The sequence below is a fragment of the Mesorhizobium sp. M0894 genome (genome assembly GCF_040319725.1).
Lineage (GTDB): Bacteria > Pseudomonadota > Alphaproteobacteria > Rhizobiales > Rhizobiaceae > Mesorhizobium.
Genome location: NZ_JAMYOG010000014.1, coordinates 120874 through 176018 on the forward strand (window position 1 = coordinate 120874; position 55145 = coordinate 176018).

General features: G+C 62.2%; 58 protein-coding genes, 1 tRNA gene and 5 pseudogenes (2 of these 64 only partly in view). 25 read left to right on the forward strand and 39 right to left on the reverse strand.

What is annotated here, in order from left to right; all coding sequences use genetic code 11:
- Together NKH91_RS24085 and NKH91_RS24090 are read left to right on the forward strand one after the other, a co-directional pair.
- On the forward strand, nt 1–115 hold the final stretch of the coding sequence (locus NKH91_RS24085; protein WP_023721125.1) for a queuosine precursor transporter. 566 nt of this gene lie to the left of the window's left edge; only the last 115 of its 681 coding nucleotides appear in the window; its start codon lies off the left edge, out of view; the stop codon is at nt 113–115.
- Between the two features lie 83 nt (nt 116–198).
- On the forward strand, nt 199–873 hold the full coding sequence (locus NKH91_RS24090) for a spermidine synthase (protein ID WP_352847518.1): 675 nt from the start codon (nt 199–201) through the stop codon (nt 871–873).
- Nucleotides 874–929: 56 nt separating this feature from the next.
- On the opposite strand, the gene NKH91_RS24095 is transcribed toward NKH91_RS24090, so the two are convergent.
- The 6 genes from NKH91_RS24095 to NKH91_RS24120 all read right to left on the reverse strand — a co-directional run bounded on the left by NKH91_RS24095 (nt 930) and on the right by NKH91_RS24120 (nt 6644).
- On the reverse strand, nt 930–1415 hold the full coding sequence (locus NKH91_RS24095; protein ID WP_352885076.1) for an SRPBCC family protein: 486 nt from the start codon (nt 1413–1415) through the stop codon (nt 930–932).
- Nucleotides 1412–1780, reverse strand: a complete 369-nt coding sequence (locus NKH91_RS24100; protein ID WP_352847645.1) for an ArsR/SmtB family transcription factor — start codon at nt 1778–1780, stop codon at nt 1412–1414. The genes NKH91_RS24095 and NKH91_RS24100 overlap by 4 nt, the downstream gene beginning before the upstream one ends.
- 192 nt (nt 1781–1972) lie before the next feature.
- Nucleotides 1973–2998 (reverse strand): esterase-like activity of phytase family protein, encoded by a 1026-nt coding sequence (locus NKH91_RS24105; protein WP_352847514.1) that lies wholly within the window; start codon nt 2996–2998, stop codon nt 1973–1975.
- Nucleotides 2995–4893: a cobaltochelatase subunit CobT gene (cobT, locus tag NKH91_RS24110; RefSeq protein WP_023721130.1), complete on the reverse strand. Its 1899-nt coding sequence runs from the start codon at nt 4891–4893 to the stop codon at nt 2995–2997. The genes NKH91_RS24105 and cobT overlap by 4 nt, the downstream gene beginning before the upstream one ends.
- 11 nt (nt 4894–4904) lie before the next feature.
- Nucleotides 4905–5891, reverse strand: coding sequence for a cobaltochelatase subunit CobS (cobS, locus tag NKH91_RS24115; RefSeq protein WP_023721131.1), 987 nt, complete (start codon nt 5889–5891; stop codon nt 4905–4907).
- Nucleotides 5892–6014: 123 nt separating this feature from the next.
- The gene (locus tag NKH91_RS24120) at nt 6015–6644 is read right to left on the reverse strand and encodes a J domain-containing protein (protein WP_036238769.1); all 630 of its coding nucleotides are present in this window, start codon (nt 6642–6644) and stop codon (nt 6015–6017) included.
- Nucleotides 6645–6777: 133 nt separating this feature from the next.
- On the opposite strand from NKH91_RS24120, the gene NKH91_RS24125 reads away from it, so the two are divergent.
- Nucleotides 6778–7080 carry a BolA family protein gene (locus tag NKH91_RS24125; protein WP_352885074.1) on the forward strand — a complete coding sequence of 101 codons (303 nt, stop codon included), beginning with the start codon at nt 6778–6780 and terminating at the stop codon, nt 7078–7080.
- A 1-nt stretch (nt 7081) separates the two neighbouring features.
- Here the strand turns inward: NKH91_RS24125 and NKH91_RS24130 are convergent, their stop codons facing one another.
- Genes NKH91_RS24130 through NKH91_RS24145 form a run of 4 tightly spaced genes read right to left on the reverse strand, consistent with a single transcriptional unit; the run spans nt 7082 to nt 10545 of the window.
- Nucleotides 7082–7891 carry an alpha/beta hydrolase gene (locus tag NKH91_RS24130; protein ID WP_352483488.1) on the reverse strand — a complete coding sequence of 270 codons (810 nt, stop codon included), beginning with the start codon at nt 7889–7891 and terminating at the stop codon, nt 7082–7084.
- Between the two features lie 40 nt (nt 7892–7931).
- The gene (locus NKH91_RS24135; protein WP_023721135.1) at nt 7932–8828 is read right to left on the reverse strand and encodes an HlyC/CorC family transporter; all 897 of its coding nucleotides are present in this window, start codon (nt 8826–8828) and stop codon (nt 7932–7934) included.
- Nucleotides 8825–9946, reverse strand: coding sequence for a 3-dehydroquinate synthase (aroB, locus tag NKH91_RS24140; RefSeq protein WP_352847509.1), 1122 nt, complete (start codon nt 9944–9946; stop codon nt 8825–8827). Before aroB ends, NKH91_RS24135 begins: the two co-directional genes overlap by 4 nt.
- Complete coding sequence (locus tag NKH91_RS24145) at nt 9943–10545, reverse strand: shikimate kinase (RefSeq protein WP_352483486.1); 603 nt, start codon at nt 10543–10545, stop codon at nt 9943–9945. The genes aroB and NKH91_RS24145 overlap by 4 nt, the downstream gene beginning before the upstream one ends.
- A 162-nt stretch (nt 10546–10707) precedes the next feature.
- On the opposite strand from NKH91_RS24145, the gene NKH91_RS24150 reads away from it, so the two are divergent.
- From NKH91_RS24150 to NKH91_RS24170, 5 genes are all read left to right on the forward strand, one after another.
- Nucleotides 10708–10857 (forward strand): hypothetical protein, encoded by a 150-nt coding sequence (locus NKH91_RS24150; RefSeq protein WP_023721139.1) that lies wholly within the window; start codon nt 10708–10710, stop codon nt 10855–10857.
- Nucleotides 10854–11771, forward strand: a complete 918-nt coding sequence (locus tag NKH91_RS24155) for a site-specific tyrosine recombinase XerD (RefSeq protein ID WP_352847506.1) — start codon at nt 10854–10856, stop codon at nt 11769–11771. Before NKH91_RS24150 ends, NKH91_RS24155 begins: the two co-directional genes overlap by 4 nt.
- A gap of 99 nt (nt 11772–11870) precedes the next feature.
- On the forward strand, nt 11871–12821 hold the full coding sequence (locus NKH91_RS24160) for an acetyl-CoA carboxylase carboxyltransferase subunit alpha (protein ID WP_023721141.1): 951 nt from the start codon (nt 11871–11873) through the stop codon (nt 12819–12821).
- A 244-nt stretch (nt 12822–13065) separates the two neighbouring features.
- Complete coding sequence (locus tag NKH91_RS24165) at nt 13066–14391, forward strand: L,D-transpeptidase family protein (RefSeq protein WP_352483562.1); 1326 nt, start codon at nt 13066–13068, stop codon at nt 14389–14391.
- 5 nt (nt 14392–14396) lie between these two features.
- Nucleotides 14397–14684 carry a sulfurtransferase TusA family protein gene (locus NKH91_RS24170; protein ID WP_352495635.1) on the forward strand — a complete coding sequence of 96 codons (288 nt, stop codon included), beginning with the start codon at nt 14397–14399 and terminating at the stop codon, nt 14682–14684.
- A 210-nt stretch (nt 14685–14894) separates the two neighbouring features.
- On the opposite strand, the gene NKH91_RS24175 is transcribed toward NKH91_RS24170, so the two are convergent.
- Both NKH91_RS24175 and NKH91_RS24180 read right to left on the reverse strand, forming a co-directional pair.
- Complete coding sequence (locus NKH91_RS24175; RefSeq protein WP_352495636.1) at nt 14895–16013, reverse strand: CobW family GTP-binding protein; 1119 nt, start codon at nt 16011–16013, stop codon at nt 14895–14897.
- Between the two features lie 4 nt (nt 16014–16017).
- Nucleotides 16018–17196, reverse strand: coding sequence for a D-alanyl-D-alanine carboxypeptidase family protein (locus NKH91_RS24180; RefSeq protein ID WP_352495645.1), 1179 nt, complete (start codon nt 17194–17196; stop codon nt 16018–16020).
- A 270-nt stretch (nt 17197–17466) separates the two neighbouring features.
- Between NKH91_RS24180 and NKH91_RS24185 the strand changes: the two genes are divergently transcribed.
- On the forward strand, nt 17467–18630 hold the full coding sequence (locus NKH91_RS24185) for a M20 aminoacylase family protein (protein WP_352483482.1): 1164 nt from the start codon (nt 17467–17469) through the stop codon (nt 18628–18630).
- Between the two features lie 72 nt (nt 18631–18702).
- On the opposite strand, the gene NKH91_RS24190 is transcribed toward NKH91_RS24185, so the two are convergent.
- The 6 genes from NKH91_RS24190 to NKH91_RS24215 form a co-directional block, all read right to left on the reverse strand.
- Nucleotides 18703–18846, reverse strand: a complete 144-nt coding sequence (locus tag NKH91_RS24190; RefSeq protein ID WP_352495638.1) for a glycine zipper domain-containing protein — start codon at nt 18844–18846, stop codon at nt 18703–18705.
- Between the two features lie 41 nt (nt 18847–18887).
- A complete protein-coding gene (locus NKH91_RS24195; protein WP_023722345.1) occupies nt 18888–19178 on the reverse strand; it encodes a DUF768 domain-containing protein in 291 nt (96 codons plus the stop codon).
- 86 nt (nt 19179–19264) lie between these two features.
- Complete coding sequence (locus tag NKH91_RS24200; RefSeq protein ID WP_352847642.1) at nt 19265–20290, reverse strand: alpha/beta fold hydrolase; 1026 nt, start codon at nt 20288–20290, stop codon at nt 19265–19267.
- Nucleotides 20291–20376: 86 nt separating this feature from the next.
- Complete coding sequence (locus NKH91_RS24205; RefSeq protein WP_051409761.1) at nt 20377–20901, reverse strand: TetR/AcrR family transcriptional regulator; 525 nt, start codon at nt 20899–20901, stop codon at nt 20377–20379.
- A gap of 241 nt (nt 20902–21142) precedes the next feature.
- The gene (locus NKH91_RS24210; protein WP_352847502.1) at nt 21143–21673 is read right to left on the reverse strand and encodes a hypothetical protein; all 531 of its coding nucleotides are present in this window, start codon (nt 21671–21673) and stop codon (nt 21143–21145) included.
- Nucleotides 21674–21794: 121 nt separating this feature from the next.
- A complete protein-coding gene (locus NKH91_RS24215) occupies nt 21795–22121 on the reverse strand; it encodes a DUF1330 domain-containing protein (protein ID WP_023677873.1) in 327 nt (108 codons plus the stop codon).
- Nucleotides 22122–22461: 340 nt separating this feature from the next.
- Between NKH91_RS24215 and NKH91_RS24220 the strand changes: the two genes are divergently transcribed.
- The 3 genes and pseudogenes from NKH91_RS24220 to NKH91_RS24230 form a co-directional block, all read left to right on the forward strand.
- On the forward strand, nt 22462–23154 hold the full coding sequence (locus NKH91_RS24220; protein ID WP_023722341.1) for a winged helix-turn-helix transcriptional regulator: 693 nt from the start codon (nt 22462–22464) through the stop codon (nt 23152–23154).
- 47 nt (nt 23155–23201) lie between these two features.
- Nucleotides 23202–23278: transfer RNA gene (locus NKH91_RS24225), tRNA-Arg, on the forward strand.
- 776 nt (nt 23279–24054) lie between these two features.
- Nucleotides 24055–24348, forward strand: a pseudogene (locus tag NKH91_RS24230) (DUF3363 domain-containing protein); the annotation flags it as partial.
- Between the two features lie 12 nt (nt 24349–24360).
- Here the strand turns inward: NKH91_RS24230 and NKH91_RS24235 are convergent.
- Nucleotides 24361–25275 carry a LysR family transcriptional regulator gene (locus NKH91_RS24235; protein ID WP_352847499.1) on the reverse strand — a complete coding sequence of 305 codons (915 nt, stop codon included), beginning with the start codon at nt 25273–25275 and terminating at the stop codon, nt 24361–24363.
- A 444-nt stretch (nt 25276–25719) separates the two neighbouring features.
- Here NKH91_RS24235 and NKH91_RS24240 point away from each other — a divergent pair, with 444 nt between their 5' ends.
- The 3 genes from NKH91_RS24240 to NKH91_RS24250 are packed head-to-tail and all read left to right on the forward strand — an operon-like array spanning nt 25720 to nt 26729.
- Nucleotides 25720–25977: a carboxymuconolactone decarboxylase family protein gene (locus NKH91_RS24240; RefSeq protein WP_352847496.1), complete on the forward strand. Its 258-nt coding sequence runs from the start codon at nt 25720–25722 to the stop codon at nt 25975–25977.
- Nucleotides 25978–25990: 13 nt separating this feature from the next.
- Nucleotides 25991–26395, forward strand: a complete 405-nt coding sequence (locus tag NKH91_RS24245) for a carboxymuconolactone decarboxylase family protein (RefSeq protein WP_352847641.1) — start codon at nt 25991–25993, stop codon at nt 26393–26395.
- Nucleotides 26385–26729, forward strand: a complete 345-nt coding sequence (locus NKH91_RS24250; protein ID WP_352847494.1) for a carboxymuconolactone decarboxylase family protein — start codon at nt 26385–26387, stop codon at nt 26727–26729. The genes NKH91_RS24245 and NKH91_RS24250 overlap by 11 nt, the downstream gene beginning before the upstream one ends.
- 539 nt (nt 26730–27268) lie before the next feature.
- Here the strand turns inward: NKH91_RS24250 and NKH91_RS24255 are convergent.
- Nucleotides 27269–27940, reverse strand: coding sequence for a hypothetical protein (locus NKH91_RS24255; RefSeq protein ID WP_352847491.1), 672 nt, complete (start codon nt 27938–27940; stop codon nt 27269–27271).
- A gap of 123 nt (nt 27941–28063) precedes the next feature.
- Here NKH91_RS24255 and NKH91_RS24260 point away from each other — a divergent pair, with 123 nt between their 5' ends.
- The gene (locus NKH91_RS24260) at nt 28064–28327 is read left to right on the forward strand and encodes a helix-turn-helix transcriptional regulator (RefSeq protein ID WP_352847488.1); all 264 of its coding nucleotides are present in this window, start codon (nt 28064–28066) and stop codon (nt 28325–28327) included.
- A 258-nt stretch (nt 28328–28585) separates the two neighbouring features.
- On the opposite strand, the gene NKH91_RS24265 is transcribed toward NKH91_RS24260, so the two are convergent.
- From NKH91_RS24265 to NKH91_RS24315, 11 genes and pseudogenes are all read right to left on the reverse strand, one after another.
- Nucleotides 28586–30271, reverse strand: coding sequence for a DUF3363 domain-containing protein (locus NKH91_RS24265; RefSeq protein WP_352847485.1), 1686 nt, complete (start codon nt 30269–30271; stop codon nt 28586–28588).
- Nucleotides 30272–31880: 1609 nt separating this feature from the next.
- On the reverse strand, nt 31881–32177 hold the full coding sequence (locus NKH91_RS24270; protein ID WP_352951010.1) for a DUF736 family protein: 297 nt from the start codon (nt 32175–32177) through the stop codon (nt 31881–31883).
- A 204-nt stretch (nt 32178–32381) separates the two neighbouring features.
- Nucleotides 32382–32504: pseudogene (locus NKH91_RS24275) on the reverse strand (DUF736 domain-containing protein); the annotation flags it as partial.
- Between the two features lie 300 nt (nt 32505–32804).
- Nucleotides 32805–33170, reverse strand: a complete 366-nt coding sequence (locus tag NKH91_RS24280; RefSeq protein ID WP_352847480.1) for an antibiotic biosynthesis monooxygenase family protein — start codon at nt 33168–33170, stop codon at nt 32805–32807.
- Entirely contained in the window at nt 33167–33532 is a 366-nt protein-coding gene (locus NKH91_RS24285) for a 4a-hydroxytetrahydrobiopterin dehydratase (RefSeq protein WP_023676573.1), read from the reverse strand. The genes NKH91_RS24280 and NKH91_RS24285 overlap by 4 nt, the downstream gene beginning before the upstream one ends.
- A gap of 50 nt (nt 33533–33582) precedes the next feature.
- Nucleotides 33583–33657 (reverse strand): annotated as a pseudogene (locus NKH91_RS24290) (NADH-quinone oxidoreductase subunit D-related protein); the annotation flags it as partial.
- Between the two features lie 42 nt (nt 33658–33699).
- Nucleotides 33700–35343 (reverse strand): chaperonin GroEL, encoded by a 1644-nt coding sequence (gene groL, locus NKH91_RS24295; RefSeq protein WP_352458343.1) that lies wholly within the window; start codon nt 35341–35343, stop codon nt 33700–33702.
- A gap of 50 nt (nt 35344–35393) precedes the next feature.
- Complete coding sequence (locus NKH91_RS24300) at nt 35394–35708, reverse strand: co-chaperone GroES (protein ID WP_352466759.1); 315 nt, start codon at nt 35706–35708, stop codon at nt 35394–35396.
- Between the two features lie 643 nt (nt 35709–36351).
- On the reverse strand, nt 36352–36789 hold the full coding sequence (locus NKH91_RS24305) for a hypothetical protein (RefSeq protein ID WP_352847477.1): 438 nt from the start codon (nt 36787–36789) through the stop codon (nt 36352–36354).
- 306 nt (nt 36790–37095) lie between these two features.
- A pseudogene (locus tag NKH91_RS24310) lies at nt 37096–37220 on the reverse strand (IS6 family transposase); the annotation flags it as partial.
- 664 nt (nt 37221–37884) lie between these two features.
- Nucleotides 37885–38559, reverse strand: a complete 675-nt coding sequence (locus tag NKH91_RS24315) for a protein-L-isoaspartate(D-aspartate) O-methyltransferase (RefSeq protein ID WP_352495641.1) — start codon at nt 38557–38559, stop codon at nt 37885–37887.
- 663 nt (nt 38560–39222) lie between these two features.
- Between NKH91_RS24315 and NKH91_RS24320 the strand changes: the two are divergent.
- Nucleotides 39223–39561: pseudogene (locus NKH91_RS24320) on the forward strand (diacylglycerol kinase); the annotation flags it as partial.
- 65 nt (nt 39562–39626) lie between these two features.
- On the opposite strand, the gene NKH91_RS24325 reads toward NKH91_RS24320, so the two are convergent.
- A complete protein-coding gene (locus tag NKH91_RS24325) occupies nt 39627–39938 on the reverse strand; it encodes a DUF4143 domain-containing protein (protein ID WP_352951011.1) in 312 nt (103 codons plus the stop codon).
- 187 nt (nt 39939–40125) lie between these two features.
- Here NKH91_RS24325 and NKH91_RS24330 point away from each other — a divergent pair, with 187 nt between their 5' ends.
- The 8 genes from NKH91_RS24330 to NKH91_RS24365 all read left to right on the forward strand — a co-directional run bounded on the left by NKH91_RS24330 (nt 40126) and on the right by NKH91_RS24365 (nt 48888).
- Nucleotides 40126–41328, forward strand: a complete 1203-nt coding sequence (locus NKH91_RS24330; RefSeq protein ID WP_031195079.1) for an ABC transporter substrate-binding protein — start codon at nt 40126–40128, stop codon at nt 41326–41328.
- 76 nt (nt 41329–41404) lie between these two features.
- Nucleotides 41405–42271: a branched-chain amino acid ABC transporter permease gene (locus NKH91_RS24335; protein ID WP_023722333.1), complete on the forward strand. Its 867-nt coding sequence runs from the start codon at nt 41405–41407 to the stop codon at nt 42269–42271.
- Between the two features lie 5 nt (nt 42272–42276).
- Nucleotides 42277–43251, forward strand: coding sequence for a branched-chain amino acid ABC transporter permease (locus tag NKH91_RS24340; RefSeq protein WP_352847468.1), 975 nt, complete (start codon nt 42277–42279; stop codon nt 43249–43251).
- A 4-nt stretch (nt 43252–43255) separates the two neighbouring features.
- The gene (locus NKH91_RS24345; protein ID WP_352495644.1) at nt 43256–44035 is read left to right on the forward strand and encodes an ABC transporter ATP-binding protein; all 780 of its coding nucleotides are present in this window, start codon (nt 43256–43258) and stop codon (nt 44033–44035) included.
- Between the two features lie 2 nt (nt 44036–44037).
- A complete protein-coding gene (locus tag NKH91_RS24350; protein WP_023722330.1) occupies nt 44038–44760 on the forward strand; it encodes an ABC transporter ATP-binding protein in 723 nt (240 codons plus the stop codon).
- 8 nt (nt 44761–44768) lie between these two features.
- Nucleotides 44769–45509: an aspartate/glutamate racemase family protein gene (locus tag NKH91_RS24355; protein WP_352484980.1), complete on the forward strand. Its 741-nt coding sequence runs from the start codon at nt 44769–44771 to the stop codon at nt 45507–45509.
- A gap of 102 nt (nt 45510–45611) precedes the next feature.
- A complete protein-coding gene (locus NKH91_RS24360) occupies nt 45612–46316 on the forward strand; it encodes a GntR family transcriptional regulator (RefSeq protein ID WP_023722328.1) in 705 nt (234 codons plus the stop codon).
- 643 nt (nt 46317–46959) lie between these two features.
- Complete coding sequence (locus NKH91_RS24365; protein ID WP_352847639.1) at nt 46960–48888, forward strand: adenylate/guanylate cyclase domain-containing protein; 1929 nt, start codon at nt 46960–46962, stop codon at nt 48886–48888.
- 365 nt (nt 48889–49253) lie between these two features.
- Here the strand turns inward: NKH91_RS24365 and NKH91_RS24370 are convergent, their stop codons facing one another.
- The 7 genes from NKH91_RS24370 to NKH91_RS24400 form a co-directional block, all read right to left on the reverse strand.
- Complete coding sequence (locus tag NKH91_RS24370) at nt 49254–49673, reverse strand: Ohr family peroxiredoxin (RefSeq protein WP_031195077.1); 420 nt, start codon at nt 49671–49673, stop codon at nt 49254–49256.
- Nucleotides 49674–49728: 55 nt separating this feature from the next.
- Nucleotides 49729–50697 carry an alpha/beta fold hydrolase gene (locus NKH91_RS24375; protein ID WP_502895824.1) on the reverse strand — a complete coding sequence of 323 codons (969 nt, stop codon included), beginning with the start codon at nt 50695–50697 and terminating at the stop codon, nt 49729–49731.
- Nucleotides 50698–50791: 94 nt separating this feature from the next.
- The gene (locus tag NKH91_RS24380; RefSeq protein ID WP_352847465.1) at nt 50792–51910 is read right to left on the reverse strand and encodes a redoxin domain-containing protein; all 1119 of its coding nucleotides are present in this window, start codon (nt 51908–51910) and stop codon (nt 50792–50794) included.
- Nucleotides 51911–51982: 72 nt separating this feature from the next.
- Nucleotides 51983–52639 carry a VOC family protein gene (locus NKH91_RS24385; RefSeq protein WP_352885110.1) on the reverse strand — a complete coding sequence of 219 codons (657 nt, stop codon included), beginning with the start codon at nt 52637–52639 and terminating at the stop codon, nt 51983–51985.
- 37 nt (nt 52640–52676) lie between these two features.
- Entirely contained in the window at nt 52677–53957 is a 1281-nt protein-coding gene (locus tag NKH91_RS24390; RefSeq protein ID WP_031195070.1) for an epoxide hydrolase family protein, read from the reverse strand.
- Nucleotides 53954–54382, reverse strand: a complete 429-nt coding sequence (locus NKH91_RS24395) for a DUF6130 family protein (RefSeq protein ID WP_352641810.1) — start codon at nt 54380–54382, stop codon at nt 53954–53956. The genes NKH91_RS24390 and NKH91_RS24395 overlap by 4 nt, the downstream gene beginning before the upstream one ends.
- Nucleotides 54383–54469: 87 nt before the next feature.
- Nucleotides 54470–55145, reverse strand: the 3' portion of a protein-coding gene (locus tag NKH91_RS24400) for an epoxide hydrolase family protein (RefSeq protein WP_352847459.1). It continues 686 nt past the right edge of the window; only the last 676 of its 1362 coding nucleotides appear in the window; its start codon lies beyond the right edge, outside the window — the gene reads right to left on this strand; its stop codon occupies nt 54470–54472.

Genomic DNA, 55145 nt, shown 5'->3' on the forward strand with positions numbered 1-55145 from the left:
CTGGATATCCTGGGCGCTCGGCGATCTCAGCGTCAAGCTGATCATAGCGGTGGTAGCGCTGATCCCTTACCGGCTGCTTGCCGCCCGCTGGAGCCAGCCGGCACTGGCGGCATAGAGCATGATCCCGAACCGAAGGTCCGCGTTAGCGAAAAGTGGGAACCGGTTTTCGGACAAGATCATGCTCAAAGACTATCGAGCATGATCCCCTGGCTTCAGCTGGACTCGGCAAAAACGCCTGACGGCGGACAGGAGCTTCGCCTGAAACGGCGCGGCGGCGAATTCTCGATCATGCTTGGCGCCAACGAGCTGATGAACAGTCGGCTCAGCGGTTCCGAAGAGGCGCTGGCCAAACTGTCCCGTCAAAGGATTGCCGGCCGCCGGAACCCAAGCATCCTGATCGGCGGCCTGGGCATGGGCTTTACCTTGCGCGCGGCGCTGGCCGAGCTCGGCGACGATGCGCAGGTCACTGTTGCCGAACTGGTGCCGGCAGTCGTGACGTGGGCGCGCGGCCCGATGGCCGAGGTTTTCGACGGTTGCCTTGACGACCGGCGCGTCAGTGTTCACGAGACCGATGTCGGTCAGCTCATCCGTTCGCAAGCATCGGCCTGGGACGCGATCCTGCTCGACGTCGACAACGGCCCCGAAGGCATCGTCTACAAGGGCAACGACGCGCTCTACAGCGCAGCCGGCCTGAACAGCGCGAGAGCAGCTCTCAAGCCCGGCGGTGTGCTGGCGGTCTGGTCGCAGGGCCCTGACGCAGGCTTCACCCGGCGGCTCAAGCAGGCGAGCTTCACGGTCGAGGAGGTCAAGGTGCGGGCTCACGGCAAGCGCGGCGCCCGTCACGTCATCTGGCTCGCGCGCAAAGGGCAATAGGCCCCTCGCAATCCGGGCGGGCCTTGTTGGACGCCGCCCGGTACGCCGACGAACCTCTACTTCGCCTTCTGAAGCTCGGCGGCAAGTGCCTGCAACAGCCCGCGCGTGCCCTCCTCGCGCCCTTGCGCTGAATCGACACCATCGAAGAAGGCACCCTGTTCGGTATAGGTCAGGCGGGTGCCGTCGCCGGAAGGTGCAAGCTCGACCGTGGTGAGCGACGCCGACAGCGGCTGCGACCCGACCGCCATCCGGTAGGAAAATACGATGCGCCGCTCAGGGACGATGTCCTGGAACTGCGCATCGAGCCTGATTTCCGGGCCGCCCTGATAGCTGAACCGCGAAACCTCGCCGCCGCCGACACGGAAATCGAAGGTGAATTCGGCGATGGTGAAGCCGTCGCCGTCGACGCGCCAGCGCCGCACCGTCGCCTCGTCGGCAAAGGCGAAGAAGACGCGCTCGGGCGATCGAGGATAGGTCCGCTCGATCGTGAAGGTTGAATGGATGACGGAGTGCTGGTCGTTCACGGGCGCAATCTGGTTCATTTCTTTTCGTCCTTTTCCTGGTCGTGAATTGTTGGGTTCGGTTGGTCGGCCTCCGCCAGAATCTGGCCCAGACGGTCGAGGTGGCGTTCGGCCGGCGTGCGGCGCGCGGCGATCCAGTCGGCGAGCGGGGCGAGCCCGCCGGGCTCGATCCGGCAGGTGCGCACGCGTCCGATTTTTTCGCTGCGGATCAGCCCGCACGCTTCCAGCGCCTGGAGATGCTGGAGCACCGCGGCGAAGGTCATGCCGAACGGCTCCGCCAGCTGGCTGACGGTGGCCGGCCCGCGGCCCAGCCTTTCCAGGATTGCCCGCCGCGTCGGCTCGGCAAGAGCCCGCAGGACGCTGTCGATCTCGGAATAGTTAAGCATGGACTTGAGTATTTCGCCGATGACACAAATTGTCAAGTCACGACTAAAGTATTTTTGCAGATGGTGAGAGCCGGTTGGAAAACCCGCGACGCGGGTCATTGCGAGGGGAAATCGCCATGGGAAATTGCATGCGCTGCGAAACGGCGCGGAAATGCCAGCATCGCCAACAGCCGATCAATGGCCGATCGCGCGTCAATCCTCGTGCAGGATGAATTCCAGATAGAGGTTGCGCTGCAGGATCGAGTGGTTGTCGTCGGACATCAGCGACACGATCAGCGCGCCGTCGTCGCGGGTCCAGACGTCGAGCGCTTCCATGTTGTCGATCTGGTAATCCATGTCGGCTTCAAGCAGCACCGGCCCGTCGGCGACGGCGCCCTTCTCGACGCTTTCGCCATAGATGCGCCGCAGCCGCATCTTGACGCCGCCGGCCATCGAAAAACTGCGCTCCAGAAGCAACAGGTCGCCATCCGGCAGGAAGGCGCCGTCGGTGATGTCGAAATCGCCATTGCGCTTGACGGTGAAGACGCCCTTGTGCGGCCCTTCGATGATCGCGGCAAAGATGTTGCCGGCCTTGTCGAGGCTCTTTTCCGACACCACGACCAGCCCGCCCTGGTGCTGTCCGCAAGGATGGGCGCGGGTGACGGTCTCAAAGCCGCGATTGCGGCGAAGTTCCCAGGCCGGGATCAGGAAGTCCAATTGCTTGAAAGGCGCCTTCATGTCGGCCGGGTCGATCTTGAACTCTGCGATACGGTGATCGCGCTCGAAGCCGACCGTGGCAATGCCGTCCTGGACCGCGAGGCCTTCGGCATCGACCGCCCATTTCAGGTCGATCGGCTGGCCGGCCGCGTCGACCATCTGCTGCATGCGAAAATTCTGAATGCCGGAAGGCCGCTTGTCGGCATCGTGGACGAGGGTGCCGAAGAACCAGAAGCCGGTGTCGGCGACGCCGATGAAATCGCTGCCCGGCTTGAGGAACCGAAGCGCCGACAGCGCGCCGAAATCGCGCGTCGGCGAGGTCATTTCGAGCCCGCCGACGAATTCGAGCGGCCCGAACTGTTTGTCCGGCCGGCCGATATGGAATTCGCTGATCGGCCGTGCCGAGATTTCGGCCGGCTCGACCGAGGTCGGGCCGGAAGCGACAGCCGGCGCCAAACTGATGCCTGACAACGCAATGGCGGCCAAAAGCGTCTGCCAAAGGCCGCCGCGGGAAAAAATCATCCGGCGCGCCGCATGCCGCCGCGCCGCGTGTCGCGCACGGTTTCCTCGGCGAACAGCGAGGCCAGTTGCTCGGTCATGGCGCCGGCCAGTTCTTCGGCATCGACGATGGTGACGGCGCGGCGATAGTAGCGGGTGACGTCGTGGCCGATGCCGATGGCCAAAAGCTCGACCGGCGAGCGCGTCTCGATGAGCTCGATGATGGCGCGCAGATGCCGCTCGAGATAATTGCCCGGATTGACCGACAGCGTTGAATCGTCGACCGGCGCGCCGTCCGAGATCATCATCAGGATCTTGCGCTGCTCCGGCCGCGCGATCAGCCGGTTGTGCGCCCAAAGCAGCGCCTCGCCGTCGATGTTTTCCTTGAGCAGGCCCTCGCGCATCATCAGGCCGAGATTGCGGCGCGCCCGCCGCCACGGATGGTCGGCGGATTTATAGATGATGTGGCGCAGATCGTTGAGCCGGCCGGGGTTCGGCGGCTTGCCTTCCTTCAGCCATTTCTCGCGCGCCTGCCCGCCCTTCCAGGCGCGGGTGGTGAAGCCGAGGATTTCGACTGAGACGCCGCAGCGTTCCAGCGTGCGCGCCAGGATGTCGGCGCAGGTCGCCGCGACCGTGATCGGCCGGCCGCGCATCGAACCCGAATTGTCGAGCACCAGCGACACCACCGTGTCGCGGAATTTGGTATCACGCTCCTGCTTGAAGGACAGCGGCTGCATCGGGTCGATGACGACGCGCACCAGCCGTGCCGGATCGAGATAACCTTCTTCGAGGTCGAAATCCCAGGAGCGGTTCTGCTGCGCCATCAGGCGGCGCTGCAACCGGTTGGCCAGCCGCCCGACGACGCCGGACAGGTTGGCGAGCTGCTTGTCGAGGAAGGCGCGCAGCCGGTCGAGCTCCTCCTCCTCGCACAGTTCCTCCGCGCCTACGGTCTCGTCGAAGGCCGTGGTGAAGACCTTGTAGTCGATCTCTTTCGGCAGATTGGTGAAGGGATTGTCGTTGCGGCGCGCCTCGCCGGGCGTCTCCGCGTCGGCGTCGTCATCGTCGGAAAGGTCGTCGGCAGTGGCGTCGGAGGCCTCGGTCTCGGCCGATTGCTCGTCGTCGGACGATGCCTCGGTATCTTCGGACTGCGACTGCTCGGAGCCGGAATCGTCTTCGCCGCCCTCCTCGCTCTGCTCCTCGCCTTGCGGCTGGTTTTCGTCGTTGTCCTCCGAGTCTTCCGTCTCCTGGTCGTCGCCGAGTTCCTCGGCCATTTCCATGGAGGCGAGCATCTCGCGCACGACGCGGGCAAAGGCCTGCTGGTCGTCGAGCTTTGCCGACAGCCCGTCGAGGTCGGCGCTAGCCTTTTCCTCGACCCAAGGCCGCCAGAGATCGACCAGCCGTTCGCCGCTCTTCGGCACAGTGCGGCCGGTCAGCTTTTCGCGCACCATCAGCGCCAGCGCCTCCTCGATCGGCGCGTCGGCCTTGTCCTTGACGTCGACGAGGTTGGCCCGGGCGTATTTGTCTTCGAGCATCGAGCCGATATTGTCGGCAACGCCCTGCATGGCGCGGCTGCCGATCGCCTCGACCCGGGCCTGCTCGACCGCGTCATAGATGGCGCGGGCCTGCTTGCCTTCCGGCGCCAGCCTGGTGTGGATGCGCGCATCATGGCAGGCGCGCTTCAGCGCCATGGAATCGCCGAGCCCCCGGGTGATGGCGATATCGGCTTTCGATGCCTTCTTCGGCAGTTCGGGCAGCCGGGCGCGGCTGCCGGCCAGCGCCGGCCGGTCCTTGGCGAAGCCGACTTCGAGGTCCTTGTCGCCGGCGATGGCGCGCATGCAGACGGTAACCGCGCGCTTGAAGCTGTCGTTCTCAGCGCCGGTCTTGGATTTGTTTCGCGTGTTGTCGCCCGGACCCGCCATCGAGACTCTGCTTAGCCCAGCACCACATTGGCAGCCGATTCCGGCAGATCTTCGCCGAAGGCGCGCTGGTAGAACTCGGCGACCAGCGAGCGTTCCAGCTCGTCGCATTTGTTGAGGAAGGTCAGCCGGAACGCCATGCCGATATTGCCGAAGATCTCGGCATTCTCGGCCCAGGTGATGACCGTGCGCGGGCTCATCACCGTCGACAAATCGCCGTTGATGAAGGCCGAGCGCGTCATGTCGGCGACGCGCACCATCTTGTTGACGATCTCCTTGCCCTTGCCGTCGCGATAGTGCTTGGCCTTGGCCAGCACGATGTTCACCTCATTGTCGTGCGGCAAATAGTTCAGCGTGGTGACGATCGACCAGCGGTCCATCTGCGCCTGGTTGATCTGCTGGGTGCCGTGATAGAGTCCGGTGGTGTCGCCCAGCCCAACCGTGTTGGCGGTCGAAAACAGCCGGAAGGCCGGATGCGGGCGGATGACCCGGCTCTGGTCGAGCAGCGTCAGCCGGCCCGACGATTCCAGCACGCGCTGGATGACGAACATCACGTCCGGACGCCCGGCATCGTATTCGTCGAAGCACAGCGCAACATTGTGCTGATAGGCCCAGGGCAGGATGCCGTCGCGGAATTCGGTGATCTGCAGCCCGTCCTTGACGACGATGGCGTCCTTGCCGACGAGGTCGATACGGCTGACATGGCTGTCGAGATTAACGCGCACGCAGGGCCAGTTGAGGCGGGCGGCGACCTGCTCGATATGCGTCGATTTGCCGGTGCCGTGATAGCCCGACACCATGACCCGGCGGTTGTAGGCAAAGCCGGCGAGGATCGCCATGGTCGTGTTCTTGTCGAACAGATAGTCCGGGTCGATGTCGGGCACATGCTCGCTCGTCACCGAATAGGCCGGCACCACCATCTTGGAGTCGAAGCCGAATGTCTCCTTCACCGACACCGTGGTGTCGGGCAGGTTGGCGATATCGCGATCGACCTTGTTCATCTCTATCAACGTCTCCACAAGCGAAACGCCGCGTTTCGCTGGCAATCGATTTTGTTCGGGGGCGGTCTTAGAGCCTTTTCCAACCTTATGAAAGTTGGAAAGCGACACGAACCGTAAGGTCGCTCAGCACAAACCTGCCTGCTTGAGCACGCGATAGGCCTGGAGCACATCGCGGAACCGGTCTTCCGAACCTCTGTCGCCGCCATTCGCATCCGGATGGTGGCGTTTCACAAGTTCCTTATAGCGCGCCTTGATATCCTTGCCAGTCGCCTTTGTATCAAGGCCAAGCGTTTCCAGTGCCTTGGCCTCAAGCGGCTTGGCCTTGCGCTCGCGTGCTTCGCGCGGGTCCTTCGGGCCTTTGAACAGATCGAACGGATCGCGCATGCGGTTGTAGTAGCCGGCGCGACCGGAGCGCGCCTGGGCGAAGTCGGGCGAGGAGCGTGTCGAAGCACCGTTGACGCCCATTTTCCAGGTCGGCCGGTGGCCGGTCATGGCCTCCTTCTGGAAGCGGGCAATCTCGGTGTCGGGAACGCCCGAGAAATAATTGAAGCCCTTATTGTACTCGCGCACATGATCGAAGCAGAACTGGAAGTACTCGCCTTCCTTCATGCGTCCGACCGGGGCGCGGTGGGTGCCGGCCTCCTTGCAGCCATCCCACTGGCAGATCGGTGAGCGCGACTTCAGCTCCGCGTCCTTCTCCGGGCGGATGCGAATCTTTTCGAAATATTTTGGGTACGGCTTCATCTCACCCATTTATGGGCTGTTCGCTGATGCGAAACAAGAATTGACATTTTCGCGATGATCGCCCTAACCGCTGAATCGCGGCATAAAACCGGCGAACGGCGAATTTTGTGCGATGACATAGATGTGGTGAAGGGAAGCGGCGATGTCCACACAGGCAACGATGGAAGACAAGCTGAAAAAGGCGTTTTCGCCGGAACGGCTGGCCGTCATCAACGAAAGCCATCTCCATGCCGGCCATCATCATCTGGATTCCGGCCATCACGCCACCTTCGACGGCGCCGGCGAGACGCATTTCCGCGTCCGCATCGTCGCGCCCGCCTTTGCCGGCATGAGCCGCGTCGAACGCCACCGCGCCGTCAACGCATTGCTGGCCGAGGAATTGAAATCCGGCGTCCATGCCCTGGCGATCGAGCCGGCGGCGCCCGGCGAAAAGACCCGCTGGTAACTCAGCCGAGGCTCGCCCTCAGGAAAGCCATCACCGCGGCGGTCAACGCATCGCCTTCGGTGCCGAAGTCGCGATTGATCGACATGTGCGAATAGGCGCTGCCATCGAACAGCGTGACCCTGGTTCCGGTGGCGCCCAGACGCCCGGCAAAGGCCTGCGCGTCCGCCGCGCGGGTTTTCGCCCGCGAATAGGCGATGAACGTCGGCGGATGCTTGCGGCCGTCGACATAGGTGACCGGCGACAGCGCCCGCCACTGCGCCGGATCGGGAAAGGCGCGGGCATAGACCCCTGCCATGCCGCCGCTCCTGGCCAACGCCTCCAGATCATAGGCCCTGGTATCGTCGAGGACCAGCGCCGCGACGCCGGGCAGGCCGCCGCGCAGGCCGGTCAGCGCGACGAGATGGCAGCCGGCCGAATGGCCCATCGCGACGATCCGGTCCGGATCGCCGCCATGGCTGGCGATGTTGGCGCGGACGTAGCGATACGCCAGTTCGACATCGGCGGCCTGGGTGGCGACGTCGGCTTCAGGCAGCATCCGGTAGTCGATCGAGACGAAGCAGAAGCCATTGTCGAGCAGGAATTGCGGCTTGGAGTTGACGTTGTTGCGGTTGCCGACCCGCCAGGCGCCGCCATGGACGAAAAAGACGACCGGCAGGCCGCTTGCGCCATCGCGGGAATAAATGTCGAGCTTGGCCGGCCCATAGTCGAAGGTTTCGGGTGATGGCGGACGCAGCTGCAATGCCGCTGCAGCCTGACCCGGCAGCAGCGCCGCCATCGACACCAGAAGCAGGGTTCGCCGATCGATTGTCATAGACTCCTGACTGCCCACGGCTGCCATAAGGCGTGCACTGTCATTCGCCAAGCATCGCCGGCTTGATCCTCAGCCGCGCGATCCGATTCTTGTCGCGTTTCATGACGACGAAGCGCTTGCCGTGAAACGTAAAGGCCTGCTTTTCGTCCGGAATCGACTGCGCCTCGTGGATGACAAGGCCGGCAATGGTGGTGGCTTCCTCGTCCGGCAGGTTCCAGTCGAGCGCCCGGTTGAGGTCGCGGATCGACACCGTGCCGTCGACGACGACGGAGCCGTCGGCTTCCTGCTTGACGCCCTGGATGTCGATGTCGTGCTCGTCGGCGATCTCGCCGACGATCTCCTCGATGATGTCCTCCAGCGTCACCAGTCCCTCGACCTCGCCATATTCGTCGACGACGATGGCGAAATGCGCCTTGCGGCGCAGGAAGGCGTTGAGCTGCTCCTGCAGCGTCGTGGTGTCGGGCACGAACCACGGCCGCGACGCGATCTTCATCACGTCGATCCTGGAGAAATCATTGCCGACCTCGTTCAGCGCGCGCAGCAGGTCCTTCGCGTGCAGCACGCCGACGATGTTGTCGAGCGAGCCCTTCCACAGCGGCATGCGGGTATGCGGGCTCTGCAGGATCTCGCGCACCACCGCTTCCGGCGGGTCGTCGGCGTTGACCGAGCGCATATTGGTGCGGTGGACCATCACGTCCGACACTTCGAGCTCCTCAAGGTCGAACAGGCCGCCAATGCGGGCACGATCCTCGCGCACCACCTGGCCGTCGCGGCGGAAATCGTCGACGGCGCCACGCAATTCCTCATGCGTCGAGCGCTGCGGCTCGATACGCTGCAACTCGTAGCCGAAGGCGGCGAACAGGTGCCGACGCAAGACGAAGCCCAGCAGGCCGAGGCCGGCAAGCGCAGCAGCCGCGATCCAGCCGGCCTGGCTCATCCCGGATGGTTCTCCCCGAGGAACGCCAGCACTTCCGAGGCCGGCACATCCCTGGCGATGAAGGCCTGACCGATGCCGCGCGTCAGGATGAAGGTCAGCGCGCCGCGCGACACCTTTTTGTCCTGGGTGATGAAGGAGAACAGCTTTTCGGCGTCAGGCAATTCGCCTGGAATGTCGGCCATGCACCACGGCAGGCCGACGATGCGAAGGTGCGCCTCGACGCGCGCCGCATCGTCGGGGCTCGCCAAATTGAGCCTTGAAGAAAAACGGTGCGCCAGCGCCATGCCGATGGCAACGCCCTCGCCATGCACCAGCCGCGTGCCGTCATAGCCGGTCGCCGCCTCGAGCGCGTGACCGAAGGTGTGGCCGAGATTGAGCAGCGCACGGTCGCCGGTCTCGAATTCGTCGCGTGCAACGACGTCGGCCTTGGCGCGACAGGCCTCGGCAATCGCTTTTGCCCGCTCCGGCCCGCCGGCAAACACGCGAGACCAGTTTTCCTCCAGCCAGGCGAAGAACTCCGGCCGGTCGATCAGCCCGTATTTGGCCAGTTCGGCATAGCCGGCGCGAAACTCGCGGATCGGCAGCGTGTCGAGCACTTCGGTGTCGGCCAGTACCAGCCTCGGCTGGTGAAACACCCCGACCAGGTTCTTGCCGCGCTTGCTGTTGATGCCGGTCTTGCCGCCGACGGAGGAATCGACCTGCGCCAGCAGCGAGGTCGGGATTTGCACGAAGTTCATGCCGCGCCGCGCGATGCCGGCGGCAAAGCCGGCGAGGTCGCCGATGACGCCGCCGCCGAGCGCGACGACGACATCGCCACGCTCCAGCTTGGCGGCCAGCACGCCGTCGACCACCTCTTCCAGGTGCGCAAAGCTCTTGGTCTTTTCGCCAGGCGGCAGCGTGATGACTGCATGTTGGATGCCACCGCTTGCCAGGCCGGCCGCAAGCGTTGCGAGATGCGCGCTAGCGACGTTTTCGTCGGTGACGACCGCCGCCCTTGTGCCCGGCAGACGGCGCGCAATTTCGGCGCCGGCGCGTGACAGCAGGCCGGGGCCGATCAAAATGTCGTAGGTACGCTCGCCAAGCCCGACTTCGACAGAGACCGTTGCATCAGCGCTCACGACCGCACCTCGTCGATGTCGGCAACGCCGAGATGGCCGCGCAGCGCGTCCACCACTTCGGCGGCAATGATCTCCTTGCGGTCGTCGCGGGTCGGCACGATGACATCGGCCGCGGCGTAAACCGGGTAGCGTTCCGCCATCAGCCGCTCCAGCACCCCCCGGGGATCGGCGCTTTTCAGCAGCGGCCGGTTCTGCTTCTTGGAAACGCGCTCCATCAACAGGTCGATCTCGGCCTTCAGCCAGACCGAAACGCCATGGCTGGCGATCGCCTCGCGCGTCTGCGCATTCATGAAGGCGCCGCCGCCGGTCGACAGCACCTGGGGCCCGTGCTCCAGCACGCGCAGGATGACGCGCTGCTCCAGTGCCCGGAACTCCGCCTCGCCATAGCGCTCGAACAGGTCCGGGACGCTCATGCGCGAAACACTTTCGATCTCCTGGTCGCTGTCGATAAAGGGTAGCGCCAGCATCGCCGCCACCTTGCGGCCGATCGCCGTCTTGCCGGCGCCCATCAGCCCGACAAAGACGATGGAACGGTCGCCCAGCCGGCCGAGCAGCGCGGCATGGCTCTCGCCCGGAGGGTTTGCTGGTAACGCGTTCATGTTTCTAGGGCCTCTTTGCCGGCGTATCGACATCAAAAGCCTGTTTGCGTCAAGCGCGGCGCGCCCGGGACCTGTTATCGGCTTCACCCTTGAATTGGTGGGATTGGCGTCTCATAAGGGCACAGGGTTGGAAATGCAGAACAAGACGACGGGCGAAAATTAATGCCGACACTGTTTCGCTTTGTCGTGACGCTCGTGATTCTGGCCGGCATTGTCTACGGCGCGATGTTCGCCCTGGTCATGTTCGTCGAGCCGAGAAAGGCGGAAATGAGCGTGCGTATCCCTCCGGAAAAGCTCAATCCCAAAAAATGAACAGCGCCGCCCGCATCGAAGCCTTTCTCGAGATGATGAGCGCCGAGCGCGGCGCTGCCGAAAACACGCTTTCCTCCTATCGCCGCGACCTCGAGGACGCTTCCGCCGGGATCGGCGGCGGGCTCGCCGCTGCCACCAGCACCGACATCCGTGCCTATCTCGACGACATCGCCGCGCGCGGCTTTGCCGCCACCTCGCAGGCGCGCAAATTGTCGGCAATCCGTCAGTTCTTCAAGTTCCTCTACGCCGAAGGCCTGCGCGGCGACGATCCGACCGGCACGCTGGACAGCCCGAAGAAAGGCCGGCCGCTGCCGAAGACGATGAGCGAGGCCGATACCGGCCGGCTGCTCGACCGCGCCACGCGGGAGGCGATCGACCCCTCGCTCAACGACGACGACAGCCTGGCGGCGCTGCGCCTGCACGCACTGGTCGAGGTCCTCTACGCCACCGGCCTGCGGGTTTCGGAGTTGGTCAGCCTGCCGGTGACGGTGGCGCAGCGCGACGACCGCTTCTTCATGGTGCGCGGCAAGGGCAACAAGGAACGCATGGTGCCGCTGTCGGCCAAGGCGCGCACGGCGATGCGGACCTGGCTTGCCGCACGGGCGGCGGTGCCGGCTCTTGCCGACAGCCCGTTCCTGTTTCCGGCCGCCTCCGAAAACGGCTATCTCTCGAGACAGGTCTTTGCCCGCGAGCTGAAAGGGCTTGCCGCGCGAGCCGGCATTGCCGCGGCGAAGATATCGCCGCATGTGCTGCGCCATGCTTTCGCCAGCCATCTGCTGCAGAACGGCGCCGATCTCAGGGCCGTGCAGCAGCTGCTCGGCCATGCCGATATTTCAACGACGCAGATCTACACCCATGTGCTGGAGGAGCGGCTGGTGCGTCTGGTCAACGATCATCATCCGCTTGCCGACTAGGCGTCATGTCGCTATGTGAGAACGACGTTCCACCGCGCCCAGCCTGCATTTTCGGGCTTGCGTCAGTCATTGCCTTCCGACTTGCCGGTTCGCCCAAGAATGTACAATTACCTCGATTTCGAAAAGCCTGTGCAGGATCTCGAAGGCAAGATCCTCGAGCTGAAGAAGCTTGCCGAGAACGGTGAGGCGGTCGACGTCGGCGATGAGATCGCCCGTCTCGAGAAGCGCTCACGCGATGCGCTGCGCGACGCCTATAAGGCGCTAACGCCATGGCAGAAGGTGCAGGTGGCGCGCCATCCGGACAGGCCGCATTGCATCGACTACATCAAGGGCCTGCTTACCGATTTCACGCCGCTCGCCGGCGACCGCAATTTCGGCGAGGACCAGGCGATCGTCGGCGGCTTCGCCCGCTTCCGTGGCGAGCCGGTGGCGATCATCGGCCAGGAAAAAGGTTCCGACACGGCAAGCCGGCTGAAGCATAATTTCGGCTCGGTGCGGCCGGAGGGCTACCGCAAGGCGGTACGGCTGATGGAACTCGCCGACCGCTTCCAAATCCCGCTGCTGACGCTGGTCGACACTGCCGGCGCCTATCCCGGCGTCAACGCCGAAGAGCGCGGCCAGGCGGAAGCCATCGCCCGCTCGACCTCAGCCTGCCTTGGCCTGAAGGTGCCGTCGATCTCGGTGGTGATCGGCGAAGGCGGCTCCGGCGGCGCCATAGCGATCGCCACCGCCAACCGCGTCTACATGCTCGAACACGCCATCTATTCGGTGATCTCGCCGGAGGGCGCCGCCTCGATCCTGTGGCGCGACACCACCCGGTCCAGGGATGCTGCGACCAACATGAAGATCACGGCGCAGGATCTGCTGGAGCTGAAGATTATCGACGCCATCGTCGCCGAACCGCTCGGCGGTGCCCATCGCGCCCCCGAAACGGTGATTGCCGCCACCGGCGACCTCATCGCCAGGACGATGAAGGAATTTTCCGGCGCCAACACCGACTTCCGCGAGCATCGCCGCGAGAAATACCTGGCGATGGGCCGCAATCTGTAGCCAACGCAGGTGCGCGGCCTGAAATGTGACGGCGTGGAGCAATTTCGCCACAAAAATGCCGCTGCGTTCGTCACAGTGAGCTTGCCGTAAGGGACGCGCCAATTTCGTTTGGGGCAAGAGGGCTGCTTGGCGCAAGGTCGCTTGCGGTAAGGAATTTTCAAGGTTAACGGGCTTAAGGTCCGTCAGTGGTCAGTTTAGCAGCCGCGGCATCCGCGGCGCAGAGATGAAGACGATAGCCATATCCATGTTTGCCAAGCTTGCCCGCACCGGAGTTCTGATCGCTGCGATCGGCGTCGCCGGCTGCAATGATGCTTCGATGAAGGATTTTGCACCGCAGGCCAACAAGCCGCTGCCGGACAAGATCCTGGCCGAGATGAGGGCCAAGGGCATGGTCCGCACCTCTTCGGTGATGGCCCGCATCTTCAAGGAAGAAGGCAAGCTCGAAATCTGGAAGGCCAAGACCAACGGCCGCTACGACCTGGTCGCCAGCTACGACATCTGCAAATGGTCGGGCAAGCTCGGGCCGAAGTTCACCGAAGGCGACCGCCAAGCGCCGGAAGGCTTTTACACGGTCCGCCCGGCGCAGATGAACCCGCGGTCGAATTATCACCTGTCCTTCAACATCGGCTACCCGAACGCCTATGACCGCGCCAATGGCCGCACTGGTTCCAACCTGATGGTCCATGGCGCCTGCTCGTCGTCGGGCTGCTATTCGATGACCGACGCGCAGATCGAGCAGATCTACGCTTTCGGTCGTGACGCCTTCCAGGGCGGCCAGACCGAGTTCCAGATCCAGGCTTTTCCGTTCCGCATGACTGCAGCCAACATGGCGCGCTACCGCAACGACCCGAACTACGAATTCTGGAAGATGCTGAAGGTCGGCTACGACAATTTCGAAGTCACCAAGGTGCCGCCGAAAGTCGACGTCTGCGAGAAGCGCTACGTCTTCAACCAGGTTGCGGCCGACGGCTCGACCTTTAATCCGACCGGCGCTTGCCCTGCGACCACCCAGCCCGATTCACTGAAGAGCGCCATCAACGCCTATCAAAGCACCTATGAGGCGGCCTTCAACGGCGCCGTCAAGGCCAGCGTGCCGGCACCCAAGCCGACCATCGCCGGGATCAAGGAAGCCAGCATCGTTTCCGACTGGTCGAAACGGCGTGCCCGCGGCGAACGCGTGCCGATCGAGCCGCCGTCGCTCAACCCAGACGGCACGGTGACCGAGACGGCGCGCATGGGCCGCGTCGATTCGCCGGCCGGCCGCAAGATGGCGGCACTCGACGCCGAAAAGGCCGCCAAGCAGAAGGCCGAGGAACAAAGGCTAGCCGCCATTGAAGCGGCCAAGGCCGCCAAAGAGGCAGCCAAGGCGCAGGCGCTGGCCGAGAAGGAAGCGGCCAAGGCGCAGGCACTGGCTGAAAAGGAAGCTGCCAAGACCGCCGCCGAGATGCCTGTCGCCACCGCCACTGTAGCGCCATCGGAGGCCGCCCCGGCAGTCGAAACGCAGGCTGCGGACGCCGAAAGCACGGCGACAAGGTTGAAGAAAAAGCTGCTCGGCATGTTTGGCGGCTGAGCTTCATGCTTGAACAAGAAGATGGGGGCCAAGGAGGCAGGCCCTCAACCAGCCCCGCCGCCGTCTACGACCTCAAAGGTCTGAACTGCCCGTTGCCCGCGCTCAAGGCCAAAAAGCGCTTGGCCGCAATGCAGCCGGGTAGCCGCCTCTGGCTCGAAACCACCGACCCCCTCGCCGTCATCGACATCCCCGCCTTCTGCGCCGAGAGCGGCCATCGGCTGATCGAAACGGCGGCAATATCGGGCGGCCACCGCTTCCTGGTCGAGCGCGGCGGCGGCCGAGCCTGGACTTAGCTCGTTCTGCTGACGGTGCGCTGCCCCTCATCTGCCTGCCGGCATCTTCTCCCCGTATAGTGACGGGGAGAAGGGGCTGGCCGCAACTTTGGCGCTCTTTCTGCGGCGCTGGAGATTGGCGAAATCGTCGATGAGAGCGTCCTTCTTGAGAGGATGCCGGCAGGCAGATGAGGGGCAGCGCGGCGTTCGACTTAAAACTGATGAAAGCCTCTACCGCCCGGCAATAGCCAGCGGGTTGCTTTCCAGTGCCGCGCGGTCCGGCGTGTCGATCGACGGCCGGTTGGTGAAGGCGGCGAACAGCCGGCGGATATAGTCTTCCGGCATGTCGAGCGTGATCAGCACCAGCCTGGTGCCGCGCTGGCTGTCCGGCCAGGCCGGCAGTTGCACCGGCGGATGCAGGATCTTCTGCACGCCATGGATAACCAGCGGCCGCGACGGGTCTTCTGCAAGCTCGATGACGCCCTTCATCCGCAACAGGCGCTCGCCATGCGCCGAGCGCAGCAGATCGAGGAACATCTCGATTGCCGAAAACGGCACCGGCCCGTCATGAACCACCGAATACGCGCGGATGCGGGAATCGTGCCTGTGGCCATGGTCATGGTGACCGTGGTCGGCATGACCATGACCGCTGTGGTCATGGCTGCCAACATCATGGTCGTGGCCGGCTTCTTCGCCGAGCCAACGCTGCACATCGACGGATTTGGTGGCCGGATTGTAGAGGCCGCAATCGAACAGGGTCGCGGCGCTTGCCTGGCTCGCGTCGAGCACCACGGCACCCGGGTTGAGCTGCCTGAGCCGCGCCCGCAACGCCTCCGCGTCGCCTGCATCCGTGGCCAGGTCGGCCTTGCTGAGCACGATGCGATCGGCGACGGCCACCTGCTTCACCGCCTCGACATGGGCATCGAGCGTCGCATTGCCGTTGACGGCGTCGACCAGGGTGATGACGCCGTCGAGCCGGAAGGCCTGGACCAGGGCCGGGTGCGCCATGATCGACTGCAGCACAGGGGCGGGATCGGCGAGCCCGGTGGTCTCGACGACAACGCGGGCAAGCCGGTCGATGCGGCCGGTCTGCAGCCGGTCGACGAGGTCGGCCAACGTGTCGACCAGCTCGCCGCGCACCGTGCAACAGAGGCAGCCGTCGGAAAGCTGGATGATGCCATCGGACGCCTGCTCGACCAGAAGGTGGTCGATCGCCACTTCGCCGAACTCGTTGATGATGACGGCGGTGTCGGCGAGCGCGGGATTCCGGAGCAGCCGGTTGAGCAGCGTCGTCTTGCCGGCGCCGAGAAAGCCGGTGAGCACCGAAACGGGGATCGGGAAGCCGGCCATACGGCTAGTTCAGCGCCTTGGCCGGCCGTTGGACCTGCGCGGCGGTGGTGGACCCGGCCACGGCCGGCTCGGCGCCGGCCGGCGGCGCCCGGTCCGGCCGCCATGTCGGCAGCGGCACGTCGGCATATTCCTTCCCGGAGGCATCGAGCATCGCCTTCGGCTTCGGCCCCGTGGCGCCGCCGAGGCCGACGGCGATCAGCGTCGGCACATGGCCCAGCTTTTCCTGATAGGGCGATTTCGGCACGTCCTTGCCCTTGTCGCCGACGGCGGGTGCGGCTTCCGACTGCTCCTCGACCGGCTTCTTCTTGCAGATCTCGTCGTTCATGTCGTTGGCCGACATGGTGTCGCCATAGGCAGGCAGCGCTGCGACCGTCAGCCAACTCGGGGCCGGGGTTGCAAAGCCCTGGTCGAGCAGTTTTGCCGCCGCCTCGGCGCGGGTGACGGCCGATTGCTCGCCGAGCACCACGGCGACCAGGGTGCGGCCGTTGCGGGTAGCCGAGCCGATCATGTTGAAACCGGACGAGCAGACGAAACCGGTCTTCATGCCGTCGGCACCCGGATAGCGGCCGATCAGGAGGTTGTAGTTGGAGATCGCCTTCTTGCCGACGGCAAGGCCTTCGATCGAGAACCAGGGGGCATATTGCGGAAATTCCTTGCGGATCGCCATCACCAGCAAAGCGAGATCGCGCGCTGTCGTATACTGGTCCGGCGAATAGAGCCCGTTCGGATTGACGAAATGGGACCCGCTCATGCCGAGCCTCCGCGCCTCCGCATTCATGCGTTCGGCAAAGGCCGCTTGCGAACCGCCGATATTCTCGCCGACCGCCATGGCGATATCGTTGGCCGATTTGACCAGCATCATCTTCAGCGCATTGTCCAGCCGCATCACCGAACCCGGCTTGAAGCCCATCTTGCTCGGCGGCTCGCCGGCGGAATGTTTCGTCACCTTGATCGGCGAATCGAGCTGGACCTCGCCCGCGGCAATCGCACGAAACGCCACATAGGCGGTCATCAGCTTGGTCAGCGATGCCGGGTACCAGCGCCTGAACGCCTCCTGATGCTGCAGGATCTTGCCGCTGTTCAGGTCGAACAGGATGGTCGGATTGGCCAAGGCAGGCCCGGCCAGCGCCGCAAGCACCACCGCGCCCGCCACCAACAGTTTGAGGAAATGCCTATAGCGCATCATGAAAACCGAAATAGCCTCTTGCCGCAGTCGCCCCTGGCTCCGTAAGATTTCGTTACACGATCGCCAGGATAATGGTCCGGCTCTCTGTTCCCGGACCACAGTCGCGGTGCTATTTACTCTATGTGACGTCAACATGGCAAAGTGCTGCCGATCACAATGTGGAAGCAGCAGCACAATGCAAAGCAGCGTGCATGGTTGCAGGGCAGCAGGCACAATTGCACAGCAGCAGGTCAAGACCGCCTGCTCCAACAGCGAAATGGAACCATCATGCCGATCCTGAACCGAGCCGCCGAAATGCAGGATGAGGTGGCCGGCTGGCGCCGCCATTTGCATCAGACGCCGGAGCTGAATTTCGACGTCTTCAAGACCGCCGCCTTCGTCACCGAGAAGCTGAAGGCTTTCGGCTGCGACGACATCGTGACGGGTTTGGGCAAGACCGGCGTCGTCGGCATCATCCGCGGCCGCCACGGCGAAGGCTCGACGATCGGCCTGCGCGCCGACATGGACGCCCTGCCGCTCAACGAGATCAGCGGCAAATCCTATGCCTCGACCGTCCCGGGCAAGATGCACGCTTGCGGTCATGACGGCCACACCGCGATGCTTTTGGGTGCCGCCAAATACCTCGCCGAAACACGCAATTTCGCCGGCTCCGTCGCGGTTATCTTCCAGCCGGCCGAAGAGGGCGGCGGCGGCGGCAACGAGATGGTCAAGGACGGCATGATGGAGCGCTTCGGCATCTCCAAGGTGTTCGGCATGCACAACATGCCGGGCCTGCCGGTCGGCCAGTTCGCCATCAGGCCGGGTCCGATCATGGCGGCGACCGCCGAATTCACCATCACCGTCAAGGGCCGGGGCGGCCACGCGGCGATGCCGCACGGCACCATCGATCCGATCGTCATCACCAGCCAGCTTGTCGGCGCATTGCAGACGATCGCCTCGCGCAGCACCGATCCGGTCGAGGCGGTGGTCGTCTCGGTGACGAAATTCCATGCCGGCGACGCCTATAACATCATTCCCGAGAGCGCCGAGATCGCCGGCACCGTACGCACGCTGAAGAAGGAGGTCGCCAAGAAGGCTGAAGAGCGCATCCGCGCGCTTTGCCAAGGCGTGGGCGCTGCCTTCGGCGCGACAATCGAGGTTGATTACAATGCCAACTACCCCGTCACCTTCAACCATCCGGAAGAGACGGTCTTTGCCAGCGACATCGCGGCCGACGTCGCCGGCGACAGCCATGTGCACCGCGCCATCCAGCCGGTGATGGGCGGCGAGGATTTCTCCTACATGCTGGAAGCGCGGCCGGGCGCCTTCATCTTCATCGGCAATGGCGATACCGCCGGCCTGCACAACCCGGCCTACGACTTCAACGACGAGGTCATCCCGCACGGCATGAGCTATTGGGTGAAGCTGGCGGAGACGGCGCTGGCGGCGTAGCCGTTCGGCATCGGCGGTGGGGCGACCGCCGCACCTCTGGGCGGCAAAATCGGGCAGGACATGTTCTGCTGGTCACTTCCGGCCGGACGACTTCCGGGCAAGGCCGAAGGCAATGCCCAGAGCAATACCTATACCACTGCCCGCAACAATGTTGTCCAACACGACGCCGATGGCCACGCCGATCACGACGCCGAGCGTGAGGTGTTTGGCATCCATTATGCCCGGTCATGTAGCGTGGAAGGGAAGAGCCGCAACCGCTACGGTCCGCTCTTCGGATCCTCGACCTCCAGCGCCTCCATAACCGGCGCCAGCTCATTGTCGTCGGCAGCCTGCGGCTCTTCGCCTGTCCTTGCCTTCTTCAGGGCTGCCTCGATCGCCTCCTGGATGTTGCCGAGCTCGTCTTCGCGAACCTCGTGGCCGTAGCCGGCAGCATCGGCATCCTGCTCGAATTGCTGCGCCAGGACGGCGACGCTCACCTCGCTCTCGGCCGGCAGATTGCCGACATTCTCCTGCAGCCAGGTTTCAAAGAACTCTTTTGTGGCGCTCATGAGGTGTCTCCTTCGGGACACTAAAGCGCGCCGGCATCCCGAAAGTTCCGCTATCTTAACCGTCTTTGCACCGCTCGCCATGTCGGCTACGCAGGAACCCGCCGCTTCAACCAATCGACCATTAGCGTGGTGACTTCGCCCGGCTTCTCCTGCTGTGACCAATGTCCACAGCCGGCGACCACATGTTTTTCGAGATCGGCGATGTGGGCGTCCATTCCATCCATCATCGCTGGAGATAACACGACGTCGTCCTCAGCGCCGATCATGAGCGAAGGCACTTTTATCGTCTGGTCGACATTCAAGCCGGCTCTCCAATTGCGGGACAAGTTGCGGTACCAGTTGATGCCCGGCGTGAAACCGGTGCGCCCGAAGCTCTCGGCATAGAAAGCAAGCTCGTCAGGCGTCAGGATCAGCTCGCCGGGCAGCGTCTTCGGCTCCGGCTGCGAGAGCGCCTGTAGGAATGTCATGTGTCGGGCCTGCGGCGGCAGCTTGGCGTATTGCGCGGCGGTGATAACACCCTTGCGCATATTGCTCCTGAACACCCGCGCCACGTCGTGCGCCATCAAACGGTCCGCGAGATCACCATCTTCGAACATCAGCACATACATGTCGGGATTGTAGACTTCGCGCATCTGCGCGATCGGGTCTTTTGCCGGGTTGGCAACGAACGGCTTGTCCGGGGCGGTCAGCCCCTTGGTGAGGCTCGGATGCAGCCACAGCATTTCATGGGGAATGAATGGCGTGTTGACACCGATGACGCCAGTGACCCGGCTCTGATGCAAAAGCGGCATCTGCCATGCGACCAGGCCGCCCCAGTCATGGCCCGCGAACACGGCCTTTTCGACGCCGAGAGCATCGAGGAGACCGACGAGATCGCCGGTCAGGTGGACCATGTCATAATCCTCGACCTTGGACGGCCGGTCGGTCAGACCATATCCGCGCTGGTCGGGAACAATGACGTGGTAGCCGGCGGCCGCGAGCGGCGCGATCTGGTGACGCCAGGAAAAGGCGAGTTCGGGAAAGCCGTGCAGCAAAACAACCGCCGGTCCCTTGCCGGCTTCATAAACAGCCATATCGATGCCGTTGGAGCGAACGTATCGGACCGGCGGCATGGCCGGCGACGCGCCAAAGACCGGCAGGCAAGGCGCAAGAAGACTGCCGGCGGTGCCGAGAAGCACCGCCCTGCGGGAAAGGGTGATCATGGCAGAAGTTTCCTTAGCTGCTCGAATTCTGATCGAATGACGGCCGGGCAGGCCGAGACGTCTCGGCCGGCGCGGATCAGCACGAGAATGCCTTGGTAGAGAAGCAGAAGCCTGACGACGTGGAGATCGACCTGCCCTCCACCGATCTGGCGCTCCACGACCTGCCGGATGGCGGCTTCCAGCACGGCGAAGCCTTCCGCGAGACCTTCCGAGGCGACCGACGGTTGCGCACCGAACTCGACAGCAGCGTTCGTTAACAAACAGCCGAGGTCGCCGGATTCCGGGGCGGGCAGCAACAACGACAGGAACAACTGTTCCAAACCATCCAGATCGCTTGCTTCGCCGATGTAGGTCTCGATACGGTGTCGGATGACGGCATCGATATAGTGGCCGAAGGCCGCCCGATAGAGACCTTCCTTGTCGCCAAAGGCATTGTAGATCGAGCCAGACGTCAGGCCGGTGGCATCGCTCAGATCCTTGATCGAAATTCCCGCGAAACCGGCCCGTCGAAACGCGTTCATCGCGTCCCCCAGCACAGTGGCTTCGTCAAATAGTCGCGGTCTGGTCATGGAGCAACCCAATGTAAAATGATCATTCTAGAATGAGCATTTTACATCGCCAGTCAAGCGACTCTTTTTGCAAAGACAGCTCGATGGGCACACAGGCACGCCAACGATGCCAGGTTGCATCGCGATCTCCCGGAGCTTGGCCCCTCTGTGAGATTAAAAACCAGGCGGCGTTGGCGCCGCCTGGCCCGGCTGCTTACTGGCTGGCAGCAGTCGTCGGTTCGCACGACACGTTCGGGTTCATGTCGGCGAACGCGCCGGTCGGGTTGCCCTTCCAGGCCCAGACATGCAGCTCGTAAAACGGGCCGAGGCCATAGCGGTTGGGCGCGCTGTTGAAGTTGAACAGATGCCCATCGAGCGAGGCCGGGCCTTTCGAGGTGATGTATTCGACCGCGATCAGTTTTAGCGTGCCGTCGGCCATCGGCTCGTACATCACCGCTTCGGGCTTGGCGACATCGACAGCGTCGTCCTTGAGGTAGCCGGGATTGACGTAGTGGATGCCCATGGCGCCGCCGGTGATGCCGCTGGCGCAGGGGATCGGCGCATAGCCCTCGGCGGTCGCCGCCGCCACATTCTCGAAGCGGCTGTTGGCGGCGCGTACCTTGTCGGCCAGCGGATTGGGACCGGACACGGGCGCTGCCTGATGCGCCTGCGCCAATGCAGTGCAGGCCGACAGCAGCGCCGCGGCAGCGAGGAATTTGTTGCGAAAGTTGATTGTCATAGTCATTCCATTCTTCTTGAAAAGCACAGCCCGGGCGGCCGCCGGAAGTAAGGAGGTCCGGCAGGTGGGCGCTGTGGCTGTTGTTGCTGGGAGATCCCTGTCCCGATGCGACAAATGCAGGGGAAGATCATCCCTTCGGCAGATACGGGATGGTTCCGGCCAGATCGGAGTTGTCGATCAGCTGGAAACGGCTGTCGCTGCCGCCCTGACGGGCCGAAACAAAGGGTGCGTAGGCGGGATCGTCGGTGAAGGCGCGCGCCGCGGCCTCGGTCGGGAACGCCATCAAGGCAATCAGCGTCGTGTCGAGCGGCTTGCCTTCGAGCGTCTTCACATTGCCGCTGCGCGACAGATATCTGCCGCCGTGCTTGTGAACGAGGTCGTGGACCGACGCGGCATAGGCCGGCATCCACTTCGGGTCCCTCACCTTGATGTCTGCGATAACGTAAGCGGTCATGGGTCATGTCTCCTGGTCGTGCACAGGGGTATCCCGTGCAGCGGCAGAGGGGTCGCATGGCAAGGCCGGCGCCAGCCAGTCCGCGATCTGTACTGGTGCGGCGAATTCGAAATTCGCATTCACTTTGGAGCAACGCAGCGAGCGAATTTCGGATTCAAAAGCCACACCAGCAAGTGCTTGGATTTCCAGTGTGGTTTTGGATTTGAAGTTCCTAACGCTGATGCCACCCAGAAAGCAGGAACTTCAAATCCACCACACTTGGGCCGGTACAGTTTCTGTACTCGCCGCACCGCTGGGAAAGGCCTATGCTCCCGGCTGAGTTTGAGGGGAAGGCAACATCATGACCCAGGCCGGATACAAGCAGTTCTGCCCGTTATCGATGGCCGCGGAGGTGCTGTGCACCCGCTGGACCATGGTTCTGCTTCGCGAATTGGTGGCGGGCTCGACCCGTTTCAACGATCTGCGCCGCGGCGTCCCCAAAATGTCGCCGACCCTTCTGTCGCAACGGCTCAAGGAGCTCGAGCTGGCCGGGATCGTCGAGCGCAAGGAGGTGCGCGGCGAGAAAGGCATCTTCGAATACCGGATGACCGAGGCAGGCAGGGATCTGCGGTCCGTCGTCGAGGCGATGGGCTTTTGGGGGCAGAAATGGGTCGAGTCGCGGCTGTCGCTGAAGAACCTCGATCCGTCGCTGCTGATGTGGGACATGCGGCGCAATCTAAACGCGTCGCCGCTGCCCGACGGGCGCACGGTGATACAATTTCTGTACCAGGAGCTCCCCGCCTCCAAACGGTCGTGGTGGCTGATCGTCGAGAAGCACGGCGAGGTCGACCTCTGCTGGTACGATCCGGGGTTCGATGTCGATCTCTACGTCTCGACCGACCTGCACACCATGACCGAAATCTGGATGGGGCTGATCACCGTCGAGAAGGCCGGGCCGAAAGTCATTCTGACGGGCGATCAGGATATCGCCCGCAAAATGCAGACTTGGCTGGGCCTGAGCCCGTTCGCTGTCGAACCCAAGCGAGCAGCCTAGCTGCCTCTTGGCGAAACGATCCGAAGCGGTTATGTGTCGGGCGCGATGGTCCCGTAGCTCAGTAGGATAGAGCGGCAGATTCCTAATCTGTAGGTCACAGGTTCGATTCCTGTCGGGATCACCAAGTTTTTCAAGCACTTAGCCAACAAGCCGCCGTACTTTTTGGTAAATTAGTACGGCAATTAGTACGGCGAATTTCGCATGAACTTCGGCTTCAGCTGCTCAATCCAACCGAGTTGTGGATTTCCATGATTCTGGAATTGAGTAGATTGTTGGGACGGGCGGCCACCGATGTCGCTTCAGGTGGCGATTTGAGGTGGGGTCTGTCGAGACGCAATGCCGCGCCTCGGCAGGCATTGATTTTACGATGTTTTTTCTAGTCTAGGAGCCCACAGCGATTTGTATCACAGTTTGTATCTCAGTCCGTATCGCACGAGGCTGACCTAGCCACCTGGTAAAATGGCACGTCTTACGAGGCCTGAGCCGTAATCAATGTTGTCGTGCCAGCGCTACATACGGTCCCTTGCACGTTTGGTCTGGAACGACAGCCATGGAGCCGAGAGCGGACTGGCAGCTCATAGGTGTGGATCACGGAAAAGTTCGCATTCGACGATTAAGAGCTGGATGACTGCTACCGCCCCCCATTTCCGACATTGATGGATGGGACGCGCGTCCCATAAGCAGCCAACGTCAGTGCCGAGGCTGCAAGGTCAAAGGGTGGCTTTCAGTAGGCCGGCTGTGGCTGCCCTCGAAAAATGCGGTACTGCAAGAACGAAATTTGTTGCCGAGGAACTGATCTGCAGCGCCATACTCTCACAGGGTCCTCAGCTCCTCGTCGGCAATCGCGGCTTGGATCGATCGACAGATCTTTCAGCGAATCTACAAATTTGAAGGGGCGCTTACCGGCGCAACCTGATCGCCACGCTTCAGGAACGCGAGGTTGACCGTGCCGGTGGGGAACTGGCGGCGAAAAAGGCACTGCCGTTCCGAGCTGCCGCCGAGGGCGAAACCGTGACCGGCACCTTCACCGGGGCCGCGCAGCTATCCAGTGGCAAGTTCGCCATCGTCGAGAAGTCCCACGAGTTCACGCTTGTCCCGTGGCGGCCAGTCATCGACCGCCAGCTCGGCCGCGAGGTCAGTGGCATCGTGCAGGGCGGATCGGTGTCCTGGCAGTTGGGGCGGCAGCGGGGATTGGGGCTTTCGCCCTCAAACCCCTTGACCGACTTCACTGAGCACCCGTCGCAGCCATTGATGCCCTGGGTCGGCGTCGTGGCGCGCATGCCAAGTCTGCACCACTCGAAATGAAGGAATATCCAATGGCGGCGGAAAAAGTCGGAGCGGTAGCCGCCCTGCCAACGGTGCGAAGAGACGACGGGGTTCCGTTGCCACGAGCTCGGAGGCATCGACCAGCATCGGTGCCATCAAGAAGTGGCCGACCGTCACGACGACATTCCTCTTCAATCCTTTCTTGGTGAGCACAGCATCGACATAGCCGCTCGGATTGCCCTTCATCGAAACCTGAAGATGGCGCAGCGAGAGATAGCGGTCGAGGTCGAGACTATCGGCCAGATCGGTGTGATCGCCGCGGCCAGCGCAGATGAAGTCCTCTTCGTATAGCAGTTCTTCTCGCATATGGGTCGGCGGCTGGGGGAAGTTGCCGGCGATGAGTTCGACTGCGCCGTCGTCCAGCATCGGCAAACCGACGCTGCGGCTCGTGTTGCGGACCACCAGAGAAACGCCTGGTGCTTCGCGGCCGAGCCGTGCAGTCAGACGCGGTAGCAGCACGAAAGCGGCATAATCGGAGAGACCGACCACGAATTGCCGAGTGCTTTCGGTCGGATCGAACGAGCGCCCGCCGAGCAGGACGCCTTCAACCTGTTCGAGGATCGACCGAACACTCGGCGCAATGTCCTGCGCCAGTGGCGTCGGCGTCATGCCGCGCGGGGATCGGACAAACAGCGGGTCTCCGAACAGAGCCCGAAGGCGATTGAGCGAATGGCTGACCGCCGGCTGGGTCAGCCCAATCCGCTCGGCCGCGCGCGTGGCGTGCCCTTCGGCAACGAGGGCGTCGAAGACGACCAGCAGATTGAGATCGACGTTAGCGATATGAATCTTCTTCATCACGGCGATGCTAATAATGAATTTGATTTATCGCAATCGCCGATGCAAGGTCTGACCTGAAATAAAGCGGGGGCGGGCAGAGTTAGAGAACATGAGTGTCAGGTCCCACCACCGCAGCAACGGGAAGAGTAAGTTCTCGCCGACGCTTTATTGAGGCTGCCTTCATCGCAGCAAGTTCTTTCGCCATCAGTCGGAGCGGGCAAGCCATGGCCTCGGAAACTCATGAGGATCGATTTTCACGCGGCCTGGAGATGCTCCGCCGGATCGGCGGGGAGAATTTCGATGGACCGATCAATGCTCTGGCGGAGACCTCCGCCGATTTGTCGCGCTTCACCGTCGAATATCCCTATGGCGATGTGTTGTCCCGCCCGGGGCTGGATCTCCCGCTAAGGCAGCTCTGCACCGTCTCGATGCTGCTGGACCGACGGAAGCGCCCAGCCGCAATTGAAGTTTCATATCGCCGGCTTTCTCAATGCCGGCGGCACCCCCGAAGCGATCGTCGAACTGCTCTTCGTCTCGGTCGCGGTCCTGGGCTTCCCTGCAACCGTCAATGCCGTCGGCATCGTCCGGTCGGTATTCGCCGAACGCGAGCTGGCATTTCAGCCCATCAAGCCCGCGACGGGTTACGGAGCGGGACGCGGATGGGCCGGACGCGAGATGCTGGAGCGGCTCGTAGCGGGCGACGCGCAGGGGCTATTTTGACCGCTTCGCCGGCATCGCGCCCGACCTCGCGCAGCTTTCGATCGATTTCGGGTTCGGGGAGGCGCTGGCTCGGGACGGCCTCGATCACAAGGCCAAGCTGCTCGCGATCATCGCGATGCTCGCCGCGACCGGCAACCGCGCCGATGCGCTGCGTCTTCATCTGGCCGGCGCTATCGCCAATGGGGTGACGCGCGAAGAGATCATCGAGCTGCTGATACAGCTCAGCGTCTACCGTGGATTCCCTTCGGCCCTGAACGCATTCTCGGTCGCCCGGAGCGTCTTCGCGCTTGGCGTCCAGACGCTTCAGGTCGACATCCCCGCGCCCGTCGATACGGAAAGCCGTTCGGACCAACTGAAGCGGGGGGAACGCTCTGCTCGCGAAAAGCTCAGCGGCATCAGGCGACGCCGTGGTCCGTAGCTTCGACGACATCGCGCCGGACCTCGGGCGCATGATCGTCGAGCATTCCTATGGCGAGGTGTTCTCGCGCAGTGGCATCGATCTGAAGACCCGTGAACTCAGCGCCTGCGCGGCTTTGGCTGCCATCGGTTCCGCGACGACGGAAACCCCTTTGCGGGTCCACATCAACGCCGCCTTTAATGTTGGTGCGAGCCGGGAAGAGATCATCGAAACGCTGGTCAATCTCGCGCCCTATAGCGGCTACCCAGCGACACAGCAGGCGATCCGCATCGCCGCGGAAGAGTTCGCCAAGAGCAACCCGTCCTCGCGACAGCGCAAGGAAGAAAGTGAATGATCGACCGACGTTCAATGCTTTCCGCAATCATCTCAACCGCACTCCTGCCGCCATCACCCGCCATGATCACTCCCGCCGCAGCGCAGGGAACCCCTCCCAATTTATGTAATCAAAGAGACTGTGGGGCATACTTCGCATGGAAAAGATCTTAAGCAACGATGAGCAATGTTCGTTACCACAGTAGTGCTTGAGTGATCTCCCGCGGCATTAGACGTTCTTGGGAACGTCGACCGCAATTTCGATGATCTGGCGTTGCCGGCATAAAGGCGCATGGCCGCCGAAACTCATTGACAAAGGCGAACGTCAGCTTTCCCAGCGTGACCGTCCAAACCTGCCAGTCCGCTTCCCACCCTAGCCGGCCATCCCTGGCACCCTGGGCGAATGGCAGCTTTCGGGAGCGGATGGCGTTGAGCTGGACGTCAGAGATGCGGCGCGAAGCGGTCATTCGCCGTTCGTGGGACAAAGGTTTCTTTCGGTGAACCAGCACTCTGCGCCGGGCGCTCACGAATGGCTGCGAATTTATGGCTACCCAGCGCCGCCTAGGAGCGTCGCTCGCCATGAAGAACTCGTTCTTGTTTCGCGATGCGCACCAAATCGTTGAGCGCCGAGCGGATTTGCGGCCACGGGAACTCGGAGCACTCCTCCCACGCCTCGCCCTCGCTCAACACCGCATCGAGCTTGCACGCCACACCGGCCAGAGTCGTGGCGGGCGTCGTTGAGAACGCTCCCAGCAAATCCTCCGCCCGGTCGCCAGCTTCGCGCTCGGCTCTGAACGCGGCCGTATAGCCGCCCTCCTCGGCAGCCGCATCCCAGCGTGCCTGATGCGCTTGGAACTCGGCTTCGGCCTTCACGCGAAGAGCCATCATGTCAGGCCCGTTGCCGAGCACTTTATTGAGCGCCTCAATCGAGTGCACCGTCACATCCTCACCCTCTGGCAGTCGGACGGTCACACAGGGAAATCCGATGCTCTCGACAAGTCTCGTTTCAAGGCGCTGCTGTCTCTGGCAAAGCTGCCCTGTCCGTTTGTGGGCTTTCTCCCATTCACGCCAAACCGCTAGCGCTGGATCGGAGGAGAGCGTGCTCGTCGCCGCCGGGTTGCCGGCAAAAGTACTTTTCTCAAGAACCAAAGCCGTTGATGTCATCATCCCTGCGATAAGCATTCGCCTGCGAGTGACGAAGGGCGAAGTCGTGGTATTGTCGGAATCAGCCATGATCCGAGCTCCAATCAGCTTGGGGAGTGGTTAGGCCGCGCAAGGTGTAACGAGCACCTCGTGCGGCCGCGTTATTCGCCTTCCAGAATGTCACTTTTTGTGACTTTTAACAAGCAGAATGTCATGAAAAAAGACATATCGCCCCAGCAGCTCCGCGCCGCCCGAGCCTTAATTGATTGGACGAGAGAGGATCTGGCTAACGCATCGGGGATAACCGTTCGCACGCTCGTCAGAATTGAGAATGCCCAGACGACTTCGAGGCAAACCACGCTTGACGCGTTAATTGCGGCGCTCGAAACTGCCGGGATTGAATTCATCCCGGAAAACGGTGGTGGCGCTGGCGTTCGCCTGGCGCGTAGATCTATCGGCCCAAAAGGCAAAATGTGACCGTTTTGCATAGACCGGCTGTCTTTCGTAACCGAGGCCTGCGGATTTCCGACAGCCGCAATTGTTGTCTCCGACCTGTTGGAGAGGGAAGGCCTGGCGCGCTTCTCTTCAGCCTGCAACAGCTCGTCTGCCGCTCCCAGGCCGCCGAAACGGCGGCGAAATCTCAAGACTCTGAGGAATGGAGCAACAATTTCCTTGTGGAGCGCGGGCAGCGACCTGAGATGGGAAAAGCCCTTAGTGAGCCCTATTTCTCAGTCTTCACATTCCTATCCCTAGGCCGCGTTTTCTGCCGAAGCTCCAGTCGATGCCACCGCTGCCTTGCACGAGGCCGGTGATGTGCTGGCCGATGCGCCTCTCGAACATCGGCTGCCAAGGAACGAGCTGAAACCCGAGCCCGTCGTCCAGCATGGCGAAGCGCCCGCTGGCAAGGCGGACCGAGCCGAGCAGCGTGCCGCCAACATGGTTGCCGGACTGGACAGCCACGAAGGTGAGGCCGCGCGCAGCGGCCATTTCCTTGCCGACGCGCGTGACCTCCTGGCGCTCCAGCGTGGCAACAAGGTCGCGCGCGAAGGTGATGGTCCCGCTCCCCGCATCGCGTTCGGCATGGCCCATCCTGACGAGGTGGGCAGCCCGTTTGTCGAGCGCGTTGTCAACGTCGAGACCAAAGCCTGACCTCACCAGCGGCACAGGAGTCCCAGCCGTAAGCTCCCGGTCGAGCCAGGCGGCGCCATCGCTGCCGACCTGCGCGTCAAGATCGAACGTCGAGAGCACACGCACGGAGAAGTCCTTCCCACCATTGCGGGCGTCGTAGGCGATGCCGCGCTCGGACAGGTCTTTTGGAACGCGCCAGTGGTCTTCGTCGATGCGTTCGACATGGCCGGCCCGGCGCAGCGCTTCGAGACGGCGGACATGGAAACGGACGAAGGCATCCGGGTCCTTGCCCTGCCCCAAAAATGTCTCGCGGATCGCCTCAATGTGTTGGCTCGGGCGATAGATGCCATCCTCGCCGGCTACGACTCTGATGTTGCTGTCGGCCGCACGCAGCTCCTCCTTAGGCAGGATCGGATCGAGCGCCACGATATGGCCGCGCTGAACGTCGTCTAATTTTGCCGCATCAGCAGTCTCGACGTAGTGGGTGCGCCCGTCGACACCATCGATGACAAGCGACAGGCGGTCGCTCATCTCGTCGCCCGCAAGGCCCTTGGCGAGCACACGGCCTACGATCGGCTCGGCGATGGTTCGCCGGTGCATGATATATTGCGCAGCACCCCGCTCATCGGCGAGGCCGTGCTCGTCCAGCGCCCGGTGCATGGTCTTGATGATGTCGTTGCGCTCGCCAAGTGCCCGCAGCGTGCTTTCGGTCCTGTCGGAGATAATCCACCGGCCGGGCTCGATCTCGCTCGCCAGGCCGAAGTGTTGCAGTGTCTTCGCCCGATCGATCAACAGATAGCGGTTGCTGGAAATAGTGTAGCTGTCGCTGGCATTGGGACGGAGATCGACAAGGTCGTGCTCCTGCTGTTCGGCGACCAGCATGCGGTCGAGCCGTGTCAGCCGTTCGGCGTCCACCTCGTTGGCCAGCTTGCGGGCGACCTCGACCTCGCTTTGCAGCCCAAGCTCCCGTTCGACCAGCTCGCCTGCCCGGTGGCGGATGCCATGGGCGATGTAGTCGCCGGCGATGTTCAGGATCTTGCCGTCATCGGTGACGCCGCGCACCAGGATGTGGGTGTGGGGGTGCCCAGTGTTGTGGTGGTCGACGGCGATCCAGTCGAGGCGCGTGTTGAGGTCGGCTTCCATCTGCCGCATGAGATCGCGGGTGAAGGAGCGCAGGTCTTCCATCTCGGCGGCATCCTCTGGCGCAACGATGAAGCGGAACTGGTGCCGGTCGCCGCGTCCGCGCTCGACGAAGGCCTTGCCGTCGGCCTCGTCCTCGACGGCCGAGTACACCCTGCCCTTCTCGCCGTCTTTAGTGACGCCGTCGCGCTGGAGATAACGCAGATGCGCATCGAGGGCTGGTCGTCACGAACATTTGGCCGTGCCCGCTCGTCCCCTTCCCTCGCCCCGGCAGCTTGACGACGCGCGCCTTGACCACGACGCGGCGGGAGCGAAAGCGGACGCCATTGGAGTCCTGCTTCCACCTGCCGCCGCGGCCGCGGGCATTGAAGCGGCCACTCCCTGCCCCGGCCCCCTGCTTGCGCCGATGCGATTGGGATTGCCACCCTGCTTGCGGATGGCAATCTCGACCTGGCGCACGAAGGGCAGCGTGCGCGAATTGACCGGCGCGCCGCCGCGGCGCGTTCGGCCGGTGCGAACCTGGAACCTGTCGCTGTCACGATTTGCCATGACGACAGCATCGGGAGTCAGATTCCGCGCTTCAAGATCGCTGGAGCGCCGAGCGTGCTACGGCGCGCAAAGACTTGTTATGGCGAAGAATGGCGGATCGCACATCCCTAGGGCACGACAGTTTTGCTTTTCAGTTCAATATGATAGCGGACAAACGGGTGCCTTTCGCACCTCGCGTCATTCCGCTTGGCGCGCGCAAGCACTGGAAAAACAATGTGCAGACAGACACTTAGAGCGAAGCGAGGGCGAGCGCCAGCTCGCTTTATCTTGCCGTCCCTGCCCGTCCTCCGGTCCTCCCGTCCTCCCGTCCTCCTCCCCATCAACGTCCCGCTGTCCCGCTCCCGTCCTTCCCGTTCTCCGCCATCTCTCCCCGTCCCCCTGAAACAACCCTCCCACTGCAGTTCCCGCGACGCAACAGACCGAAATGCGCTTGACCAGGAATGCCACTGCCAACGTGATGCTATGGAAGGGCACTGGACAAACAGGCTATCTGCGGCGGGTCTCGCAGCCGGACACACAAGCTATCCGGCCGAGGCTCGACCGCAGTTAAGTCAACTACGGCAACGTTGTCGGCGACCGACTGTTGGGCGAATGAATCGCCGCGAACACTGCCTCTGCCGCAACATTCGCGTCACGGTCGCTACGCATTGCAACGTCATTCCGGATGTCGCCCGTGCGCGAAAACCGGCGAATGGAGGGCGCTCGCCTCGCCCGCTCCCTGCCGAGAGCGCGTCGGAATGGAAACCGCACCATTGATCAGCGATGCGCGCAGCTTCCCGGAAACCATGGATCAGCGGATAAGATCGTGCTGCTGGAGCGCGCCCGCCATTCACCATGCGTGGGAGGTTCCGCCGCAAATAGCCGACGCCAAATGGGTGAGCCAAGCATGCAGACATCATTGTCATGGTGCTGCGGACGACAGTGCATACACCCCTATCCTGACGCACAGGCAGTCTGCCGCCGTGCTCGCTTCAAGGGCAAGGCTTCGCCGGCCGACCTGCTTGCCGTAAATTGCGTCGCGATGAGCGTCCGCAGCCATTGGCAAGCGTCCCGCCGCCCTTGACCTTCGCTGCGCACGCCAGCCGCCTGACGGGAGATCGGGTCGGAGTGTTTAACCAGCGCCCGAGTTGACGCGAAAGGCTCGCTGAGGCGCAATAGGAGCGTCCGATCAGCCTCGCTCGTCGCGCTTCGAGAGCCGGCTCCAGTGCAGGCCCTAAGCACTTTTCTCGGCATCGGATTGGAACAGAGTTGCTCGGATCGGGTTGCACGAAGGATGAATCGTTGATGCATACGGAGAGAAGGCGACAGCCTTCTCGCCGGTGCGATCCCACGCCGCACCGATCCCCATGTCTTTGTAGAGAACGCGGTGGTCTGGCATATTTTGGCATTCGATTTCTCGGCGGGCAGGATGGCAAGCTTCCGTCGAGCGCCAGGGTTGAGATGTTGCCGAAGAAGCCGTCGTCGTTGCAGGTGAAGGTTCCGATCTGGGCCATTCCGTTGCACCTTTCATAGGCGTTGACGAAGTTTACTGCGAGCCGTCACGGCTCGCCGGAGAGCGTTGTGAACAACCCCAATGGCAGTTAAGTCGCCGGTGAGGAAGGCGCGCAAGGCACCTGCCAAAGTGTAACGTGCCGCATCTGACAGAGGTGCCAAGCAGTGGCGAACCTGAATATGGCGAAGCTCCGCCTTGCGGCGGGCTTCGTGTTAGGTCGGATCACTCTGCGGCGCGGCGAGACCCGATGAGCGAGAACGCGCCCTCGGTGTCGGTCTCGACCGGGCTCGCAGATATCGTAGCGGAGAAGCTTGGATCGTCGAGCTTGACGGGGTAGTCGCGTCCCTCGCTCGAGGTTTTCTATGCTGCCCCGAACTCGGTGTTATGCAGTGCACCACGTAAGTTCGATGCGGAGTGAGGTGCCTTTGGCCCTTTTGGCCGATCCAATAACTCGATCCTTGTCTGGCACTTCTCCTCGCCCGGTGAAATCGAAATTTGTCCGGGACAATGGAACCGTGGACCCGAATGGCGCTGTCTTTCTTGATTGCCGTCAAATGTGGAACATCGACGTAGTGCATTGCGGATCGGCCCCCCAGGCCCGCCGGAGAGCACTGGTGCATGGAGGGGGCGTTGGTGGATGTAAATTCACCAGCTCATGTCGGGTGTCACGACCCGGCGGTACAGATGGGGATCGATCTCGTCCGTCAACTGATCGAAGTGACCCCACTCCTTGCGGAATTTCGACGATTGATGAGCCGATCGCAAGAGATCGCGACTCTGCCATTGGACGTAGTTGACGATGCGACTCCCGTCGATGCTGCGATGCAGGCTGATTGAGATGAACCCAGGCTGGCGCGCCATAAAGCGCGCTCGCTCGGTCATGACGGACATGCCTCGGCCTGCTTGTCCGGTTCGGGCTCGATAACAGTGATCTGAGTTGCGGGCTGATCGTCGGTACGGATGTGTGGCATAAACGACCTCACTTGATTGGCAATGGATTTGCCGTGTCACCGTTGGCGGTCGAGGGGCCGCCCCGCGCGATCGAGCATCCGATCGATCTTGCTCGCCATGATGAAATCGTTCTCGTGCAGTCCTTTGATCTTCTTGGTGCTCAGGGAAACCGTCACATAACCCCAGCCGAAGCTGATGTCGGGGTGATGGCCCTCGGTTTCGGCGAGCTCACCGATCTCCTGAACAAGGGTGAGCGCGTCCCGGAAATTGCGGCATCGAAAGCTCCGCTGGATGCGGTGGGCATCGTCACCCAGCTCCCAATCAGGAGCCTGTGCCTGGAACCGTTGGGCTTCATCACGCGTGAGCGGCGGGACGCCGCCGCGACAAGGCGTACATGTTTTCTCGGCAAGAGTGTCGGTCATGTTCTTGTCTCCAAGACCATTTTTAGCAGCAAAATACGACAGCGACGAGCCTATCGATCGATCTCCCCGAACACGATGTCGAGCGAACCGATGATCGCCGAGATATCGGCTCGCATGTGCCCGCGTCGCTGGCCTTCCGTCGTCCTGGCTATAGTCTCAGGCGCCGCTCAGTAGTCCATTCCGCCCATTCCGCCCATACCTCCCGCGCCACCCATAGCGGGCGAAACCTTCTGCGGAATGTCCGCGATCATTGCTTCAGCGGTGATCAGGAGCGCGGCAATCGAGCCGGCATCCTGCAGGGCCGTCCGAACGACCTTGGCGGGGTCGACGATACCGGCCTTGATCATGTCGACATAGACTTCGTTCTGGGCGTCGAAGCCCTGATTGTGATCCTTGCTGTCGGAGAGCTTGCCGACGACGATCGAACCTTCAACGCCGGAATTCTCGGCAATCTGGCGGATCGGGGCTTCAAGTGCTCTCAGCACAATCGAAATACCTGCCGTCATGTCAGCATTCGCGCCAGTAAGCTCAGTCAAAGCTGCCTTGGCGCGCAAAAGCGCAACACCGCCGCCGGCAACGATGCCTTCTTCCACGGCTGCACGAGTGGCGTTCAGCGCATCATCGATGCGGTCCTTCTTTTCCTTGACTTCCGTCTCGGTCGCGCCGCCGACGCGAATGACAGCAACGCCGCCAGCCAGCTTGGCGAGACGTTCCTGGAGTTTCTCCTTGTCGTAATCCGAGGACGTTTCCTCGATCTGCAACTTGATCTGCTGGACGCGCGCCTGGATGGTGGCTTTCTCGCCGGCGCCGTCGATGATCGTCGTCGTATCCTTCTCGATGAGCACGCGCTTAGCCCGCCCGAGCATGTCGATCGTGACGTTCTCGAGTTTGATGCCGAGATCCTCGGAAATCATCTGGCCGGCGGTGAGCACGGCAATGTCTTCCAGCATCGCCTTGCGCCGGTCACCGAAGCCTGGCGCCTTGACGGCTGCGACCTTGAGGCCGCCGCGCAGCTTATTGACGACCAGCGTCGCCAGCGCCTCGCCTTCGACGTCTTCCGAGATGATCAGCAGCGGCTTACCGCTTTGCACCACAGCTTCGAGGATCGGCAGCAACGCCTGCAAATTGCCGAGCTTCTTCTCATGGATGAGAACGTAAGGGTCCTCCAACTCCGCGCGCATCTTCTCGGCATCGGTGACGAAATAGGGCGAGAGATAGCCACGGTCGAACTGCATGCCTTCGACGACATCGAGTTCGGTTTCGGCGGTCTTGGCTTCTTCGACGGTGATCACGCCCTCATTGCCGACCTTGTTCATCGCCTTGGCGATCATGGCGCCGACCGACGCGTCGCCATTGGCGGCGATCGTACCAACCTGGGCGATCTCGTCCGAAGATTTGACTTTCCTGGCCCTGGCTTGAATGTCCTTCACCACAGCAGCCACAGCAAGGTCGATGCCGCGCTTGAGGTCCATCGGGTTCATGCCCGCGGCAACGAATTTGGCACCTTCGCGCAGGATGGAAGCGGCCAGCACCGTGGCTGTCGTCGTGCCGTCGCCGGCGAGGTCGTTGGTCTTCGAGGCCACTTCGCGCACCATCTGGGCGCCCATGTTCTCGAACTTGTCGGCAAGCTCGATTTCCTTGGCGACGGCGACACCATCCTTGGTGATGCGCGGCGCGCCATAGGCCTTGTCGATGACGACATTGCGGCCCTTAGGGCCGAGCGTCACCTTGACGGCGTTGTTCAGAATTTCGACGCCGCGAAGCATCCGGTCGCGGGCATCGGTAGCGAATTTGATTTCCTTGGCAGACATGATTTTAGGTCCAGTTCAGTCTTGAAATTGCGGGATCGGAAATCGCCCGGTCAGGCGGCTTTCTTGGCCGCTTTGGTCTTCTCGACGATGCCCAAAATGTCGCTCTCCTTCATGATCAGGAGGTCCTCGCCGTCGATCTTGACCTCGGTGCCGGACCATTGGCCGAACAGGATGAGATCGCCGGCCTTGACGTCGAGCGGGATCAGCTTGCCGCTCTCGTCACGCGAGCCCGGGCCCACGGCGATCACTTCGCCTTCCCGAGGCTTTTCCTTGGCGGTGTCGGGAATAATGATCCCGCCCTTGGATTTGGTATCGCCTTCCGCGCGCCGAATGACGACGCGGTCGTGGAGTGGCCGGAATTTCATTGGGGGTTCTTTCTGCCGCCGCACATAGAGCGACTGCAACACTTAACATAGCCCCTTTGGCACTCGAATGATAGGAGTGCCAAATTTTTAATTCCTCAAACCGAAAATATTTGAAATGTAAATCAGTCGTTGTTACCGGCGCTTTTGGCCGTCCGAAAGGCGGAGCCATAAGCAATTTTATTGTAATTCATCCCTCTTAATTTTGCCGACAACAGGCTAAATTAATCCGCAATTACGAACCAAACCTATTTAGCCTTGATTGAATGTGCATCGAGAGATATGTGCAGTTCGCGAAAATTTGGCACGATTTGGCTTTCCCGGTCCCGATCGACATAGGTCCGCGACCTTCGACCCACCATGAAGCATCGAATTTTCGACAGCGAATGTATAGCGCTTATCCGGCGCGCATGTCGCTCTGTTCGAGCCTTTGAACCCCGGCGCTGACCACGGATGTGCTGGCAGCATTGGGATCTTTCCGGTTCGGATGGAAAAGATGCAGGAGGGGGCGTCGGCGTGCTCCTGCGGAAAGCCGCACCCCCTCATGCAAACGCAGCCTCCCCGCGTGGGGAGCGCTTGCCTGCGCTACGGCGGCGGCTTTCCATGCGAGCCGCTTCAAAAATGATGCTGCGAAACGGCTCCGGCTTTATCCGACGAACGCCTCACGCATCCGAGCGAACATGCCTGGCTGTCTCCCGGCAATCGCCGCACGGATGTGACGGGCGGCCGTTACGGCGCTCACCGTCGCGCCGAAATGACAATAGCAGATGATCTCATGCAATTGCCTGTCGGTCAGTTCGAAGAACCGCTTCGCTTCGCCGTAGTTGTCGTTTTCCAACCCGGCGGCGCGGAGGACAGGATCCTCGAAAGCGACTGAGATCGGCGAGCCGTCGCCGCGCATGCCCCCGCGTGATCTAACCGGCTGATACTCAGTCTGGTGTAGCGTCGAGAGTCGCCGGTCAGGGTTCCGTTCAAGGAGCTCCGCCCAGCGTTCAAGACGTTCGCTGCGCGACATGGCCTGGCGCAGGTAGTCCTGATCGATCTCGGCGACGATCTGCAGTTGCTCAAGCGTCTGGTGCTTCATTTTAGCCTCCTATTCGGACGATAGTTGGCCCACCCATATCCTTCTTATACCTGCGGCCAGCGTGACTCCGACCGATCGTGAAGTCCAATCACGATGATGCTGGGAGGGCTTCCCCCCCCACGAAAATGCGGAGGCTTCGCAAAGATCCGGCCATTAATTTGGCGAACGCGGTCAAATGCGCGGCTGTTCGACGATGTCGGTCTGGAGTCCGTGCCGATCGAGGTGATCGACGGGCAGAGTCTGTGCTGGAGTAGCCCGGCTCCATCGCTGGCCGGGCAGCGGGATCAAGCGAGTGGCAGTTTAGCTTCGAAACCGCCGAAGGCCGGGCTGATGCGAGTTCTCCGCCCGGTCGTTGGGCCCTTGTGGCTCCAGTGTACGACTTCCGGCATGACCTGGCGCCTGGCTACTCCGTAGGATCGCAGTTTGTCCGTGTCGAAACCATTATCGAAGTTACCCGGCCCGATGGCGGAGTGTTGCGGATTGCGCGATCCAAGGACCGGTCCGTCCAACAACCAACAAGTTGCGCGGAAGCCATCTCAAAAACGGTCCAGGCTGTGCGTCGTCAGGATGGTAGCCGAACCAGCGAAACAGCCAATCAGGTGTCCCTTCCTTCGACCTTTAGAGACTGAGCAGTCAGCTGCCGCCAAGCGAGAATGACGATCGCTCTCACTGCTGCGGCGCTGGTATCGGTGTGCCGCCAAACCAACCAGCCGCATACGCAATCACGACCAATACCACGATCACGGCTACCACGCCGTACCAGAGGCGCCTGTCCTTGAGATCCATCGTTACCTCCTGCCCGCTACGTGTTGGCCACTGGGCGAATTCCTTGAGCCTTTAGCCGTCATTTCCCAGATGAGCGACCCATTTGCCGTCTGGCAGGCACACAGTAGGCTGGATAAGGGGTCTTTGAGAAGCGCGCAATACGACCGCGCCGGCATGATCGCCAGCGGCTGCGACCGGCGGCGGCAGGCGTGCTCGACGAGTGGCGTTGCGGCATGGATGTCAAAAGATCGGCGATGCCATCCAGCGCCTGTGTGATCGATGCGGCGCGCGTTATCCTGATCTTCCAGCACGGCTCCGCCGCACCCCTCATTAGACCGTTTCGAGACGGCTGAACCGAACCGGGATGAGTTTGCGAGTCTTCAGTTGCCCTGCCGCATCCTTGTCGATGACCGTCAGAAACTGTGCATTTTCAGATCCCAAAGGCAGAACCAAGCGTCCTCCCGGCTTGAGTTGCTTCAGTAAAGCCGGCGGTGTCCGCTCAGCCGCCACTGTGACCAGGACCTTGTCGAATGGGGCGTGCTCAGGCCAGCCGCGAGACCCGTCTCCGACACGAATGCCGACATTGGAGAAGCCGAGACCCTGCAGGAGAGCCTCGGCATGGCTTGCGAATTCCTCGATGATTTCGACGCTCCAAACTTGCCCGGCAAGGTCCGCGAGGATTGCGGTTTGGTAGCCTAGGCCGGTGCCGATCTCGAGCACTACCTCGTGCGGTTGCGGCGCAAGGAGATCGGTCATGAGAGCAACGATGAAGGGCTGCGAGACGGTTTTATCAAAGCCGATCGGCAGCGGCATGTCTTGGTAGGCATAAGGCGCAACTGATGCTGGCACGAAGAGATGCCGCGGTATCCGCCTCATCGCCGCCAATACCCGCTCATCGAGCGCCGCCTTGCCAAGTTCATCGCTTGCAAGATCGGTGTGAATTGCAATCATCTCGACCATGTGCCTGCGTAGAACCGCGAGATGCTCTTCGTTCATCGGCTTCATGACGGTGGGGCGCTCCTCAACCAGTCTGCTGCCTCATAGCCTTATACCCTGTTCGTCTTGTCACAGTAACCATGTCGTCGAGAACGCGGCTTCGGTTGGGGCGGGTTGTACCGCCCTGCTATTTCGTCGCCGTCCTTGGTGCTCTCCCGTTCCTCGCACCGGGGTGGAACGGCGTGCGCATCAGAAGCTCGCCAGCCAGGCGACAACATCGATATAGCGGATCGCCAGCCAATTGAGCACCAATAGGCCGAAGGCCAAAACGACGCCGAACCCTGCGCTGTCGTTCACCGGCTCCATCCCGTGCTGATCGTGCGTGATCTGGCGATTGACGATGGCCGAACCTGGGCGAGCCAGCAGCGCGATTCGCGCTGCAGGCCGGCCATACAATAATCAGCGTTAGCCCGCGTGGCGCTGCTGAGAAGAACCGGAATTTCGTGATGGCTTGCCGCCGCCATTGGCGCGGCACTGGGGGACTGGCTGTCCTTCTGGATCGGCAAACGGCTTGAAAAGCGGGTTTCGCACTATTGGCCCCTCTCCTGTTCTTCGAGCGGTGGGGGGCCGCCGGCGCTTCTTCGGTCCCTTGCGTGCATCCGTACCCATGGTGGCGGGCATCTGCGCGATGCCCGCTCTGACGTTTCAGTTTGCCAATATCGCTTCGGCTCGCCGGAGTTCGTAGCCGACGTTGCACGGTTTTTCGACGTCACGAGAGGACACGTCTTGCTCGCCGGTCCCAAGACGATCGCGAGCGTTCCGGATTTTGCTCGCGCGGATCGGGAACTTGTCGTCGTTCGCTCCAGTATGGATCCCGAGGACACGCTCAAGCGCTTTGCCGGCCGTGTCGTCTTCATCGGCGGCGGTCCACCGGTCTGGGACGCCTACGCGCGCTTCGTCAGCCACTGGGATGTCACGCGGCTGCCATATGACGGGCCGGCGGACCGCTGGTTCGATGCAAGATGGCTTACGGGGGGTGGCGAAGTTGCCAGAAATCACCGCGACCAATGAAGGCTCGGCTCGTATCGATCTGGGATTATTTAGACCACCTCGCGACCCAAGTTCCAGACCGCATTTTATGCAACTTTACATCGAACACAGAACCGACAGCGGTGCCGCTTGCAATTATTTCGCCGAACGGCGTCACACGGTGATGGTCGTGCAGCACCAGCCCGCGCACAAAACGATCGCGGACTCCTTCCTGCAACTGGTGCAATCCCCGAAAGTCCTGCGGAACCGTTTGCGGAGGCCTTCACCTCGATACCGACGACCCGACCGCGTCGATCCTCGATCACGACGCCGACCTCGTCCTGATCCTTGGTCCGGTAGTGTGAGAAAGACACCCGTCGCTCTGACCACCATGCGAGCTTCAGGAATTCCGACACCACGAACCTCTCGAGCAAAGCACCGAACCGCGATCGGTCCTACGTTCTTCGTCTACGGCCGCTCACAAGATTGTCAACAATCTGATAAAGTTTTGTTGACAGGTGATTGATTTGAGCCTTCACTCACAAAAATCCGCGTATCGGTCGAGTTCTGTCGCAATAATGCGCGGCCTCCAAAGGGGAAAGAACAATGATCAACAGACGTTCAATAATCACATCCGCGGCGCGCGGCGCCGTCTCCGCGCTGGCAATCATGGCCGGCGGCACAATAGCGGTGCACGCCGCCAATAAGGAACTCAAGATCGGCTTTGTCGGCGTGACGAGTGGCGCGGCCGCTGCGTGGGGCACATCCAACGTCCGCTCGATGCAGACGCGCGCCGCCTGGATCAACGAAACCGGCGGTGTGAAGATTGGTGACGAGACCTATGACGTCAAAATCGTCACCTTCGACGACCAGAAGGACCCGAAGCGGGCGATCGCCGGCATGGAGAAGATGGCCCAGGAGGGCATCCACTATGTCGTCGGTCCGAATGTCGACGACGGCGCGGCGGCGGTGCGTCCCGTGGCAGAATCCAAGGGCATCATCTATTTTCCCTACGCATTCCCGAAGGAACTCTACACCCCGCCGGCATCCAACGCCGTGCTCGGCATGATCGCCAACTACCAGTCGGCTCCGGCGATCTACAAATATCTCATGGAAAACAGGGGCGTGAAAAAAGTTGCCTTTGTCGCCGCCAACGAATCCGATCCGCTGAGCCAGCGGGATGGCGGTGTTGCCGCGGCAAAGGCGCTCGGGCTCGAGGTTGTGGCTGCCACGGATGTCTACCAAAACGATACCCGCGATTTCACGCCGGTACTGACGCCGATCGTTTTGCAAAAACCGGACCTGCTGGTGCTTTCGGGCGTCGCGCCGGGCAATGCGCCGCTGCTGATCCGCGCCGCGCGCGAGCTCGGCTACGAAGGCCTGATCTCCACCGAAACGGCGCAGGATGCCAAGGTGTTGGAAGAGGGCGCGGGCGAGTTGGCCAACGGCTTCATCTCGGTCGGCGGCGCATCGACGCCCGAAATCGCGTCCGACACGATGAAGGAGTTCGTCGAACGTTATACGAAAATGTTCGGCGAATACAATGACGAGTCCAACACCAAGGTCTACGCGCTCGAATACATCATCGAGACGCTGAAGGCGAACCCGGCCGCGATCGACAATGTCGAGGAGTTCAAGAAGACGATCGACACTTTCTCGGCGCCCAATCCCTATCTGAAGGACGATGCCAAGCTGACCTATGTCGGAATGACGTCGTTTGGCCAGAAGCGCCAGCTTTCGGTCCCGATGGTGGTCACGGAATACCGCGACGGCAAGTTCGAGACGCTCTTCGTCGCTCAAGTCGATTGACGCAACTGCACTGAAGCGGATTGCCGCAGGGACTCGAGCATTCGTCTTCAGCCTCTGAACGGCCGGAACCATCCTGATGGAACAAGTCATCGCCAACGGGCTTTATCTTGGCGCGCAATACGCCTTGATCGCGCTCGGTCTGACCCTGATCTTCGCGCTGATGAACGTGCTTAACTTTGCCCATGGGCAGATGTACGTTCTCGGCGGCTTCGTCACCTACACCGTCTATGGCCAGCTCGGCATGCCTTTCGTCGTCGCGCTCGTCGCGTCCGGGGTCACGCTGCTGGTCATTGGAGCGCTTGTCGAGAAATTCCTTTTCAGGACGGTGATTAAGCGAAGCGTGCGGGAGGAAAGTACGATGCTTCTCGCGGCGGCGGTCGCATTCTTCCTCGACGCCGTGATCCTCCTCTTGTTCGGCGAAAAGCAGCGCGGCGTGCCGAAGATCGTCAAAGGCGTCTTCGTCTCCGACAGCCTCATAATGCCTTACGACCGGCTGCTGGTCGGCGCACTCGCCATACTGTTCATCGCCTCCTTCGTGCTTTTCATGCAGTACAGCAAGCCGGGACGCGCCATGCGGGCGCTGGCGCAGGACCGGGTCGCGGCGCAGCTGATGGGCGTCGAGGTCGACCGCTATTCGATGATCGGCTTTGCGCTCGGCGCCATGCTTGCCGGCATAGTCGGGGGGCTGCTGGTCGCCATCACCGGCGTCAATTCGGGCATCGGCGGGCCGATCTCGATCAAGGCGTTCTTGATGGTGATGATCGGCGGGGCCGGCGTGGTCAGCGGAGCGATCGCCGGCGGCTTCATCCTCGGCATGATGGAATCGGTCGGCCTGACGGTGCTACGCCAATATGGCGACGTCACTTATCTCGTCATCTTCGCCGCGCTGATGGTGTTCCTGAGCATCCGCCCGAACGGGCTCATGGGCAAGCCGTGGGGATGATGGACATGAAGCGTACACGCAACATCCTCATCGTCGCTGTCTTCCTGCTGGTCGTACTCGTCGGCGTGCCCTGGCTGATTGAGGCGACCGGTCGGCTCGACCTCTACTACACGCTGACCTCGGTCGCGCTGCTCAGCATCGCCAGCGCCGGGGTGTGGGTGACTTTCTACATCGGCCGCATCAATATCGGCCAGGGCGCCTTCGCGCTTATGGGCGGCTATGTTTCGGCCATTCTTGTCGTCCAGTACGGTGTGTCGTTCTGGCTGACACTGCCGCTGGCTGGGCTATTCTGCGCCGCTGCAAGCGTGCTGATCGGACTGCCCATCCTCAGGCTTCGCGGCGTCTATTTCGCCATGGTCACGCTGGTTTTGACCGAAGTGGCGCGGCTGCTCGCGCTGGCGCTGCCGATCACCAACGGAGCCAAGGGCATGGTCAGCATTCCGCTCCCCGGCGGCATCTCGATCTTCGGGCTGACCATCCTTCCAGATTTCGCGGCGCTCCCCAATCCGCGTCCCGCCTTCTATCTGGTGTCGGTTGTGCTGATGGTGCTGTGCTTTGCGGCGCTCTACCGCCTAGTCCATTCGCGCATTGGCAAACTCTGCCAGTCGTTGCAGCAGAACGAGGAACTGGCCTCCTCGATCGGCGTCAACATCGCCTATCTGCGCGTTATCGCCTACGCCATCTCCTCCTTCCTCGGCGGTCTCGGCGGTGCGATGTTCGTCGCCATCTCGCAGTCGATCTATCCGTCGAGCTTCACCGTCACCGACTCGGTGAACTTCATGCTGAACTGCTTCCTCGGCGGGCTCGGCCACGTCTTCGGGCCGATGATCGGCACCTTCGTGCTCTATTTCGGCTGGGATTTCCTGTTCGAGACCGGCGAGTTCCAGTTGCTGATCTTCTCTTCGGTGCTGATCGCGCTGATGCTGTTCCTTCCCAACGGCCTGCTCAGCCTCAGGCTGTTCGGCAAGAAGCAGGGCTAAGACCATGACTGAGCTTCTCCAGATCAAGGCAGTGACCAAACGCTTCGGCGGGCTGGTCGCGGTCAACAATGTTTCCTTCGCGGTCCGCGAACGCGAAATCCTCTCCGTCATCGGCCCCAACGGCGCCGGCAAGTCGACGCTGTTCAAGTTGATTTCCTCTTTCCTCAATCCGACCTCGGGCGAAGTGCTATTCCGGGGAGAGCGGATTTCAGGCCTGGCGCCGCATATCGTCGCCCGGAAGGGCGTGGTGCGCACGTTCCAGGAGACGACGATCTTCAAGGGCATGACGGTGCGCGACAATGTCATCATCGCGCATCACCTGCGTTCCAATGCCAGCCTTGCCGGCTTCTATCTCGGCACGAACACCGCACGGCGCGACGAGGATGAATTCGGCCGCTCGGCCGACGAGATCATCGACTTCCTCGATCTCGGCACGCAACGGCATGAGATCGCCAGCACGCTGCCGCACGGCCATCTGCGCGCGCTCGGGATTGCCATCGGGCTCGCTACCAACCCGACCGTGCTTCTGCTCGACGAGCCCTTCGCCGGCATGAACCATGACGAAACCGTGCGCGCGGTGGAGATGGTGCGCGGCGTGCGGAAGCGCGGCGTGACTGTCCTGCTGGTCGAGCACGATATGCCCGCCGTCATGAACATTTCCGACCGCATCGTCGTCCTGAACTTCGGTGTGAAAATCGCCGAGGGAACGCCGAAGGAAATCCAGGAGAACGAAAAGGTCATCGAGGCCTATCTCGGCGTCGAAGATGAGACGATCGGATTTTAGCCATGAGCGAACTGCTGAAAGTCTCCGACATCGAACTCTACTACGACCATGTCTATGCACTGAAGGGCGTGTCGCTCAACGTCAACGAGGGCGAGACCGTCGCGCTGATCGGCGCGAATGGCGCGGGCAAATCCTCGATCCTGCGCGCCATCACCGGCCTGAAGAAAGTCCGCAGCGGCGAGATTCATTTCCGGGGCCACCGCATCGACGGAACGCGCCCGGACGAGCTGGTCAGGATGGGCATCGCCATGGTGCCGGAGGGTCGGCGCGTCTTTTCCTACATGACGGTGCGCGACAATCTGATGATGGGCGCCTTCACCCGCACCGACAAGGCCGAAATCGCCAGGACGCTGGACATGGTGCTCGCGCGCTTTCCGCGCCTGAAGGAACGCTATTCCCAGACGGCGGGCACGATGAGCGGCGGCGAACAGCAGATGCTGGTGATCGGGCGGGCGCTGATGGCCAAACCGAAGCTTCTGCTGCTCGATGAACCCTCGCTCGGCGTCGCGCCGAAGCTCGTCCAGGACATCGCCCGCTCCATCGTGGCGATCAATCGCGACGAAAAGGTCAGCGTTCTCTTGGTCGAGCAGAATTCGCGCATGGCGCTGCGCATCTCGCAGCGCGCCTACGCACTGACGACCGGAAAGATCGCGCTGGCCGGACATTCGGCTGAGCTGCTTGGCGACGACCGGGTCAAGAAACTCTATCTCGGCGGCGAAATATGAAAGCGCAAATGGACATACTCGTCGTCAATCCCAACACCACTGCGTCCATGACCGAAAAGATCAGCGAGGCGGCGCGCGGCGCGGCTTCGGCCGGCACCAGGATCATCGCCGTCAATCCGAAGGACGGGCCGCCGAGCGTCGAAGGCTATTTCGACGAGGTCTTCGCCATCCCGGGAATGATCGGCGAGATCCAGAGATATCCGGCGGCGAGCGCCTGCGTCATCGCCTGCTTCGACGACACCGGCCTCGACGCAGTACGCTGCGTCGGCGAGATGCCGGTGGTCGGCATCGGCGAAGCGGCGTTTCACATGGCAAGCCTAATTGCCGGCAAGTTCAGCGTGGTGACGACGCTGTCGCGTTCGGTGCCGGCGATCGAGCACAATCTGGTGCGCTACGGCCTCGCCAGCCGCTGCGCTAGGGTGCGGGCAAGCGACGTTCCCGTTCTGGAGCTCGAAGTGCCCGGCTCCAACGCCCGCCATCGAATTTCGGAGGAGATCGAGCGCGCCATCCGCGACGACCGGGCCGAAGCGATTGTGCTGGGATGCGCCGGCATGGCCGACCTCGCCGCCGCGCTCAGCCGCGAACATGGCCTTCCTGTGCTCGACGGCGTCGCCTGCGCGGTACAACTCTGCGAGAGCCTCGTCAGCCTTGGCCTGTCGACCTCGAAGCGCGGCGGCTACCAGGTTCCACTCGAAAAGTCCTTCGCCGGAATCTTTGCGTCCTTTTCGCCCTCCGGCCGTGTATCCTGATGCGTGCAAAATTGTTGACATTCCCACACAGGATGTTCGATGTCCGGCCGGAAACGCGGTGTTCGCGCCGCTATGCGATCCGGCCGCCGGGACAATGAGACGATGGACCTGCTTGGACCAAAGACACGGGATGGCGACAAGCCGACGATGCGCTGGTTTCCGGTCTATGCCGGCCTGCGCGACGCCATCGTCAGCCACCGCCTCGCACCGGGCACAAAGCTGCCCGAGGACGAGCTCGCCTCGATCTATTCGGTGAGCCGCGCGGTGATACGCGCGGCGCTGCAGGCGCTGTCGCATGACCGCTTGGCTCGGCTCGAGCCGAACCGCGGCGCGTTCGTCGCCCAGCCGACCAAGCAGGAAGCGCGCGAGGTGTTCGAAGCGCGAGCGCTGATCGAGCCCAAGGTCGCGGCGCTTGCCGCCGAAGTGGCAAAGCCGGCCGAGATCGCGCAACTGCGGCTTCATCTCGAAAAAGAGCACGAGGCCCTGCATGCCGGCCGCGACAGCGACGCCATAATGCTGTCGGCAAAATTCCATGTCGGCATCGCTGAAATCGCCGGCCATTCGATCCTGACCGGCTTCGTCAAGGACCTGTTGTCGCGGTCGTCGCTGATCATCGCGCTCTACTGGCGCCGCCGCGACACCACCTGCGAAAGCCACGCCCATCACGCCCTCGTTGATTCCATCGAAAAGCACGACGCAAAAAACGCGTCCGACCTGATGCAAAGTCATCTCATCGACCTTCTGTCGGGCCTTGATCTGTCGCTTGGCGAGAAGAAGCCCGAGAGCCTGTCGGACATCTTGCGCTGATCTCCGCTGTCAAACTCTTCGCCGGAGTTCGCCTATGTCCGCACGTGCTGGGCGTGATCGAAGCAATGCATAGCATGCATCGGTCCATGAGGACTGCTTCTTCGTTCCTGCCGTCATAACAGTAGCGCTCGTTGAGTCCGCGGCGCTGCCCTCCAGCTTCGGCTACTCCTGCTGCCGCACAACGGACGGGCAATGCGCCGATCAGAGCTTGAGGCACGCAGTCGCAGCAAGGATTGGCAAACTGCCGGTTTTTCTTACGGCCTTTAGATACGACCTGATGCGATCGGTCGATGGCCCTCGCGAGAGGCCAGTTCCAGACTGTCTGTTTATGCGACTTTGGAAGCACAAAAGGGGAACATCTAGCGGCTTATGTGTTTTCGACGTCAACAGCCTCTGGCGGTCAGATCGGCGATCGACCGGCATTGTGAATGCCTGGAAGGGGCCGGAACCGGACTGTCAGCTTTCAAGATGACTGGACAAGATAGCCGGCCCTTGCGTCCAGCCTCGTCTGACCGCTGTGCGCCAGAAGCGACCTTTCGGACCACCGGGGCTAATGGACGACCTCCTGGCTTTGGCCGGGCGGGCTCGTCAGGGCGCCGCGATAGGTGTACAATTTTAGCCATGTTGGGTCCGGGGCCGGATGATGATCGTCCCTCCATTGAACCGGAAACTGCTGGCGATCCTTGCAGCGGATATGGTCGGCTATTCAACGGCGATCGAAATTGACGAAGCTGGCACCATCGGACGCCTGAGAGCTATCCGGGCCGACGTAACCGATACGGCGATCGCTCTGCACCAGGGTCGAATTGTCAAACTATTAGGAGATGGCGCACTTGTCGTCTTCGACAGCGTGGTCGATGCGGTAATCTGCGCAGCCGAAATTCAAAAAGCTGTGGCCGTTCGCAATGGTGGACTGCCGGAGCATGAGCGGATTGTGTTCCGCATCGGGATAAATCTTGGCGATGTGGCGCTCGTGGATGGCGATGTGTATGGCGACGGCGTCAATATCGCCGCTCGGTTGCAGCAACTCGCTGACCCGGGCGGCGTGATCGTATCGGGCACGGCCTTTGACCATCTGCAGGGCAAGCTTGATTGGCCCCTCGATTTCGCTGGCGAGCAGCAAGTCAAGAATATCAATCGCCCCGTGCGGATGTACCGGCTGAGGCTCGATGGCAAGCCGGCGCGCCGCCCGCTTCTCGGAATGATGCCGCGCTGGGCCAGGACGGCTGCGGCGGCCATCGTGGTGCTGGCTCTGGCGGGTGGAGGGACATGGTGGGTCTTTCAGCCTGCGCCACTGGGGGCCAAGCCGTCGATCGCGGTGCTGCCCTTCAATAATTATGGCGGCGACGAGGCCACCGGGCGTTTGGCCGATGGCCTTACCGAAGACATCATCACCGATCTCGCGCAGTTTCCCGAACTCGACGTCGTGGCACGCAATTCGACGCAAGCGTACAAAGGCAAGTCGCTGGATGTCCGCCAGGTCGCGAGTGCGCTCGACGTCGGCTATGTGCTGGAAGGCTCGATCCAGCGCCTGGGCGGTCGGCTGCGGATCACCGCGCAGCTGATCGATGCAAAAACCGGCAACCATCTGTGGTCGGAGCGATGGGACCGGCCTGCTGAAGACGTATTCGCCGTTCAAACCGAGATCGCCGAGCAGGTCACCAACCGCCTCGGCAACGGCGTGGGGCTGATTCAAGGCGCGGGGCGGGCTGCAGCGAAGCGTAAACGGCCGGACAACTTGACTGTCTATGATTACTACCTGCTCGGAACCGAAAGGATTGAAAAGATTACCGTAGCGGATGAGGAGGAGGCCATCAGGCTGCTCAACCTCGCTGTCGAGCTGGACCCGGGGTTCGCCCGCGCCTGGGTGGAACTTTATCATGCTCATAACATATTGGCTGGCTTCGGTATCAATCCCGATAGCGAGATCAAGGCGGCTGCCGATGTAGCCGAACGCGCGGTGCGGCTCGATCCGAGCGACGCCGAGGCGCACGCCGTTTTTGGCATGAGCCTCAAAGACAAGGGCGACAACGCCCGCGCCAAGGTCGAGCTGGACACGGCCCTCCGCCTCGCTCCGGGTTCGGCCGAAATCCTGACATTCTATTCCGGCTTTGCGGCAGGCTTCGACGAACCCGAACGCGGCGCTCAGTTGGTCGACCAAGTTATACGGCTCGACCCGAATTACCCGATGTGGGCAACTGCTTTCTACTCCACTGCCTATTTTATGGCTGGTCGCTATGAGGACGCCTTGAAGATGCTGGAGCGCAAGACGCCCGATAACTACGGCAAAGGGGGTTGGGTGGTGCGTAGCAGCTCCTTTGCGGCTCTGGGTCGAATCGATGAGGCGAATGCTTCGGTCCGGGAAACCCTCAAACGGTATCCGGACCTGACCGTCGAGGGCATGGTCAATGAATTCAGCTTGAGCAAGACGGAGCGCGGTCGTTTCATCGAGACAATGCCGCTAGCCGGCTTCCCGGCGTGCGCCAAGACCGGGTCGCTGGCAAAACTCGCCAAACCTGTGCGGCTGCCGGAATGCGAGGCGGGGGAGGCGCAGCCTCTCGGGCAGCCATAGAACAAGCTCGGCGCAAAAGGGAGACGTGAGCCGCGAATCGCCCCGGCACTGGCGGGCGCTGTCGCCGAAGGTTGGAGGCGATGACACATATGGTTGTGACGCCGCGCGAGGCTCCCGCTAGCGAACGAAGAACTCAGGGTCAAACGCTCAAGTGAGTATCCCTACGGTGGAAGCCGGCTGAGCAAGTGATTTTCTGAGCAGTGGCGATTATGTCAGGAATGGGCCGACAACGGATCGGCAGCTTCGAGCCCGTGGATATCGAAAGCGGACATTCACGTCGATGTGGGCATGATCATCATCTGACCCTGAACAGACTGGGAGCGAGGTGCCAAAAGCTTCAACGCCGAAGAGCGATTTAGGTCAAATCAGACGATCCTCATTACGACATCGATGTTGCCCCGTGTCGCTTTGGAGTAAGGACAAATCTCGTGCGCTTCATCCACCAGAATTTGTACCACATCGCGCTCCAGACTCGGCACGGCAATATCCAGTTGGACGCTAAGAAAGTGGCCGTTTTCTCCGTAGTTCAGATTCACCTCGGCCTCGATGCTCATCCCTGCAGGCAGCGCGATTTTTCGTTCGTGGGCCGCAGATGCGATTGCGCTTGCGAAGCTGGCCGACCAGCCGGCCGCGAGCAACTGCTCCGGATTGGTGCCGATGCGCGCCGATCCAGGCGTCGATAGCCAGATATCCAGAAGACCGTCGGAACTGCGCGAGGCGCCATTTTCGCGACTGCCCGTGGTTGCGGTCCTGGCCGTATAGACAACCCTTGTGATGTGGCTCATAGGCATTCTTTGCTGGTAGCGGTAACCGCCGCTTCGGCGGTTGCCGCGAACTCGATCAGGCGTCGACTTCGACAACGGCATCGGCAAAGGCCTGCGGCGCTTCCTGGGGCAGGTTGTGCCCGATGCCGCCGGTGACGACCCGATGCGCGTATCTGCCCGGGAACATCGTGGCGTATACGCTGGCGTCCGGATGCGGCGCGCCATTGGCGTCGCCTTCGAGGGTGATCGTCGGCACGCCGATGACCGGTGCCTGCGCGAGTCGCTCCTCGAACGCGTCGTATTGCTGCTCGCCGGCGGCGAGTCCGAGCCGCCAGCGATAATTGTGGACCACAATGGCCACGTGATCGGGATTGTCGAAGGCTGCGGCGCTGCGCTCGAATGTGGCATCGTCGAAATTCCACCGCGGCGACGCGAGTTGCCAGATCAGCCTGGTGAAATCTCGTGTGTATTTCTCGTAGCCGGCGCGGCCGCGATCGGTGGCGAAGTAATATTGATACCACCATTGCAGCTCGGCCTTGGGTGGCAGCGGCAGCTTGCCGGCTTGCTGGTTGCCGATGAGGTAGCCGCTCACCGAGACCATCGCCTTGCAGCGTTCAGGCCATAGTGCGGCAATGATGTTCGCGGTGCGCGCGCCCCAGTCGCAGCCGCCAATCGTCGCCTTTTCGATGCCCAGTGCGTCCATCAGGGCGACAATGTCCGCGGCAATCGCTGACTGCTGACCGTTGCGCATCGTGTCGTCCAACAGGAATCGGGTCGTGCCGTATCCGCGCAGGTAGGGAACAATCACGCGGTGGCCTTTCGCTGCCAGCAGAGGAGCGACATCGGCATAGGTGTGGATGTCATACGGCCAGCCATGTAGCAGGATGACGGGCGGGCCGTCGGTCCGTCCAAGTTCCGCATAGCCGACGCTCAGCACGCCGGCCTCGATCCGCTTCAAGGGCCCAAAGGACGCCGCAGGCTCTCCAGTCGTCTGTTGCGCTTGTGCCGGGCCGATCAGGCCGAACTGAGTGGCGGCGACAGCCATCGCGGCGGCGCCAAAGAACCGACGGCGATCTTGGTCGATTTCATCAGGGATATTGAGCGAATGCATTTGGGAACCTCTATCCTTGCGCGGGCGATCAGCCGAACGTGAATGCAAAGACCTCCACGCCTGAGTCGAGAAACTCGATCTCGAACTGGCGATCGACGATGGGTTTCGATTGTCGGATCAGTTGGTACAGGCGCTGCTCTGTCACTGCGCCTTCGCCCATTTCATTGACGTCGATGCCGTGAGCCGTGCCTGGCGGCTGCCCGTCGATCAGCACGCGAAATCTCACAGACGTTCCCGGCGCTGCCGGACCCATGACCAGATGAAGGTCGCGCGCGTGAAAACGGTACGCGATGCGGGCATCGGACTTGTTCAGTACGGCGGTTTCTTTCCTTACCGTCCAACTGCCAGACAGCCCCCACTCATTCAGGCGTAGTCGCGCCGGCACGTCGTAGATGTGCGGCGCGTCCAAGACCGCTTCACCGCCGGAGGCAAAATTCTGGGTGCGTTCGTAGCCGAGATAATTTTCCGGAGACTTGAGGGTCTCCCAATCGGCCGCGGCTTCGATGCCGCGGGCATCCACCGACACAGGCTCACGGTCGAATCCGCCGGCGCCAGCCTCAGTCAGCAATTCCTGGATGACCATTTCCGACTGTTGGTATGAGCCCTCGCCAAAGTGGTGATACCGGACGCGTCCCCGCGAATCGACGAAATAGAGTGCCGGCCAGTACTGGTTGCTGAAAGCCCGCCATATGAGATGGTCGTTGTCGACGGCGATCGGGTAATCGATCCCCAGGTCTTTCACCGCCCGGTGCACGTTGTTCAGGTCTTTTTCGAACGAGAACTCCGGCGCGTGGATTCCGATCACCACCAAACCATGCTTCCGGTATTTCTCGTCCCAGGCCTGAACGTAGGGAAGCGTGCGCAGCCAGTTGACGCAGGTGTAGGTCCAGAAATCGATGAGGACGACCTTGCCATGCAAAGCCGACGCCGTCAGCGGCGGCGAATTTATCCACTCGTGCGCCACGCCAAGCGAAGCAAGCTCGGATTGACTCTCGAACTGGTCGGAGGAAAGTCCGTGAAGGAACGGAACCCTCATCGGTGCGGAGGCTATCGGCTGAGCCACATTCGTGTCTCCCAGAAAACTGGCAATCGGAGCCCCGATTGCCATTGCGAGCGCCACGGCGACGAGCAGCTTAATTGCTTTCATCGACGACGCCTTTTCAGTTTCGATCGATATCGCCGCGCAGACGGTTCAGCGGCGCGCTGCGCGCTGAATCCTTCAGAGCGGAAGCTCTTTGCCGGCCTGCTCAGCCACCATGTATTCCGCGTACCAGTCCGGCCAGTTCTCATCGCGCTGGCCGCCGTTGCGCTTCTCGTGCTCGCCGTGGGCCTCCGACGCGCGTCGCAGCGCGGCAACAAGATCCGCTCCGGAAGCGTAGGTCGTGGTGTCGATCCGGCCGGGAAAGCGGGTGGTGATTTCCTGCAGCAGCCATTCGTTGCCGTCCGGGTCCTTGAACGTCGCGAACGAGGAGTAGCTGCGCCGCTCGGGATCGCGCCCCTTGACCGCCGGCTTGCCGGGACCTGTGCGGTGAAACGCCTCGCTGACCTCGGCGCCGTGGCCAATGAGCTCGGCGCACGCCGCCTCGATGTCCGACACGACAAGATAAAGCCCGCTTGCCGAGCCGGGCTCCGCCGTCGTGACCCCCGTGCCGAAGTGGATCGAGGCAGGCGAGCCCGGAGGTGTGAACTGCACACCCCGGAACGTATCGCCGACGACGAAATCGCCGTCGAGCCGCCAGCCCAGGCCGCTATAAAAGCTCTTGGCGCGATCGACGTCCGAGACGGGGATGACCACGACCTCGAGCTTCATGTCGAGCGCCTGCTTTTTGAGGGTCCCGGTCGCAGTTTCGTGCTTTTCGTCACGGGGCGTTTTCATGGTTTGAGACATTTGTCGTTCCTTTCGAGTGAGGTGGTTATTTGGTTTGCCGCAGCGGCCTGAACGCGGCGCGCAACTCGGCAGAAAAGAGCTCCGGCCGCTCCCACGCGGCGAAGTGGCCGCCTTTGTCGACCTCATGGAAGTAGATCAGGTTGGGGTAGGCGCGCCGGGCCCACGTCTCGGGGGCCTGATAGCCTTCCCCCGGAAAGACCGTGATGGCCACCGGCAGCGAGACTTCGCTGGTCTTTTCAGGGCCGGCAAAAACGGGACTGCGCCCGCCGCCGTACTCCCAGTAAATTCGCCCGGACGAGGTGGCGGTGTCCGTCAGCCAGTACAGCGTAATATCGTCCAGCACCTCGTCAGGCGACTTTTCGGGGTCGCTTTTGTCGTAGGTCCAGCCCGAAAAGCCCGGATGCCCGAGCATCCAAGCGGCGAGCCCTGCGGGGGAGTCATTGATGGCGTAACCGATCGTCTGGGGCCGGGTGCCCATCATCGTGGCGTAGGATCTGTTCCCCATCTTGGCGGCCATGCTGAGCGCATCGAACGCCGCGCGCTCCTTGTCCATGAGCCCCGCCGGCGCCGGTCCGCCGGCGGCGAGCACCGCGGCAATCTCTGGCGGTACGACAGCCGGCAGGTTGACATGAATGCCGAGCAGGCCTGCCGGGGCCAGACGTCCCATTGCATTCGAAACGGGAGAGCCCCAGTCGCCGCCCTGGGCGACGTAATCTGTGTAGCCAAGGCGCTTCATCAGCTCTGCCCAGGCTCGTGCAATGCGGTCTGTACCCCAGCCAGTATCTGTGGGTTTGCCGGAGAAGCCGAAACCCGGCAACGACGGCAGTACGAGGTCGAACGCGTCTTCCGGGCTACCGCCATGCGCCGTGGGATCGGTGAGCGGGCCGACGGTCTTGAGCAGTTCCAGCACCGAGCCGGGCCAGCCATGCGTCATGATCAGCGGCAGGGCATTGGGATGTTTCGAGCGAACGTGAATGAAGTGGATGTCCACGCCGTCGATCGTGGTCATGAACTGGGGCAGGGAATTCAGCTTCGCTTCCGCTGTCCGCCAGTCGTAGGCCGTGCCCCAATACTCGACGAGCGGCCTGATCTTCGCGAGCTGTATGCCCTGCGACTGGTCATCGACCGTCTCCCGGTCGGGCCACCGTGTCTGCGCAATGCGACTGCGAAGATCATCGAGCGGCGCTTGCGGCACATAGACTTTGAAGGGCCGGATCGAGCGATCCTCGACCGGGTTGGCGGAGGCGGGCGCGGAAAGGATGCAAAGCCCGAATGCCAGCACGGCCGCCAGTTGGTCGAGCCTCATGGCTGCACCTTCTTGTCCGGAGTGTGGAACGTCACCGTTTGTTTGGTGAAGACTTTGCCTTCTGGATCCACCACCTCGATCAGCACCATGTGCTGGCCGCTTGGCATGCCCACCAAGATGATGGTGTTGCTCTGACCGTAGTCCGCCCACGCCCAAGGCAGGTCGTCGACGGTGACGTGCAGATGCCCGACCCGCGGAGACACGTTGCGCGCGACCGCCCCGCCCACAGGCAGGATGCGCAAGTTCTCCACCCGGTACGGGATGAACACGACGCCGCCGGCCAGCGGACCCGGAAGCGGCGGCTCCACGATCAGCTTGGGTGCGGGCTCGTTGTCGATGGGAACGACCGTGCTCTGGGCAAACGCGCCCGTGGCGAGCACGGTGCAAGCCGCGAGTGCGGCGAGCGTCTTGATGAGGGGGTTCATTGCAGTCGCTCCCTTCGGAGGTTCGCTACGCAGCTATCGCTGGGCGGAAGATGACGCGCGTCCGGCGCGCCATCCCCCGCCAACACGTCATGTCTGCAACGTCTTGAATGTTGCGCGCACCTCATCGGTGAAACTCTTCGGCTGCTCCCAGGCGGCGAAATGGCAGCCCTTGTCCGTGCGGCCATAGTGCAGAAGCTTCGGGAACGCGCGTTCGGTCCAACTCTTCGGTGCGGTGTAGATTTCGCTGGGGTTCGCAGTCGCACCGACGGGAATGGTGATGCCCTTGGCGTCGAAGAAGCCGGCCTTCGCCGTTTGCGCATGTTCCCAATAGAGACGTGCCGACGAGATCGCCGTGTTCGTCAGCCAGTAGAACGTGATGTTGTCGAGGATGTCGTCGCGGGTAAGGCCCTCCGGCTCTCCATCGAAGGAGCGGGCGATCAGCGCATAACTGTCCGCATCGTGATCGAGGATCCACGCCGCCAGGCCGGCCGGTGAATCGACGATCCCGTAGAGCGTTTGCGGACGAAGAGCCATCTCGTTGGCGTAGCCCAGGCCGTTTTTGTAGAAGAACGCTACCTGCTCGTAGGCACGCTTCTCGTCGGGGCCAAGATCAGCGGGGGGCGGACCGCCGGAGGCCAGCGCCTTCACGATCTCCGGCGGAATGGTCCCCGGCATATTCGTGTGGATGGCGACCAGCTCGGGAGGTGCGATCAGGGCCATCTGTTCCGTGATGAGTGCTCCCCAATCGCCGCCCTGCGCGACG

Coding starts and splice junctions, on each gene's coding strand:
- NKH91_RS24090 (WP_352847518.1), top strand. CDS start 199: ATGATCCCCTGGCTTCAGCTGGACTCGGCAAAAACGCCTGACGGCGGA.
- NKH91_RS24095 (WP_352885076.1), bottom strand. CDS start 1,415: ATGAACCAGATTGCGCCCGTGAACGACCAGCACTCCGTCATCCATTCA.
- NKH91_RS24100 (WP_352847645.1), bottom strand. CDS start 1,780: ATGCTTAACTATTCCGAGATCGACAGCGTCCTGCGGGCTCTTGCCGAG.
- NKH91_RS24105 (WP_352847514.1), bottom strand. CDS start 2,998: ATGATTTTTTCCCGCGGCGGCCTTTGGCAGACGCTTTTGGCCGCCATT.
- cobT (WP_023721130.1), bottom strand. CDS start 4,893: ATGGCGGGTCCGGGCGACAACACGCGAAACAAATCCAAGACCGGCGCT.
- cobS (WP_023721131.1), bottom strand. CDS start 5,891: ATGAACAAGGTCGATCGCGATATCGCCAACCTGCCCGACACCACGGTG.
- NKH91_RS24120 (WP_036238769.1), bottom strand. CDS start 6,644: ATGGGTGAGATGAAGCCGTACCCAAAATATTTCGAAAAGATTCGCATC.
- NKH91_RS24125 (WP_352885074.1), top strand. CDS start 6,778: ATGTCCACACAGGCAACGATGGAAGACAAGCTGAAAAAGGCGTTTTCG.
- NKH91_RS24130 (WP_352483488.1), bottom strand. CDS start 7,891: ATGACAATCGATCGGCGAACCCTGCTTCTGGTGTCGATGGCGGCGCTG.
- NKH91_RS24135 (WP_023721135.1), bottom strand. CDS start 8,828: ATGAGCCAGGCCGGCTGGATCGCGGCTGCTGCGCTTGCCGGCCTCGGC.
- NKH91_RS24145 (WP_352483486.1), bottom strand. CDS start 10,545: ATGAACGCGTTACCAGCAAACCCTCCGGGCGAGAGCCATGCCGCGCTG.
- NKH91_RS24150 (WP_023721139.1), top strand. CDS start 10,708: ATGCCGACACTGTTTCGCTTTGTCGTGACGCTCGTGATTCTGGCCGGC.
- NKH91_RS24155 (WP_352847506.1), top strand. CDS start 10,854: ATGAACAGCGCCGCCCGCATCGAAGCCTTTCTCGAGATGATGAGCGCC.
- NKH91_RS24160 (WP_023721141.1), top strand. CDS start 11,871: ATGTACAATTACCTCGATTTCGAAAAGCCTGTGCAGGATCTCGAAGGC.
- NKH91_RS24165 (WP_352483562.1), top strand. CDS start 13,066: ATGTTTGCCAAGCTTGCCCGCACCGGAGTTCTGATCGCTGCGATCGGC.
- NKH91_RS24170 (WP_352495635.1), top strand. CDS start 14,397: ATGCTTGAACAAGAAGATGGGGGCCAAGGAGGCAGGCCCTCAACCAGC.
- NKH91_RS24175 (WP_352495636.1), bottom strand. CDS start 16,013: ATGGCCGGCTTCCCGATCCCCGTTTCGGTGCTCACCGGCTTTCTCGGC.
- NKH91_RS24180 (WP_352495645.1), bottom strand. CDS start 17,196: ATGCGCTATAGGCATTTCCTCAAACTGTTGGTGGCGGGCGCGGTGGTG.
- NKH91_RS24185 (WP_352483482.1), top strand. CDS start 17,467: ATGCCGATCCTGAACCGAGCCGCCGAAATGCAGGATGAGGTGGCCGGC.
- NKH91_RS24190 (WP_352495638.1), bottom strand. CDS start 18,846: ATGGATGCCAAACACCTCACGCTCGGCGTCGTGATCGGCGTGGCCATC.
- NKH91_RS24195 (WP_023722345.1), bottom strand. CDS start 19,178: ATGAGCGCCACAAAAGAGTTCTTTGAAACCTGGCTGCAGGAGAATGTC.
- NKH91_RS24200 (WP_352847642.1), bottom strand. CDS start 20,290: ATGCCGCCGGTCCGATACGTTCGCTCCAACGGCATCGATATGGCTGTT.
- NKH91_RS24205 (WP_051409761.1), bottom strand. CDS start 20,901: ATGAACGCGTTTCGACGGGCCGGTTTCGCGGGAATTTCGATCAAGGAT.
- NKH91_RS24210 (WP_352847502.1), bottom strand. CDS start 21,673: ATGACTATGACAATCAACTTTCGCAACAAATTCCTCGCTGCCGCGGCG.
- NKH91_RS24215 (WP_023677873.1), bottom strand. CDS start 22,121: ATGACCGCTTACGTTATCGCAGACATCAAGGTGAGGGACCCGAAGTGG.
- NKH91_RS24220 (WP_023722341.1), top strand. CDS start 22,462: ATGACCCAGGCCGGATACAAGCAGTTCTGCCCGTTATCGATGGCCGCG.
- NKH91_RS24235 (WP_352847499.1), bottom strand. CDS start 25,275: ATGAAGAAGATTCATATCGCTAACGTCGATCTCAATCTGCTGGTCGTC.
- NKH91_RS24255 (WP_352847491.1), bottom strand. CDS start 27,940: ATGGCTGATTCCGACAATACCACGACTTCGCCCTTCGTCACTCGCAGG.
- NKH91_RS24260 (WP_352847488.1), top strand. CDS start 28,064: ATGAAAAAAGACATATCGCCCCAGCAGCTCCGCGCCGCCCGAGCCTTA.
- NKH91_RS24270 (WP_352951010.1), bottom strand. CDS start 32,177: ATGAAAGGTGCAACGGAATGGCCCAGATCGGAACCTTCACCTGCAACG.
- NKH91_RS24285 (WP_023676573.1), bottom strand. CDS start 33,532: ATGACCGACACTCTTGCCGAGAAAACATGTACGCCTTGTCGCGGCGGC.
- groL (WP_352458343.1), bottom strand. CDS start 35,343: ATGTCTGCCAAGGAAATCAAATTCGCTACCGATGCCCGCGACCGGATG.
- NKH91_RS24300 (WP_352466759.1), bottom strand. CDS start 35,708: ATGAAATTCCGGCCACTCCACGACCGCGTCGTCATTCGGCGCGCGGAA.
- NKH91_RS24305 (WP_352847477.1), bottom strand. CDS start 36,789: ATGAAGCACCAGACGCTTGAGCAACTGCAGATCGTCGCCGAGATCGAT.
- NKH91_RS24315 (WP_352495641.1), bottom strand. CDS start 38,559: ATGAAGCCGATGAACGAAGAGCATCTCGCGGTTCTACGCAGGCACATG.
- NKH91_RS24330 (WP_031195079.1), top strand. CDS start 40,126: ATGATCAACAGACGTTCAATAATCACATCCGCGGCGCGCGGCGCCGTC.
- NKH91_RS24335 (WP_023722333.1), top strand. CDS start 41,405: ATGGAACAAGTCATCGCCAACGGGCTTTATCTTGGCGCGCAATACGCC.
- NKH91_RS24340 (WP_352847468.1), top strand. CDS start 42,277: ATGAAGCGTACACGCAACATCCTCATCGTCGCTGTCTTCCTGCTGGTC.
- NKH91_RS24345 (WP_352495644.1), top strand. CDS start 43,256: ATGACTGAGCTTCTCCAGATCAAGGCAGTGACCAAACGCTTCGGCGGG.
- NKH91_RS24350 (WP_023722330.1), top strand. CDS start 44,038: ATGAGCGAACTGCTGAAAGTCTCCGACATCGAACTCTACTACGACCAT.
- NKH91_RS24355 (WP_352484980.1), top strand. CDS start 44,769: ATGGACATACTCGTCGTCAATCCCAACACCACTGCGTCCATGACCGAA.
- NKH91_RS24360 (WP_023722328.1), top strand. CDS start 45,612: ATGGACCTGCTTGGACCAAAGACACGGGATGGCGACAAGCCGACGATG.
- NKH91_RS24365 (WP_352847639.1), top strand. CDS start 46,960: ATGATCGTCCCTCCATTGAACCGGAAACTGCTGGCGATCCTTGCAGCG.
- NKH91_RS24370 (WP_031195077.1), bottom strand. CDS start 49,673: ATGAGCCACATCACAAGGGTTGTCTATACGGCCAGGACCGCAACCACG.
- NKH91_RS24375 (WP_502895824.1), bottom strand. CDS start 50,697: ATGGCTGTCGCCGCCACTCAGTTCGGCCTGATCGGCCCGGCACAAGCG.
- NKH91_RS24380 (WP_352847465.1), bottom strand. CDS start 51,910: ATGAAAGCAATTAAGCTGCTCGTCGCCGTGGCGCTCGCAATGGCAATC.
- NKH91_RS24385 (WP_352885110.1), bottom strand. CDS start 52,639: ATGAAAACGCCCCGTGACGAAAAGCACGAAACTGCGACCGGGACCCTC.
- NKH91_RS24390 (WP_031195070.1), bottom strand. CDS start 53,957: ATGAGGCTCGACCAACTGGCGGCCGTGCTGGCATTCGGGCTTTGCATC.
- NKH91_RS24395 (WP_352641810.1), bottom strand. CDS start 54,382: ATGAACCCCCTCATCAAGACGCTCGCCGCACTCGCGGCTTGCACCGTG.